Origin of the sequence: Eggerthia catenaformis OT 569 = DSM 20559 (assembly GCF_000340375.1) — a bacterium.
Taxonomy (GTDB): Bacteria; Bacillota_I; Bacilli_A; order Erysipelotrichales; family Coprobacillaceae; genus Eggerthia; species Eggerthia catenaformis.
Genome location: NZ_KB446649.1, coordinates 278,627 through 331,866, shown reverse-complemented (window position 1 = coordinate 331,866; position 53,240 = coordinate 278,627). Strand labels below are relative to the sequence as shown.

At 35.0% G+C, this 53,240-nt stretch carries 49 protein-coding genes, 1 tRNA gene and 3 rRNA genes; 41 read left to right on the top strand and 12 right to left on the bottom strand.

Annotated elements, in window-relative coordinates:
- The 8 genes from HMPREF9943_RS08800 to HMPREF9943_RS08765 form a co-directional block, all read left to right on the top strand.
- Window positions 1-1,467: ribosomal RNA gene (locus HMPREF9943_RS08800) — 16S ribosomal RNA — on the top strand; the annotation flags it as partial.
- A 276-nt stretch (window positions 1,468-1,743) separates the two neighbouring features.
- A 23S ribosomal RNA gene (locus HMPREF9943_RS08795) occupies window positions 1,744-4,646 on the top strand.
- A 56-nt stretch (window positions 4,647-4,702) separates the two neighbouring features.
- Window positions 4,703-4,812, top strand: a 5S ribosomal RNA gene (gene rrf / locus HMPREF9943_RS08790).
- Between the two features lie 87 nt (window positions 4,813-4,899).
- The gene (cdaA, locus tag HMPREF9943_RS08785) at window positions 4,900-5,712 is read left to right on the top strand and encodes a diadenylate cyclase CdaA (RefSeq protein WP_004804106.1); all 813 of its coding nucleotides are present in this window, start codon (window positions 4,900-4,902) and stop codon (window positions 5,710-5,712) included.
- Window positions 5,705-6,811 (top strand): CdaR family protein, encoded by a 1,107-nt coding sequence (locus tag HMPREF9943_RS08780; protein ID WP_004804104.1) that lies wholly within the window; start codon window positions 5,705-5,707, stop codon window positions 6,809-6,811. Before cdaA ends, HMPREF9943_RS08780 begins: the two co-directional genes overlap by 8 nt.
- A gap of 4 nt (window positions 6,812-6,815) precedes the next feature.
- The gene (glmM, locus tag HMPREF9943_RS08775; protein ID WP_004804102.1) at window positions 6,816-8,162 is read left to right on the top strand and encodes a phosphoglucosamine mutase; all 1,347 of its coding nucleotides are present in this window, start codon (window positions 6,816-6,818) and stop codon (window positions 8,160-8,162) included.
- A gap of 75 nt (window positions 8,163-8,237) precedes the next feature.
- A complete protein-coding gene (locus tag HMPREF9943_RS08770; protein ID WP_004804101.1) occupies window positions 8,238-8,894 on the top strand; it encodes a response regulator transcription factor in 657 nt (218 codons plus the stop codon).
- 1 nt (window position 8,895) lies between these two features.
- Window positions 8,896-10,224: a HAMP domain-containing sensor histidine kinase gene (locus tag HMPREF9943_RS08765; protein WP_004804099.1), complete on the top strand. Its 1,329-nt coding sequence runs from the start codon at window positions 8,896-8,898 to the stop codon at window positions 10,222-10,224.
- A 61-nt stretch (window positions 10,225-10,285) separates the two neighbouring features.
- On the opposite strand, the gene HMPREF9943_RS08760 is transcribed toward HMPREF9943_RS08765, so the two are convergent.
- The 4 genes from HMPREF9943_RS08760 to HMPREF9943_RS08745 form a co-directional block, all read right to left on the bottom strand.
- A complete protein-coding gene (locus HMPREF9943_RS08760) occupies window positions 10,286-11,128 on the bottom strand; it encodes a GyrI-like domain-containing protein (protein WP_040402821.1) in 843 nt (280 codons plus the stop codon).
- 128 nt (window positions 11,129-11,256) lie between these two features.
- Window positions 11,257-12,159: an SPFH domain-containing protein gene (locus tag HMPREF9943_RS08755; protein WP_004804095.1), complete on the bottom strand. Its 903-nt coding sequence runs from the start codon at window positions 12,157-12,159 to the stop codon at window positions 11,257-11,259.
- Window positions 12,160-12,170: 11 nt separating this feature from the next.
- Window positions 12,171-12,596 carry an NfeD family protein gene (locus HMPREF9943_RS08750; protein WP_004804093.1) on the bottom strand — a complete coding sequence of 142 codons (426 nt, stop codon included), beginning with the start codon at window positions 12,594-12,596 and terminating at the stop codon, window positions 12,171-12,173.
- Complete coding sequence (locus HMPREF9943_RS08745) at window positions 12,593-12,976, bottom strand: hypothetical protein (RefSeq protein WP_004804091.1); 384 nt, start codon at window positions 12,974-12,976, stop codon at window positions 12,593-12,595. The genes HMPREF9943_RS08750 and HMPREF9943_RS08745 overlap by 4 nt, the downstream gene beginning before the upstream one ends.
- 124 nt (window positions 12,977-13,100) lie before the next feature.
- On the opposite strand from HMPREF9943_RS08745, the gene HMPREF9943_RS08740 reads away from it, so the two are divergent.
- From HMPREF9943_RS08740 to HMPREF9943_RS08720, 5 genes are all read left to right on the top strand, one after another.
- Window positions 13,101-13,532: a hypothetical protein gene (locus HMPREF9943_RS08740; RefSeq protein ID WP_004804089.1), complete on the top strand. Its 432-nt coding sequence runs from the start codon at window positions 13,101-13,103 to the stop codon at window positions 13,530-13,532.
- 98 nt (window positions 13,533-13,630) lie between these two features.
- Window positions 13,631-14,335 carry a purine-nucleoside phosphorylase gene (gene deoD / locus HMPREF9943_RS08735; protein ID WP_004804087.1) on the top strand — a complete coding sequence of 235 codons (705 nt, stop codon included), beginning with the start codon at window positions 13,631-13,633 and terminating at the stop codon, window positions 14,333-14,335.
- Window positions 14,335-14,931, top strand: coding sequence for an HAD family hydrolase (locus HMPREF9943_RS08730; RefSeq protein ID WP_004804085.1), 597 nt, complete (start codon window positions 14,335-14,337; stop codon window positions 14,929-14,931). The genes deoD and HMPREF9943_RS08730 overlap by 1 nt, the downstream gene beginning before the upstream one ends.
- Window positions 14,932-14,978: 47 nt before the next feature.
- Complete coding sequence (alr, locus tag HMPREF9943_RS08725; protein ID WP_004804083.1) at window positions 14,979-16,055, top strand: alanine racemase; 1,077 nt, start codon at window positions 14,979-14,981, stop codon at window positions 16,053-16,055.
- A complete protein-coding gene (locus HMPREF9943_RS08720; protein ID WP_004804082.1) occupies window positions 16,045-16,353 on the top strand; it encodes a hypothetical protein in 309 nt (102 codons plus the stop codon). Before alr ends, HMPREF9943_RS08720 begins: the two co-directional genes overlap by 11 nt.
- Window positions 16,354-16,439: 86 nt before the next feature.
- On the opposite strand, the gene HMPREF9943_RS08715 is transcribed toward HMPREF9943_RS08720, so the two are convergent.
- A complete protein-coding gene (locus tag HMPREF9943_RS08715) occupies window positions 16,440-16,865 on the bottom strand; it encodes a hypothetical protein (protein WP_004804080.1) in 426 nt (141 codons plus the stop codon).
- Window positions 16,866-16,941: 76 nt separating this feature from the next.
- On the bottom strand, window positions 16,942-17,949 hold the full coding sequence (trpS, locus tag HMPREF9943_RS08710) for a tryptophan--tRNA ligase (RefSeq protein ID WP_004804078.1): 1,008 nt from the start codon (window positions 17,947-17,949) through the stop codon (window positions 16,942-16,944).
- Window positions 17,950-18,236: 287 nt separating this feature from the next.
- On the opposite strand from trpS, the gene spx reads away from it, so the two are divergent.
- Window positions 18,237-18,698 (top strand): transcriptional regulator Spx, encoded by a 462-nt coding sequence (gene spx / locus HMPREF9943_RS08705; protein ID WP_004804076.1) that lies wholly within the window; start codon window positions 18,237-18,239, stop codon window positions 18,696-18,698.
- On the opposite strand, the gene HMPREF9943_RS08700 is transcribed toward spx, so the two are convergent.
- Window positions 18,685-19,251: a CYTH domain-containing protein gene (locus HMPREF9943_RS08700; protein ID WP_004804073.1), complete on the bottom strand. Its 567-nt coding sequence runs from the start codon at window positions 19,249-19,251 to the stop codon at window positions 18,685-18,687. The two genes, spx and HMPREF9943_RS08700, sit on opposite strands and share 14 nt — an antisense overlap.
- A gap of 77 nt (window positions 19,252-19,328) precedes the next feature.
- Here HMPREF9943_RS08700 and HMPREF9943_RS08695 point away from each other — a divergent pair, with 77 nt between their 5' ends.
- Window positions 19,329-20,099 carry an NAD kinase gene (locus tag HMPREF9943_RS08695; RefSeq protein WP_004804070.1) on the top strand — a complete coding sequence of 257 codons (771 nt, stop codon included), beginning with the start codon at window positions 19,329-19,331 and terminating at the stop codon, window positions 20,097-20,099.
- Window positions 20,096-20,917, top strand: a complete 822-nt coding sequence (locus HMPREF9943_RS08690; protein WP_004804068.1) for an RluA family pseudouridine synthase — start codon at window positions 20,096-20,098, stop codon at window positions 20,915-20,917. The genes HMPREF9943_RS08695 and HMPREF9943_RS08690 overlap by 4 nt, the downstream gene beginning before the upstream one ends.
- 3 nt (window positions 20,918-20,920) lie before the next feature.
- Here HMPREF9943_RS08690 and HMPREF9943_RS08685 read toward each other — a convergent pair whose 3' ends face one another.
- Complete coding sequence (locus tag HMPREF9943_RS08685; RefSeq protein WP_004804066.1) at window positions 20,921-22,126, bottom strand: FtsW/RodA/SpoVE family cell cycle protein; 1,206 nt, start codon at window positions 22,124-22,126, stop codon at window positions 20,921-20,923.
- 89 nt (window positions 22,127-22,215) lie between these two features.
- Here HMPREF9943_RS08685 and HMPREF9943_RS08680 point away from each other — a divergent pair, with 89 nt between their 5' ends.
- From HMPREF9943_RS08680 to HMPREF9943_RS08665, 4 genes are all read left to right on the top strand, one after another.
- Entirely contained in the window at window positions 22,216-22,542 is a 327-nt protein-coding gene (locus HMPREF9943_RS08680) for a PTS sugar transporter subunit IIB (protein WP_004804063.1), read from the top strand.
- 151 nt (window positions 22,543-22,693) lie between these two features.
- Window positions 22,694-24,958, top strand: a complete 2,265-nt coding sequence (gene pflB / locus HMPREF9943_RS08675; RefSeq protein ID WP_004804061.1) for a formate C-acetyltransferase — start codon at window positions 22,694-22,696, stop codon at window positions 24,956-24,958.
- Between the two features lie 113 nt (window positions 24,959-25,071).
- The gene (gene pflA, locus HMPREF9943_RS08670; RefSeq protein WP_004804058.1) at window positions 25,072-25,821 is read left to right on the top strand and encodes a pyruvate formate-lyase-activating protein; all 750 of its coding nucleotides are present in this window, start codon (window positions 25,072-25,074) and stop codon (window positions 25,819-25,821) included.
- A gap of 67 nt (window positions 25,822-25,888) precedes the next feature.
- Window positions 25,889-26,764, top strand: a complete 876-nt coding sequence (locus HMPREF9943_RS08665) for an ROK family protein (protein ID WP_004804054.1) — start codon at window positions 25,889-25,891, stop codon at window positions 26,762-26,764.
- 22 nt (window positions 26,765-26,786) lie between these two features.
- On the opposite strand, the gene HMPREF9943_RS08660 is transcribed toward HMPREF9943_RS08665, so the two are convergent.
- The 3 genes from HMPREF9943_RS08660 to pepT are packed head-to-tail and all read right to left on the bottom strand — an operon-like array spanning window position 26,787 to window position 29,508.
- Window positions 26,787-27,389, bottom strand: a complete 603-nt coding sequence (locus HMPREF9943_RS08660; RefSeq protein ID WP_004804051.1) for a hypothetical protein — start codon at window positions 27,387-27,389, stop codon at window positions 26,787-26,789.
- A 1-nt stretch (window position 27,390) separates the two neighbouring features.
- On the bottom strand, window positions 27,391-28,287 hold the full coding sequence (locus HMPREF9943_RS08655; protein WP_004804048.1) for a diacylglycerol/lipid kinase family protein: 897 nt from the start codon (window positions 28,285-28,287) through the stop codon (window positions 27,391-27,393).
- Window positions 28,288-28,290: 3 nt separating this feature from the next.
- Window positions 28,291-29,508, bottom strand: a complete 1,218-nt coding sequence (pepT, locus tag HMPREF9943_RS08650; RefSeq protein ID WP_004804047.1) for a peptidase T — start codon at window positions 29,506-29,508, stop codon at window positions 28,291-28,293.
- Window positions 29,509-29,604: 96 nt separating this feature from the next.
- Here pepT and HMPREF9943_RS08645 point away from each other — a divergent pair, with 96 nt between their 5' ends.
- Both HMPREF9943_RS08645 and HMPREF9943_RS08640 read left to right on the top strand, forming a co-directional pair.
- Window positions 29,605-30,186 (top strand): ribonuclease H1 domain-containing protein, encoded by a 582-nt coding sequence (locus HMPREF9943_RS08645; RefSeq protein WP_004804044.1) that lies wholly within the window; start codon window positions 29,605-29,607, stop codon window positions 30,184-30,186.
- Window positions 30,186-31,079, top strand: a complete 894-nt coding sequence (locus HMPREF9943_RS08640) for an exonuclease domain-containing protein (protein ID WP_004804043.1) — start codon at window positions 30,186-30,188, stop codon at window positions 31,077-31,079. Before HMPREF9943_RS08645 ends, HMPREF9943_RS08640 begins: the two co-directional genes overlap by 1 nt.
- Here the strand turns inward: HMPREF9943_RS08640 and HMPREF9943_RS08635 are convergent, their stop codons facing one another.
- Entirely contained in the window at window positions 31,080-32,153 is a 1,074-nt protein-coding gene (locus tag HMPREF9943_RS08635) for a hypothetical protein (protein WP_004804041.1), read from the bottom strand.
- A gap of 146 nt (window positions 32,154-32,299) precedes the next feature.
- On the opposite strand from HMPREF9943_RS08635, the gene HMPREF9943_RS08630 reads away from it, so the two are divergent.
- From HMPREF9943_RS08630 to HMPREF9943_RS10395, 19 genes are all read left to right on the top strand, one after another.
- Complete coding sequence (locus HMPREF9943_RS08630) at window positions 32,300-33,307, top strand: glycosyltransferase family 2 protein (protein ID WP_004804039.1); 1,008 nt, start codon at window positions 32,300-32,302, stop codon at window positions 33,305-33,307.
- Window positions 33,308-33,420: 113 nt separating this feature from the next.
- Entirely contained in the window at window positions 33,421-34,485 is a 1,065-nt protein-coding gene (locus HMPREF9943_RS08625; RefSeq protein ID WP_004804037.1) for a PTS sugar transporter subunit IIC, read from the top strand.
- Window positions 34,486-34,501: 16 nt separating this feature from the next.
- On the top strand, window positions 34,502-35,428 hold the full coding sequence (locus HMPREF9943_RS08620) for a 2-dehydropantoate 2-reductase (protein WP_004804034.1): 927 nt from the start codon (window positions 34,502-34,504) through the stop codon (window positions 35,426-35,428).
- Between the two features lie 52 nt (window positions 35,429-35,480).
- Entirely contained in the window at window positions 35,481-36,140 is a 660-nt protein-coding gene (locus tag HMPREF9943_RS08615; protein WP_040402819.1) for a phosphatase PAP2 family protein, read from the top strand.
- Window positions 36,130-36,684, top strand: a complete 555-nt coding sequence (locus HMPREF9943_RS08610; RefSeq protein ID WP_004804030.1) for a hypothetical protein — start codon at window positions 36,130-36,132, stop codon at window positions 36,682-36,684. Before HMPREF9943_RS08615 ends, HMPREF9943_RS08610 begins: the two co-directional genes overlap by 11 nt.
- Before the next feature lie 5 nt (window positions 36,685-36,689).
- Window positions 36,690-36,766, top strand: a tRNA-Arg gene (locus tag HMPREF9943_RS08605).
- Window positions 36,767-37,106: 340 nt separating this feature from the next.
- Window positions 37,107-37,331, top strand: a complete 225-nt coding sequence (locus tag HMPREF9943_RS08600; protein WP_004804028.1) for a type II toxin-antitoxin system prevent-host-death family antitoxin — start codon at window positions 37,107-37,109, stop codon at window positions 37,329-37,331.
- 701 nt (window positions 37,332-38,032) lie between these two features.
- Complete coding sequence (locus HMPREF9943_RS08595; protein ID WP_004804026.1) at window positions 38,033-38,647, top strand: TetR/AcrR family transcriptional regulator; 615 nt, start codon at window positions 38,033-38,035, stop codon at window positions 38,645-38,647.
- A 59-nt stretch (window positions 38,648-38,706) separates the two neighbouring features.
- A complete protein-coding gene (locus tag HMPREF9943_RS08590; protein ID WP_004804023.1) occupies window positions 38,707-39,312 on the top strand; it encodes an MptD family putative ECF transporter S component in 606 nt (201 codons plus the stop codon).
- Window positions 39,309-40,016 carry an energy-coupling factor transporter transmembrane component T family protein gene (locus HMPREF9943_RS08585; protein WP_004804020.1) on the top strand — a complete coding sequence of 236 codons (708 nt, stop codon included), beginning with the start codon at window positions 39,309-39,311 and terminating at the stop codon, window positions 40,014-40,016. Before HMPREF9943_RS08590 ends, HMPREF9943_RS08585 begins: the two co-directional genes overlap by 4 nt.
- Complete coding sequence (locus tag HMPREF9943_RS08580; protein ID WP_004804018.1) at window positions 40,013-41,479, top strand: ABC transporter ATP-binding protein; 1,467 nt, start codon at window positions 40,013-40,015, stop codon at window positions 41,477-41,479. Before HMPREF9943_RS08585 ends, HMPREF9943_RS08580 begins: the two co-directional genes overlap by 4 nt.
- Window positions 41,472-43,217 carry an ABC transporter ATP-binding protein gene (locus tag HMPREF9943_RS08575; RefSeq protein WP_004804017.1) on the top strand — a complete coding sequence of 582 codons (1,746 nt, stop codon included), beginning with the start codon at window positions 41,472-41,474 and terminating at the stop codon, window positions 43,215-43,217. The genes HMPREF9943_RS08580 and HMPREF9943_RS08575 overlap by 8 nt, the downstream gene beginning before the upstream one ends.
- Window positions 43,214-44,962, top strand: a complete 1,749-nt coding sequence (locus HMPREF9943_RS08570; RefSeq protein ID WP_004804013.1) for an ABC transporter ATP-binding protein — start codon at window positions 43,214-43,216, stop codon at window positions 44,960-44,962. Before HMPREF9943_RS08575 ends, HMPREF9943_RS08570 begins: the two co-directional genes overlap by 4 nt.
- Before the next feature lie 2 nt (window positions 44,963-44,964).
- Window positions 44,965-45,573: an L-2-amino-thiazoline-4-carboxylic acid hydrolase gene (locus HMPREF9943_RS08565; protein WP_004804011.1), complete on the top strand. Its 609-nt coding sequence runs from the start codon at window positions 44,965-44,967 to the stop codon at window positions 45,571-45,573.
- Window positions 45,574-45,657: 84 nt separating this feature from the next.
- A complete protein-coding gene (locus tag HMPREF9943_RS08560; protein WP_004804009.1) occupies window positions 45,658-47,028 on the top strand; it encodes an MATE family efflux transporter in 1,371 nt (456 codons plus the stop codon).
- Window positions 47,029-47,383: 355 nt separating this feature from the next.
- On the top strand, window positions 47,384-48,010 hold the full coding sequence (locus tag HMPREF9943_RS08555) for a recombinase family protein (RefSeq protein ID WP_004804007.1): 627 nt from the start codon (window positions 47,384-47,386) through the stop codon (window positions 48,008-48,010).
- A gap of 114 nt (window positions 48,011-48,124) precedes the next feature.
- Window positions 48,125-48,931, top strand: a complete 807-nt coding sequence (locus HMPREF9943_RS08550) for a class I SAM-dependent methyltransferase (RefSeq protein ID WP_004804004.1) — start codon at window positions 48,125-48,127, stop codon at window positions 48,929-48,931.
- A 246-nt stretch (window positions 48,932-49,177) separates the two neighbouring features.
- Window positions 49,178-49,789, top strand: coding sequence for a hypothetical protein (locus tag HMPREF9943_RS08545; RefSeq protein WP_004804002.1), 612 nt, complete (start codon window positions 49,178-49,180; stop codon window positions 49,787-49,789).
- A 110-nt stretch (window positions 49,790-49,899) separates the two neighbouring features.
- Window positions 49,900-53,240 (top strand): Cna B-type domain-containing protein (locus tag HMPREF9943_RS10395; RefSeq protein WP_004804000.1); only part of this gene is annotated, 3,341 nt, incomplete at its 3' end.

Here is a 53,240-nt window from a genome sequence, read left to right as displayed (position 1 = left end):
GGCAGCCAGTGGCGAACGGGTGAGGAGCACATGGGGAACCTGCCCGTCAGAGGGGGACAACAGCTGGAAACGGCTGCTAAGACCGCATAGGCTCAAGGAGGGCATCCTCGTTGAGTTAAAGTGTCCTTTCGGGGACAGCTGACGGATGGACCTGTGGCGCATTAGCCAGTTGGCGGGGTAAAGGCCCACCAAGGCGACGATGCGTAGCCGGCCTGAGAGGGCGGACGGCCACACTGGGACTGAGACACGGCCCAGACTCCTGCGGGAGGCAGCAGTAGGGAATTTTCGGCAATGGGGGGAACCCTGACCGAGCAACGCCGCGTGAGTGAGGAAGGCCTTCGGGCTGTAAAGCTCTGTTGCAGAGGAAGAACGGGAGAGCGAGGAAATGCGCTTTTCGTGACGGTACTCTGCGAGAAAGCCACGGCTAACTACGTGCCAGCAGCCGCGGTAATACGTAGGTGGCAAGCGTTATCCGGAATCATTGGGCGTAAAGAGGGAGCAGGCGGACGCGAAGGTCCGTAGTAAAAGCCCGAAGCTAAACTTCGGGCGGCTATGGAAACCGCGCGCCTGGAGTGCGGAAGAGGATCGCGGAATTCCATGTGTAGCGGTGAAATGCGTAGATATATGGAGGAACACCGGTGGCGAAGGCGGCGGTCTGGTCCGGCACTGACGCTCATTCCCGAAAGCGTGGGGAGCAAATAGGATTAGATACCCTAGTAGTCCACGCTGTAAACGATCGATACCAGGTGTCGGGAGTCACATCCCGGTGCCGAAGCCAACGCATTAAGTATCGCGCCTGAGTAGTACGTCCGCAAGGATGAAACTCAAAGGAATTGACGGGGGCCCGCACAAGCGGTGGAGCATGTGGTTTAATTCGAAGCAACGCGAAGAACCTTACCAGGCCTTGACATCGATCCGATCGCGCGGAGACGCGCGAGACCTTGCCGAAAGGGAAGGAGGAGAAGACAGGTGGTGCATGGTTGTCGTCAGCTCGTGTCGTGAGATGTTGGGTTAAGTCCCGCAACGAGCGCAACCCCTGCCGCCAGTTGCCAGCATTCAGGATGGGGACTCTGGCGGGACTGCCCCTGTAAGGGGGAGGAAGGCGGGGATGACGTCAAATCATCATGCCCCTTATGGCCTGGGCTACACACGTGCTACAATGGACGGAGCAGAGGGAGGCGAAGCCGCGAGGCGGAGCGGAGCCCAGAAACCCGTTCACAGTTCGGACTGCAGCCTGCAACTCGGCTGCACGAAGCTGGAATCGCTAGTAATCGCAGATCAGCATGCTGCGGTGAATACGTTCCCGGGCCTTGTACACACCGCCCGTCACACCATGAGAGTCGGCAACGCCCGAAGCCGGCGGCCCAACCCCGCAAGGGGAGGGAGCTGTCGAAGGCGGGGCTGATGATTGGGGTGAAGTCGTAACAAGGTATCCCTACGGGAACGTGGGGATGGATCACCTCCTTTCTAGGGAGAAGAGAGCGTTTCTACTTGGTTATGAGTGTTCAGACACTCAAGGGAGGGTCCCTGAAAACCGGATAACATATTTCAAGCAAGAAGGAAGGCTGATCGGAAGATCAGACTTTCTGCGAAACACATAACAGAGAATTCAGAGAAGAGATCAGAGATGATAGAAGAGAGTCTGAAATCTGTTGTGGGCAAAAAGCTAAGAAACGAGAAAAGCAAGAGAAACAGCAAGAAAAAAAGCAGAGAACTCAAGCTCATAGAAGAAAGACAAGAGAAGGTCAGGAAAGAAAGGGCGTATGGCGGATGCCATAGGCGCGCGAAGGCGAAGAAGGACGCAGCAAGCGGCGAAATGCGCCGGGGAGCCGCAGGCAGGCAAAGATCCGGCGATATCCGAATGGGGGAACCCGCTCCTCTAAGAGGGGAGCACCGCGGGGCGAACGAAAGGGGCCCCGCAGGAGCGAGACGCAGGGAAGTGAAACATCTGAGTACCTGTAGGAAGAGAAATCAAAAGAGAATCCGTAAGTAGCGGCGAGCGAAAGCGGACGAGCCCAAACCGCAGAGATGCGGGGTAGAAGGAGCTGCGAAGAGCGGAATTGAAGGCGTCAGGGGAATGGGCAGGGAAGCCCATCCGGAGAGGGTGAGAGACCCGTACCCGAAGGCGCAAGCGAGGAAGCGAGCAGAGATCCTGAGTACGGCGGGACACGAGGAATCCTGCCGGAAGCATCGGGGACCATCCCGAAAGGCTAAACACTAGCGCGCGACCGATAGCGAACGAGTACCGTGAGGGAAAGGTGAAAAGAACCCCGGGAGGGGAGTGAAAGAGAACCTGAAACCATATGCCTGCAAGAAGTCAGAGCCCCGCAAGAGGGTGATGGCGTGCCTTTTGTAGAATGAGCCGGCGAGTTGCCGTGCGCGGCGAGGTTAAGCAGAAGATGCGGAGCCGGAGCGAAAGCGAGTCCGAAGAGGGCGGAAGTCGCGCGGGGCAGACCCGAAACCGGGTGAGCTAGCCATGGGCAGGTTGAAGTCGGGGTAAGACCCGATGGAGGACCGAACCGACCCCCGTTGAAACGTTGGCGGATGACCTGTGGCTAGGGGTGAAATTCCAAACGAACCCGGAGATAGCTGGTTCTCCCCGAAATAGCTTTAGGGCTAGCGTCGCGCGGTGGCTGGGGAAGGTAGAGCACTGAATATGCGATGGCCGCATCCCGCGGTACTGAGCATAATCAAACTCCGAATGTTCCCAGAGGAGAAGCGCGGCAGTCAGTCTGCGGGTGATAAGGTCCGTAGACGAGAGGGAAACAGCCCGGACCAGCAGCTAAGGTCCCAAAGTGCATGCTAAGTGGAAAAGGAAGTGGAGATGTGCAGACAGCTAGGAGGTTGGCTCAGAAGCAGCCATCCTTGAAAGAGTGCGTAACAGCTCACTAGTCGAATGACTCCGCGCCGATAATTTACCGGGGCTAAGCATGACACCGAAGCTCTGGGCAGGAGACTGCGGTAGGGGAGCGTTCCATGCAGCGGCGAAGGCAGACCGGAAGGGCGGCTGGAGCGCATGGAAGAGAGAATGCCGGCGTGAGTAGCGAAATGTGGGTAAGAATCCCACACACCGATTGCCCAAGGATTCCAGGGGAAGGTTCGTCCACCCTGGGAGAGTCGGGACCTAAGGTGAGGCCGAGAGGCGCAGCCGATGGAAGACGGGTGGAGATTCCCGTACCCGTATGGCGGTGAAGGAGTGACGGAGAAGCAAGGCGGTGCCGGCGGACGGAAGAGCCGGTGTAAGCGAGAGACCCGGAGACCAGGGAAAACCGGTTTCTGATAAGGGGAAGGCGTGACGCATACGGAAAGCTGAGGCAAGTACGGAAAGCCGAGGAGCATCTTCCAGGAAAAGCTTCTAGCAATAACGACATACGGCCCGTACCGAAAATGGACACACATGGGCAGGGAGAGAATCCCGAGGTGAGCGAGAGAACTGCAGCCAAGGAACTCTGCAAAATGACCCCGTAACTTAGGGAGAAGGGGTGCTCGCTGAGAGGCGAGCCGCAGAAAAATGGCCCAAGCGACTGTTTACCAAAAACACAGCTCTCTGCGAAGGCGCAAGCCGAAGTATAGGGGGTGACGCCTGCCCGGTGCTGGAAGGTTAAGGGGAGGAGTGAGCGAAAGCGAAGCTCCGAGCCGAAGCCCCAGTAAACGGCGGCCGTAACTATAACGGTCCTAAGGTAGCGAAATTCCTTGTCAGGTAAGTTCTGACCCGCACGAAAGGCGTAACGATTTGGGCGCTGTCTCGGCTGCAGACTCGGTGAAGTCTTAGTGCCTGTGAAGATGCAGGCTGCCCGCGACTAGACGGAAAGACCCCATGGAGCTTCACTGCAGGTTGGCATTGGACCTGGGTGCGTGATGTACAGGATAGGCGGGAGGCAGAGAACCCGGCGCGCAAGCGCAGGGGGAGCCGACGTTGGGATACCGCCCTTGGCGCATCTAGGCTCTAACCGGACGCCGGAGACGGGCGACGGGACAGTGCCAGCCGGGCAGTTTGACTGGGGCGGTCGCCTCCTAAAGAGTAACGGAGGCGCCCAAAGATACCCTCAGCATGGATGGAAACCATGCAGCGAGTGCAAAGGCATAAGGGTGTCTGACTGCGAGACAGACAGGTCGAGCAGGGACGAAAGTCGGGCTTAGTGATCCGGCGGTGCCGAATGGAAGGGCCGTCGCTCAACGGATAAAAGCTACCCTGGGGATAACAGGCTGATCTCCCCCAAGAGTTCACATCGACGGGGAGGTTTGGCACCTCGATGTCGGCTCATCGCATCCTGGAGCTGAAGTCGGTTCCAAGGGTTGGGCTGTTCGCCCATTAAAGCGGTACGCGAGCTGGGTTCAGAACGTCGTGAGACAGTTCGGTCCCTATCTGTCGTGGGCGCAGGAGGTCTGAGGAGAGCTGTCCCCAGTACGAGAGGACCGGGGCGGACGGACCGATGGTGGACCAGTTGTCGCGCCAGCGGCACAGCTGGGTAGCCAAGTCCGGAAGGGATAAGCGCTGAAGGCATCTAAGTGCGAAGCCCCCTCCGAGATGAGACCTCCCACCGAAAGGGTAAGGCCCCTTGAAGACGACGAGGTGGATAGACCGGGAGTGCAAGCACGGTGACGTGCTGAGCGGACCGGCACTAATAGGCCGAGGACCTGACCGGAGAGAGAGTCAGAGAGCGAGAAGTATGGAATCCGGTTTTGAGGGACCGTCGGGAGATCCGGTGGTGAAGGCGTGATGGACACACCCGTTGCCCATACCGAACACGGAAGTTAAGCATCACAGCGGCGAAGATAGTCCGAGAGGGCGAAAGGAGCACGCTGCCGGGCAGAGAGAGGGCATCCCCCTCTTTTTTTGTGCTGCTTATTTCTTTATAGTGATTAAAATGTTATAATAGGGCTAAGGAGACTGATTATATGTTATTATCATCTTTATTTTCATATGCTAATTTGCAGATGCTTCTTAAATTATTAAGAACCGGAGTTGATCTGCTTGCAGTATGGATTATCTTATATTATTTGATTATGACTTTTCGTACGAATATCAGAACCATGCAGTTGTTTAAGGGTGTTATATTAATTCTTATTATAAAAGGAATTACAACTATTTTTGGTTTGGCTACTCTTAATGCTTTAGTAGATATGGTTCTTACATGGGGGGTTTTAGCGGTTATTATTATTTTTCAGCCTGAAATTCGTCATATCTTAGAAAAAATGGGACAAACGAGAAATGATTTTACTCATGAATTATCTAGCACTGAAAAAGAAACTGTCATGAATGAATTGGTAAATGCGATTACTAGAATGAGTAAAGACCATACGGGAGCTTTGATTACTTTTGAAAGACAAGCTGATCTCTCAGATTTTATTCAAACCGGCATTCGAGTAACATCTGATATTAAATCTGAGTTATTGTTGACTATTTTTTATGAGGGAACACCGCTTCATGACGGTGCAACTATTATTAAGAATGATCAGATTGTTGCATCAGCTTGCTTTTATCCGCCTACTAATAAGGATGTTCCTGCAAACTATGGTGCACGCCATCGTGCGGCTATTGGAATTAGTGAAATTACAGATTCTCTAACAGTTGTAGTAAGTGAAGAAACCGGTAATATATCTTTTTGTATAGATGGTGAATTAAAGGTTATTAACCCTAATGAATTAAGATTACAATTGATTAAAGAACTTAATTGGTACGGTAATCAGGAGGATGATTATCATGAGTGAAAATAAAAAAAGAGGATCAACAACAGATTTCTTTTTAAAATATGTAAAGAAAGAAAAGAATCTTAAAGAATTAGATAATGAAAAAAAAGAAGAATTTGATATTAAAAAAACTAAAAGCATGGATTATATTGCAAAAATATATAATTCTGTTAATAAGATATTAGATAAAATGCTGAAGAGTAGGCAATCTGTATTACTTGTTTCTTTAGTGTTATCACTTATTTTATTCATTACATTAGCTGGCGGAGATGTTGTTTCAACGACAACATCAGGTAAGGTTATTAAGGAAGTGACTGTTAAAGTTGAAGGATTAAAAGATGGCTATGAAGTTTCCGGAATACCTACTAATGTGAATATAATGCTGGTAGGTCCAAGTATTGATATTTATACTGCCCAGTTAACTAAAAACTATGAAGTTTATGCTGATTTATCAGGATATAGTGAAGGAGTTCATACTATTTCCTTAAGAACAAGAAATTTTTCGAATGATTTAAAAGTTTCTGTAGTACCTGAAACATCATCGATTACAATTTCTAAGACAATCAGTAAGAATTTTAAGCTGGGTTACGAATTTATTAATCAGAATGAACTGAATGAAAAATATGCGGTTTCAATGAAAGAACTCTCTAAAGATACAGTTAAAGTAGAAGCATCAAAAGCAACACTATCAAAAATAGATCATGTCAATGCATTAATAAATGTATCCGATAAGATTAAAAGCTTTACGGATACATGTGAAATAAAAGCTTATGATGCTGCAAATAATGAAATAAAATGTAAAATAACACCAAATACTGTTAAAGCAACATGTAGAGTAGATAGCTATTCTAAAGATGTTGCGGTTAAACCTCATTTTATTGGAGAATTAAAGGAAGGCTATGAAATTAAAAGTTATAAGCTTTCACCTAGTACTATTACTATATATGGTAAGCGAAGTGATATTTCTGATATTAATTCAATTTCATGTGATGTTAATATTACTGATTTATCAGGATCAACAAAGCTTACTAGTTTAACTTTAGAAAATAATGATAAAATTTCTAAAAAATCAAAAGATACAATTGATATTAGTTTAACCATAGGAAAAAAAGGAGATTAATAAAATGGGGAAATATTTTGAAACTGATGGATTCAGAGGAGAAGCAAATGTTGATTTAACTGTGGAACATGCTTTTAAGGTAGGACGCTATTTAGGCTATTATTATGGAAGAAACCATAAAGCTAAGATTGTGATTGGAAAAGATACAAGGCGGTCAAGCTATATGTTTGAATATGCTTTAATTGCCGGTATTACTGCATCGGGAGCAGATGCTTATATGCTCCATGTTACTACAACACCTTCTGTATCTTATATTGTCAGAAGTGATGAATTTGATTGCGGGATCATGATTAGTGCATCACATAACCCATATTATGATAATGGAATTAAGATTATTAATGAAAAGGGACAAAAACTAGAAGCTGATATAGAAAATAAGATTGAAAAGTATATTGATGGCTTAACGGAAGAAATCCCTCTTGCGAAAAAGGATGATATTGGACGTACAATAGATTATTCAATGGGACGTAATCGTTATATTGGTTATTTAATGAGTATTCCTATACGTGCTTTTAAAGATATTAAAGTAGGTCTTGACTGTGCCAATGGCTCTGCATCAAATATTGCTAAGGCGGTATTCGATGCCCTTGGGGCAAAGACTTATGTTATTAATAACCAGCCTGATGGTGTAAATATTAATAGGAATGCCGGTTCTACACATATAGAGAGATTACAGGAGTTTGTTGTCAGTAATGCATTAGATGTAGGATTTGCTTATGATGGAGATGCGGATCGCTGTATTGCGGTTGATGAATTTGGTCGTGAAGTAAATGGGGATCTTATTCTTTATGTATGCGGAAAAGAGATGAAAGCTAAAGGTGAACTTAATAATAATAAAATTGTAACTACAATCATGAGTAATTTAGGTTTATATAAAGCTTTAGATAAATTAGGTATTGAATATGAGAAAACAGCGGTAGGTGATAAATATGTCTATGAGAATATGATTACTTATGGTAATGTGATTGGTGGAGAACAGAGCGGTCATATTATTTTCTCAAAACATGCAACGACTGGAGACGGTATTTTAACATCATTGAAAGTTATGGAAACAATGATTGAAAATAAGCAGACTTTAGCTCAGCTAACAGAAGGTGTCAAAATTTATCCGCAACTTTTAATTAATGTAAGAGTAAAAGATAAGAATGTTGTATTGGAAGACAATGATGTTAAGCAAGCTGTTTTAGATGTAGAAACAGCTTTACAAGGTGATGGACGTGCTCTTGTCAGACCGTCAGGTACAGAACCTGTTATTCGTGTAATGGTTGAAGCAGCAACTGAAGAATTATGTCATGAATATGTTTTAAAAGTAGTTAATGTAATTAAAGACAAAGGATATACAAAAGATTAAATCACATAATATTACATACTGTTAACATTTTTTAAAAGGATCAGTCAGATAATATATAATTGTGAGGTAGTATATATGGAATATCGTATTAATATAATAGATGATGAAAAAAACCTAAATGATTTAGTACGCATGTATTTAGAAAAGGAAGGATATATTATCCATTCTTTTTATACATATGATGAAGCGATGCTTCATATCAATGACGATGTTCATTTATGGATTGTTGATATTATGCTTGATAAATCCAGCGGCTTTGATCTGTTAAATGAAATTAAGAATATAAGGCCGGATATGCCTGTTGTTTTTATGAGTGCAAGAGATCAGGAGTTTGATCGGATCATAGGATTAGAAAAGGGAAGTGATGAATATATTACTAAACCTTTTAATATGAAAGAATTTGTTTTAAGAATATATAATATTCTTAAACGTGTTTATAAAGATAATCTTAATCTGATAGAAATTGATGGCTATGCAGTAGATAATTTAAAACGCAAGGTTTTCTTAAATGATCAGGATATAGAATTAACTACAAAAGAATATGATTTGCTCCTCTATTTTATTAAAAATAAAGGACTTGCGATATCACGGGAACAGGTTCTTAATAAAGTATGGGATGAAAATTATTTTGGCAGTGACCGTGTTGTTGATGATACATTAAGAAGATTAAGAAAGAAGATGCCTAAAATCAATATTAAGACTATTTATGGATTTGGCTATCGGCTAGATTAATATGTTAAGAAGAATATCTCTATTAAAACAGCTGATCGTAGTATTTATCATATTAGCAATTATTGATATTGCAGTATTAATGCCTTTAATTGATTATAATCTTCATAATATCATAGATAGTCAGATGTTTGATAGATTAGAAAGTGCACAGCTTTCTTATCCGTCTAATGATAATGAAGTTTCTTATATCGAAAATAAGCCTAAAATTGGACGTGTTTTTACTTTTGAATATAATTCTAAGACCAATAAGACAATAATCACTCACTTGTTTGGAGATTCCTATACTGATATATTCAACTATCTTCTAGCAAGAGATATTGCTGATATAGTTGCTGATAAATCACATCGGACCATTGAATCCAAAGCTGATATTCTAGGAAAAACCTATTATTATCGTATTTTATATAAAGGAAAGAATAACTATTATATTTCTTTTATGAGCAGTGATTATTCAGAATCACTGCTTGCAAAGATGAGAAATAGAATTATTTATATTGTGTATGGTTTTATGGCATTAACAGCTTTAGTTATGATTATATGGGTTATAACTTTAATTAATCCATTACGAAAAATAAGAATATATATTGATCATGTTAAAGACAGACAAAAAGCGGTATTATCAATAAATCGTGATGATGAGATAGGATTAGTTGCGAAGGCACTTACTGATATGAAAGAAAATATTGATAAGCAGGAAAAAGCAAAAGAGGAAATGATTCATAACATTTCTCATGATTTAAAAACACCTATTGCTTTGATTAAATCTTATAGTCAGTCGGTAAAAGATGATATATATCCATATGGAGATAAAAATTCATCAATGGATGTAATCTTAGAAAACGCTGATAGATTAGAACATAAAGTCAAAACATTACTCTATTTAAATAGATTAGATTATATTGGCTCCGAAGAGCTGCAACTTAAATCTTTTCATATGAAAGATTTAATAGAACATATCGTTACTCAAATGAATAATCTTAATAGTTTGAACATTCAAACAGCTTTAGAAGATGCTTTATTTGTAGGTGATCAGGAGCATTGGCGTATTGCGATTGAGAATATTATTGATAATGCTTCAAGATATGCTAAAAAGTATATCAGAATCACATTAAAGAATAATGAATTAATTATTTATAATGATGGTGAACCTATTGAAGAAGACAAGATAGAAGATCTCTTTAAGCCTTATGTGAAAGGTATTAAAGGACAGTTTGGACTGGGATTATCTATTGCAGCTAAAACAGCAGATATGTATGGCTATACTATTAAAGCTAAAAATGAAAAAACAGGTGTTTCATTTATTTTTAAAAAATATAACCATCAGAAATGATATTAAAAACATCTCTTTAATAGAAGAGATGTTTTTAATAGATTATTTTTATGATTAGAAATTATGCTTTAGCTATTGGAATCCATAATTCCATCTTATAATCTTTACTGTGCATATCTCCTTCATAATAATATTCAAAGTCAGGACTTCCGGAGTGAATATATCCGTGTTCCGGAAAGAATACTTCCATTATATATTTCCAGCCATTATGAATACATTCAGGTATGCTTCCGGTTAATTCAACAACCGCATATTCAGCTTCCTTAACTTCTAAAAGATCAAGTCCCATTTCCTTAGCTTTATTGATATCAGTAACAATATAAGCCGCCATATAATTGATAGTATCCGGATTTTTTACATCATGGCAAATACCAATACTTTGTCCTTCGCCAAGCTTTGATAGTTCATCAGAGCTATACTTTGAATAGAGTTTATCCCATACTTCCGGGCATAGAGCTGAATTAATACCCTGTCGATTAATACCGGCTGCTGTAAAAGCAGCTTTCTTTTGAATAGTGATGTTCATGCTTCTTCCTCCTTTTATACTCAGTGCTAATTGAACTCGTGAAAATAGTTTGAATGGTTTTCCATTCCTTACACCTGAAGGGGCTGCTCCATGAAAATTTTTAAAAGCCGTTCCAAATGAATCAGATGATTCATAACCAAACATTATAGCTATATCAATGATTTTCTTATCAGTATCTCTTAATAAAACAGCTGCTTCAGTCAATCTTCTGCTTCTTATGTATTCTGATAGGGTAGTCTCAGTTAATATAGAAAATAATCGACTAAACATCGGATAAGAGTATCCTGATAAATAGGCTATTTTCTTTTCATCTATCTCATCATCTAAAACTGTTTCAATATAATCTATTGTATTGTTGAACGACTTAATAATATTCATCATATCTTTCTCCCTTCATTTTCCAGTATAAACTTTATAAAAACTTTATACCCTATAATATATGTACGGATTTTAACGGTATTTTTCTCATATATTAATTATAACTAAAAATAGAACTCTTAGGAGTTCTATTTTTGATCTTTAAGAATTTCAGCAGCAGCTGTCAGTGTACCGGCAATGCTTTGCAGATTACTTGGAACAATAATCTTTGTAGATTGTCCATTTGCAAGATCCTTTAATGCCTTTAATCCTTCCAGCTGAATATAGGCATCTCCGGGATGAGCCTGATTGATATAATCAACAGCTTTAGCTTGTGCTTCATAAACTAAGCGCAGTGCTTCAGCCTGACCTTCAGCACGGGCAATAGCAGCTTCTTTTTCAGCAGTAGCACGTAAAACCATAGACTCTTTATCTCCTTCAGCAGTTAAGATAGCTGATTGTTTTTTACCTTCAGCAACAAGAATAGACTCACGTCTTTCACGTTCTGCACGCATCTGCTTTTCCATAGCTTCCTGAATATCCCTAGGTGGAATAATGTTTTTAACTTCTACACGTGTTACCTTTACTCCCCATGGATCAGTCGCTTCATCTAAGATAGCTCTCATTTCAGAGTTAATAGTATCTCTAGATGTGAGAGTTTCATCTAATTCCAAATCACCAATAATATTACGTAAAGTTGTTGCGGTTAAAGTTTCAATTGCATTGATTGGACGAACAACACCATAGGTGAATAATTTAGGATCAGTGATAGAAAAATAAACTACAGTATCTATTTGCATAGTAACATTATCTTTAGTAATAACAGGCTGAGGAGGGAAGTCCATAACCTGTTCTTTTAAAGAAACACGATTGCTGACACGATCAAGAAATGGAACCAGAATATGCAAACCTACATTACATGTACGATTGTAAGCACCAATTCTTTCAACTACATAAGCATAAGATTGTGGAACAATCTTAATTGTGCTGGTAATGATAATAATTGCTAAAACAACAACAATTGTTATAAAAATAATAAACCCATAATTCATAATTTTTCCTCCTATACTTTCCTTACAATAATATGAGCACCTTCAATAGCTAATATTTCCACTTTTTCATTTACATCAATAAACTCATCATTTAAAGACTGAGCACGCCAGTAAGTATCTCTGATTTTTACTTCGCCTTTTTGATTATCATGAATTTTCTTGCTGACAATCCCAATCTGACCAATAATAGAATCGGTATTGGTTTTTGTGATATTTCCATGTAGCATCTTTCTGGCAAGAGGTCTGGAAACAATCACACAAATTGCACTGACAATCATAAATATACTGATCTGAACTTGTATACTTGCTCCTAAAAGTTGACAGAGCAGTGCACAGGCAGCGCCAATGGTAAACCAGATACTGACCAAAGTTACTGTAGCAACTTCTATTATAGCACTAATAATCACAATGAGTGACCAAAATATACTCATGTTCATACAACCACTCCTTTACTGTAATTACCTTTTAAAATACGATGAGCTTTGTCATAAGTAGCATCAAGCTTTAAGCAGTGATTATCAGTAATAGATTGATTAGTAACATTATTAAGTGTATTAATGAAGCTTTTACTTGTAATACGTCCGTAACTCTTGCCTAAAGAAATCTTATGTAAAGAATCCTCAGGATAAAGATTCATATCAATTTCATTTTTACTTAAAGGTTTAATGCCAATTTCATGATTATCTTCATCAATACCAAGTAGAACATAATTTACTTCTTCAAAAAACTGACAGGCTGCTTTGTTTAAGGTGACATTTGTTGGATAAATCGTAATTATAAGTTTAGAATATTCATTTGTTGTCCAGACAAAAGCCATATCATCATCTCCTTTGATTACATTATATTATTAAAATTATTATTACGCAAGATAAATTATGATTAATATATAAATATATTTTGAAAGTTATCAAAGAGTCTATATAATAGAAACAGGTGATATTATGAAAAGATTATATTTATTATTGATTATATGTTTGCTATGTGGCTGTGGGACAGAAAAAATAAAGCTTAAAGAATCAGTAATTATTGAGTTTTATTCAATAACATCATGTGGTGAATGCAAAGCGTTTAAGAAAAATGCGATTCCATATATTAAGAAAAAATTAGAAAATCAAGTTACTATTAGAATGAAAGATCTTGATAATCAAAAGGATTTAAAAGATTATGAACAGATTATTAAAAAACTTAGAAACTTTGATCAGGAATACTATGGAATGGGACCTTTTATTAATGTAAAAGGAAAAATGGCTTATTTAGGATATGAAGCAGATGATGAAAAAGATATTATTAATGATATTATTGCCTTAGATCAGGGAAACACACTTTCTTCAAAAGGCAAAGGACATCGTTATATGTATCAAAAGAAGAGTTAAAAGCTCTTTTTTGTTTACATATCATTATGAAATAAAATATGTTATAATGAGAAAGGTGCTTTTATACATAATAAATAATAAGAGAAAGGAATGATAATATGGGAACAGCACACAATAATGCAAATAAAGGAGATTTTGCAAAAACAGTTCTAATGCCCGGGGATCCATTACGAGCAAAGTATTTGGCGGAACATTATTTAGAAAACGTCAGAGAAGTCAATAATGTCAGAGGTATGCTAGGCTATACAGGAACATATAAAGGAAAAGAAGTTTCTATTATGGGAAGCGGTATGGGAATGCCTTCTATAGGTATTTATAGTTATGAATTGTTTACACAGTATGATGTAGAGAATATTATTCGTATTGGGTCAGCAGGCTCAATTAACAAGGATGTGCATATTCGAGAGGTAGTTATTGCTCAAGGGGCATGTACAGATTCCGCATGGGCTCATCAGTACGAGCTTCCGGGAGTATATTCAGCTATATCTTCATTTGATTTGTTAGAAAAAACTGTACATCAGGCAAAAGAAAAAAATATTCACTATCATGTAGGTAATATTCTATCCTCAGATATTTTTTATCATGCTGATAGTACATCAACAGCTGCCTGGAGCAAGATGGGTGTTTTAGCTGTAGAAATGGAAACCTATGCATTATTTTCAACTGCTGCTTATTTAGGAAAGAAAGCATTAACGCTACTTACTATTTCTGATTCATTAGTCAATGATGAACCGGAAACAACCGCAAGTGAAAGGGAAAAGACTTTTACTGATATGATGGAAATTGCTTTGGAGATTGCTTAATGGTCAAATGTGCATTCTTTGATTTTGATAATACAATTGTTCATGGAGATAGTATAGTTAAGCTTCTGAAATATGCATTAAAGAAGCATCCATTATCTGTTTTTAGATTTTTAAAGACGCTTTTATATGCTTTATTATATGTTTTACACTTGGTAACTCATGAACAATTAAAGGAAACGATTCTTTTTCCTCTCCGTTTATTGAATGATAAGGAATTAGAAGTATTTTATCAGACTAGTGTAATGCCTGATTATTATCCTCATATGGCAGAGGAAATGCAAAAAAGGAAAGAAGAAGGATGTATCATTTTTCTTGTTACTGCAAGCAGTGAGGCTTATATGAAATATACGGATTTACCGGTGGATGTATTAATAGGAACAAAGACTGAAAATGGTCATATTATCGGTAGGAATTGTAAAGGAGCTTCTAAAGTAGAACGAATAGAAGCTTATTTAAAAGATCATCAAATGATTATAGACTATGAGCATTCTTATGGATATTCAGATTCCAGACATGATATACCAATGTTAAATCTAGTTAAAAACAGATTTAAAGTAGATAAGAAAGATGGACATTTATCACCATTTATTTATTGAAAACAAGAAATAATCAGACTATAATGATGCCCATAAGGAGACTAATAATGACACGATATCGTGATACCTATGCAAAAATTAATTTAAATGATATCTGTTATAATGCGGATGTTATTTATCAGAAAACTAAAAAACCGATGGCAGCAATTATTAAGGCCAATGCTTATGGACATGGTTATCAGGAAGTCGCAAATGCTTTAAAAAACCATCCTCATATTGCATTATTTGCGGTTGCTACATTAAAGGAAGCTATTGATATTAGAGAACTCGGCATTAAACAGGAAATTCTTGTTTTAGGACCTGTTCCATTAGCTGATTTATCTATTGCGATTAAGAAGAATATCTCACTTACATTATTAAGCTTTGATTATCTTAATGAGATTGTTAGACATCATCAGGGAAATATTCCTGTTAAGGTACATATTGCGATAGATACAGGGATGAATAGGATAGGGTTTAAGACAAGGGAAGAACTTGAAAAGATACTAAGAACTATTGATCCTAAGGTAATTGATGTAGAAGGTATATTTACTCATTTTGCAACAGCTGATGAACCATCAATGAAAAATGAATATAAAAAACAGCTATCCAGATTTAAAGAGATTATAGGAAATCTAAAATTTCGTTATATTCATTGTGATAATACAGCAGCAATGATGTTTCATGATTCTAATTTTGGGAATCTGGTGAGGCTTGGTATCGGTCTTTATGGAATAGATCCTCGTGGTGTAGAAAATAAAGAATTGAGACAGGCGATGAGTCTTTATACAAAAGTGGCTATGGTGAAGACTATTCATAAAGGCGAAAAAGTTGGCTATGGTATGACTTATGAAGCGACAGATGATGAATTAATAGGAACTTTACCAATTGGATATGCTGATGGATTTTTAAGAGGTAATCAGAATAGACATGTCTATATTAATGGTAAAGAATATCCTGTGGTAGGAAGAGTCTGTATGGATCAATGCATGGTTAAAGTAGATGAAACAGTTCATACCGGTGATGATGTGGAAATCTTTGGACAACATATTTCATTAGCCAGAATGGCTAATGAATTAGGTACTATACCTTATGAGATTACTTGTATTATATCCCCAAGAGTGGAGAGAGAATATGAAGACTAGACAGGAATATGCGAAACTTATCAGAAAATTAGAAATTTTATCAACAATTTTCATGACTGCCGGTTTCTTGCTTTCCCTAATAATGAACTGGGGTATTTATGGCATTATTTTTGTGGTTCTTATATTTTTGATATTTAACATATTTTCATATCGTTTTATGAAAATATGCAGATGTGAATACTGTAACAGTATTGATATATTCACAAAAAAATTTGGCTTTACAAATGGAATTAAATCTCATTGTCCGGCTTGCCATAAGAAAATAAAGAATACGATTAAATATATTGAGAAGAAATAATTCTTCTCTTTTTTATATTTGCATGATAGTAGGAGATAAAATAAAAAAACACCAAAAAACTAATCAATCAAAAAAAGACTGAATAATCAGTCTTTGTCATTTTCCTTAATAAAGTCTGTGAGATAATAATATTGCATAGCACCGGATTTATTAGCAGTAACTTTACCTTTTTTAATAATCATTGTACATGGTGTTGTAGCGTCAATTTTTAAGGTTTTTGATAAATAATCTGCTTTAACTTTACTTAAGTCTAAGAAATAAATAGTCTTGTTTCTGTTTTTTGTACAGTAGTCTGTTAAGACTCCTTGATAACTGACAACAGAGTTGTCATTAGAATTACCGGCTACTAATATAAAACTGCTTTTATCTTTTAATTTAGATTCCAATTGTGAAGCTGTGATTGTTTTATAAGTTGCATAGGTTGCCTGACGATAAATGAACAGTCCTGCAAAGATGACCAAAACTAAGCCAAAGACACTGATTTCTTTTGATATTTTTTTAAAAAACTGCATTATTTCTGCCTCCAATACTTTTTCATTTTAACAAATTTTTTCTTATAAAACAATAAGAAACATACAATGTTCCTTATCAGTGTTTCTTATTGATAGTAATACCTATTTTTCTTTCTACTTTAGCAAGCTTTTTACGTGCTATGCTTCGAGCGTGCTCTGCACCCTGATTAAGAATATTTTCAATATAATCACCTTGAATGATTTCATTATACTTATCTTGTATCTTCTGTAATTCAAGACCGGTTATTTCAGCAAGATCCTTTTTAAATTCACCATATCCTTTATCTTTATAGCTTTCTTCCAAATCAGAAATGGAACGATTAGATAAAATAGAATAAATTTCTAATAAATTAGAAATACCCGGTTTATTTATCTTATCATAATAAATATGAGAGTCGCTATCAGTAACAGCTGACATGATTTTCTTTTTAGAAATATTAATCGGATCCAATATATAGATACATCCTTTACCGGTAGGATCTGATTTACTCATTTTACTTAAAGGATCCTGAAGACTCATGATTCGTCCTCCAACCTTAGGTGTTAAAGGCTCAGGAAGTTTGAAAGTATCACTGTAACGGCTATTAAAACGTTCAGCAATATTTCTGGCTAATTCTACGTGCTGTTTTTGGTCATCACCTACAGGCACATAATCCGGATCATACATAAGAATATCAGCATTCATTAATGAAGGATAATTAAATATACCTGCACCGATGCTTGCATCTTTCTTATCTTTTGATTTTTCAATTTGAAGTTTATATTGAGTCATACGAGAAAGTTCTCCCATATTGACCATACAGCCGAGATACCATCCTAACTGAGCATGTTCTAGGATATCACTTTGTAGAAATAAAGTTACTTTCTCCGGATCAAGTCCTGCTGCCAGATATAAGGCAATCAAATCTTTTGTATTTTGTCTAAGTATTTTCGGTTCCTGATAAATAGTCATAGAATGCAGATTCGCAATAAAAATAATCATTTCATATTCATTCTGATAATTCACAAAAGGCTTGATAGCACCAATATAGTTTCCTAAAGTTACTCTTCCTGTCGGCTTAATGCCGCTTAACATACGTTTCATCAAAATCCTCCTAATAAAAAAGCCTATCCCTAAAGGATAGATACCACCTTTAAAATCACTATCATTAACGCAGATTCACGTTAAAGGATTTCCCCTCTACCCTCACAGGTCCATTTATCTATGCGTCACCATCAGGCTTCCACCTTCCCTGACTCTCTTAAGATGCGTTTATAGGTTTTATTTCCTGTTCAACAGTTTATTTAACCTTAGCACAGGCAATTTTCGTTGTCAATTATTTCTATACATTTAGGCTATTTAGTGTATAATATTTTTAAGAGGTGAAGCCTATGATAAGAATATATACAGCACCAAGCTGTGCTTCATGCAGAAAAGTGAAAGCCTGGATGAAAGAACATCATATTGCTTATGTTGAAAAAAATATATTTTCTGTTTTATTAAGAGAGGAAGAGCTCAAAGAGCTTTTAGAAAGAAGTGAAAATGGAACAGATGACATTATTTCTAAACGTTCTAAAATCATTAAAGAGGGCGGTATTGATATAGATGATATGAGTATTAATGAACTTATTCATTTTATTCAAAAGAATCCTTCTATTTTAAAAAGACCTATTATTATTGATGAACGTCGTTTTCAGGTAGGTTATAATGCGGAGGAAATTAGAGTTTTTATTCCCCGTGAATTAAGACAGCTGACTTATTGTGAAAACGCTGACTATTGTCCACAGTTTAAAGATATAGATATCAAATCTGCATATGACAGAGATCATAAAAAAGTTCTTACTTCTCAGTAAGAACTTTTGCATTTATAATTCTTTTTAATTTACTTGGACAATTATGATTATATTGTAAATGATGTTTTTTAAGCAGTTCTTCAAACTGCTTTTTTCCTTTCTCGATATCATTAATTTCAAATTCTAATTCATAATCAATCTTATTTTCATAATAGTTTTTATCTAAAGACAAGATTCCATAAGTCATTAAATAATCATGTCTGGTTGTTTTTAAAGAACTGAACAGATGTATCTCTTTTAATGAAAATCCTTCTCTTATTAGTCTTTGAGTAATAGGATTTTCTTTCCAAATACCTTTTAAATAATCAGCAGCTTCTTCTTGAGTTAAAGAAATATTATACTCATGTCGTCCGATAGAAGCGGGAGTCTTTAAAGTCATTTCATAAGTCTTTTCTTTTTTTCTTATTCTTAAAGCATATTTTTTAGAAGAAAGTTCTTTGCTTGTAAAATAATAGTTAATTTGAGTATAAATATGCATGGGATACTGATTGATTATATCTTTGAATTTTTCTTCCGTTAATAAGATCTTATATTCTATTTCTAAGTTTTCCATTTTTATCACCTTTTTTATTATAACTTAACTCATTGCACTATTCATCTGTTTTTTATATAATTAGTAAGGGTGATAGTGTGAAAAAATATGCAATTGTATCACGTGGTGATAAAGCATCAAGTGATTTAGTTAAAGAATTAAGAAATGGGTTAGATGGGAGCTTAAAATATGATGAAAAATCCCCGGACCTTGTGATTTCAGTAGGTGGAGATGGAACTATGCTCTATAGTGTACATGCTTATCAGCATCTTTTAGAGAAAACAGCTTTTGTCGGTATTCATACAGGAACATTAGGATTCTATACTGATTATCAGAAGGATGAGGCTCATTTACTGATATATGATATTAAACATTCGAGCATGGAAACGGAAGCTCGTTCATTAATAGAAATAGATTATCAGGATAGAACATATTTTGCCTTAAATGAAATGAGACTAGAAAATAATCGTCATTCTCAGGTTATAGATATTCATATTAATAATGAATATTTAGAAACATTTAGAGGTAATGGTATTTGTATTTCTACGCCATCCGGATCTACTGCTTATAATAAAGCTGTTCAGGGAGCTGTTGTCAGTCAGGGAATTAGAGTGATGCAGATCAGTGAAATAGCCGGTATTAATCATAATGCCTATCGTTCTTTAGGCTCATCTTTAATTCTAACTGATCAGCAGGAAGTAACATTGCATACGATTAATTATGAACATACAGTTTTATGTATTGATATAGACTGTATTGAACTGGCTCAAAATGAAACTATTAAAGTACGTGTTTCACAAAAAGAAGCTCATTTTGCTTCTTTTAGACAAGTTTCTTTTGTAGAAAGATTAAAGAAGGCCTTTTTATGAGAATGGATTTTACTGCTGATCAGAGTGATGCAGGGAAACGATTAGATCTCTTTTTTTATAAAAGAAGAGTATCAAAGAAACTATTAAAGGATTCTAAGTATTATGGATTACTGCTTGTGAATGGTGAGAGAAAGACAGTACGTTATATTGTAGAGGAGAATGATCAGATCAGTATTATCTTTCCTAAGGAAGAAAGTCAGGTTATTCCAATTAAAATGGATTTAAGAATTATTTATGAAGATGATTATCTGATGATTATAGATAAACCTGCACATTTGGCAGTAATACCAAATAAAAGATATTATAATAATAGTCTGGCAAATGGCATTATGTATTATTTTAATAGGCATCATATTGAATCAAGTATTCATATTGTGAATAGACTGGATAAAGAAACAAGAGGATATCTTTTAGCAGCTAAAAGCAGATTTATTCATGACTGTTTCTCTTCACAAATTAAGTCTATTAAAAGAGTTTATCATTGCATAGTGGAAGGTCATCCCGGGACAGGAATTATTAATAAGTCTATCGGTCATGCTCATGATCATGGGACTAAAAGATGTATTGATGAAAATGGTCTTCATGCAGTGACTCATTATAAGACTTTAAAAGAATATCAGAATTCTTCACTTGTTGAGTGTATTTTAGAAACCGGAAGAACACATCAAATTAGAGTACATATGGCTTCTATTGGACATCCAATTATTGGTGATGAACTTTATAGTCATACATTAGGAGATTTTTATTTGGAGAGTGTAGAAATATCTTTTGTTCATCCTATTACAGAACAACAAATGGCATTTAAAAAGCAGCATTAGCTGCTAGTAGTTCTTATGACTGGTATCAGTAATTTTATTCTGGTAATCCATGTCTAAGAAGAATCCCATTGCAATCATATATGACAATAAAGAAGATCCGCCATAGGATAAGAATGGAAGAGTAATACCGGTAATAGGCAATAAACCTAAAATCATACCAATGTTCCATACCTGTTGGAAAATAAGACATCCGATAATTCCCATTGTAAAATGCTTATCTTTTAGATTCTCTGATTTTAAGCCGATTCTTAGGAGAGTTACATCTAAAGCAATAATACTTGCGAGAGTGATAAACCCAGCAATATAGCCATAGTTGGTAGTAATAACCGCAAAGATAAAGTCTGTCTGAGCTTCCGGAAATTTCTTAACAATAGCCTGAAAGCCATGACCAAACCAGCTTCCTGTTCCATAAGATAAATATGAGAACCAAAGCTGCATTCCCTGATTTCCGGTAGTTCCTTCAGGATCCAACCAGCCATAAACCCTGTTTAAAGTATGTCCTTTAATAATTGATGTAAAGATACCATTATAATAAACAAATAAATAAGCCATTACAGCAATCACAACACCAATTAATGTAAATACAAAAATAAACCATTTTCTATTTAAACCGCTGGATAAAAGAATAAAGAATACAGCACTCGCAAAAATAAGCATAACTCCCGAATCATTCTGTAATAGAATCAGAAATGCAGGGGGAAAAGCAATTTTAAATACTTCCCAGATATACTTGATTTCACTTTCTGTTGTACGAATAAGATTATTTGACCAGTATTCAGCAGTCATTTTTGCTAGATAGACGACCATAAAAATCTTCATGAATTCAGAAGGCTGAAAAGAGAAACCGGGAATAGTATACCATGATGTTGCACCATTAATATGAGGAATCAGTTGAGTAGGAACAATACTGATACCCAATCTTGAATAAATCTGATGATCTACTCCTAAAATAATCAATAAGATCATAAATGTCCAGTATAATACTTTTATATTATTGTAGAATGTATCCTTGCCGGCTTTATAAACGCCAAAGCATATGCCTGCTCCAATGATATAGTATAAGAGTTGCTTAATCCATAAAGTATAAGGTGATGCTATGTTATACATAATAGGAGCTGCATTAAGAATCGCAAAACAGCTAATAAAGCAAAGAACAAGCAGAATATCCAGCAAAGGATATTTTTTTAGAAAGTCTTCGATGATTTTCACAAGGCACCTCCTGACTTTTTTATTTTCATTTGAATTCGTCTATAGTATACTATAAATTGAAAATACTTCAATAAAAAGGAGGAATCATCATGAATGATTATATTTTATATATTATTATTGCGGTTATACTATTAGTTGTATGTCTCTATTTTCTTCTTATACCTAGAAATAAAGAGAAAGAATCACCGATTGATATTCAAGGCTTTATAGAAGCTTTAGGAGGAGCAGACAATATTAAAAGTGTTCGTCCTGATAAGAGTAGAGTGAAAGTTACTTTATTTGATGTTAGCAGAGTAAATGAAGCAAAGCTTAAATCACTTGGAGCAACAGGTGTTGTTATGGCTAATGATAAGGTGACTCTTATCTTTGGAAAAGCTTCTGAAGATATTGCTGAATATACTAAAAAAGAATTATAGTAATTGTTAGACTGTATATTTATTTACAGTCTTTTTAATGCATAACCGTTTACAATTTCATTTGAAAATGTTAATATTACCGTGTTCTAAAGCTGATAATGGTTTTTATCCATTGTGTAAGGGCTTTACTAAATGATAGGAGGATATTTCAATGAACAAAACAGAACGTTTTGCAGAAGAATGGGCTGGATTCTATGGCAGTGCGTGGAAAGATGAAGTAAATACACGTGATTTTATTCAGAATAACTATACTGAATATACAGGTGATGAAGAATTCTTAGCAGGTCCTACTGATGCTACAAACAAATTATGGAGTAAGTTACAGCAGCTTCAGAAAGAAGAACGTGCTAAGGGCGGCGTTCTTGATATGGAAACGGAAGTTGTTTCTGGCTTAACTGCTTATGGTCCGGGATATATTGATGAAGAACTGAAAGATTTAGAAAAAGTTGTTGGATTGCAGACTGATAAGCCATTAAAAAGAGCATTTATGCCTTATGGTGGGATTCGTATGGCAGAACAGGCCTGTACAACTTATGGCTATACACCAAGTGAAAAGCTACATGAGATCTTCACTCAGTATCATAAGACTCATAACCAGGCAGTTTTTGATGTTTATACACCGGAAATGAAGAAAGCAAGACATTCACATGTAATTACAGGATTACCTGATACTTATGGACGTGGACGTATTGTTGGTGACTACCGCAGAGTAGCATTATATGGTATTGACTTTTTAGTAGAAGAAAAAGTTAAAGACTATAATAACTGCGGCGATGGTGAAATGAGAGATGATGTCATCAGATTAAGAGAAGAAATTGCTGAACAGGTAAGAGCATTAAAAGGTATGAAGGAAATGGCTGCTATTTACGGCTATGATATTTCTAAACCGGCTAAAAATGCAAGAGAAGCAGTACAGTGGTTATATTTTGGCTATTTAGCTGCTATTAAGACTCAAAATGGTGCAGCCATGTCAGTAGGAAGAGTTTCTACTTTCTTAGATATTTATATTGAAAGAGATTTAATAAATGGAAGTCTTACTGAAGCACAGGCACAGGAATTAATTGATCACTTTGTTATGAAGTGCAGAATGGTTAAGTTTGCTCGTATTCCATCATATAATGAATTATTCTCCGGTGATCCGGTATGGGCTACATTAGAAGTAGCCGGTATGGGTATGGATGGACGTTCCTTAGTCACTAAGAGTGATTTCCGTTTCTTACATACATTAGAAAATATGGGTCCTTCACCTGAACCAAACTTAACAGTATTATATACTGTAGCTTTACCTACAAACTTTAGAAAATATGCTTCTAAGATTTCTATTAATACATCATCAATCCAGTATGAAAATGATGAAGTTATGAGACCTGTATGGGGTGATGATTATTCAATTTGCTGCTGTGTTTCAGCAACTCAAACCGGTAAAGAAATGCAGTTCTTTGGTGCTAGAGCTAATCTTGCAAAAGCACTAACATATGCTATTAATGGCGGTGTTGATGAAATGAATAAGGAGCAGATTGCGCCTAAGTATCGTCCAATTACTTCTGAATATTTAGATTATGATGAAGTTATGGAAAAATATGATCAGATGCTTGAATGGTTAAGCGGATTATATGTAAATACATTAAATGCTATTCAGTATATGCATGATAAATATTATTATGAAGCAGCTGAAATGGCTTTAATTGATACTAATGTAAGACGTACATTCGCAACCGGTATTGCCGGATTCTCTCATGTTGTTGATTCACTTTCAGCTATTAAATATGCAAAAGTAAAGACAGTAAGAGATGAAACAGGCTTAGTTGTTGATTATATTACTGAAGGGGATTTCCCAAGATATGGTAATGATGATGATAGAGCGGATGACATTGCTATATGGCTCTTAAAGACTTTCTTAACTAAAATCAAGAAACATCATACATATAGAGATTCCGAACCTACAACATCTATACTTACAATTACTTCAAATGTTGTTTATGGTAAATATACAGGTGCTCTTCCTGATGGAAGAGAAGCAGGAAAGCCTTTATCACCGGGGGCTAATCCGGCTTATGGAGCAGAAAAGAATGGTTTATTAGCTTCATTGAACTCTGTAGCTAAATTGCCTTATGAATATGCATTAGATGGTATTTCTAATACTCAGACAATCAATCCTGATGCATTAGGGCATGATTTTGAAGAAAGAAACTATAAATTGGTTTCTGTATTGGATGGTTATTTCAAACAGGGTGCTCATCACTTAAATGTGAATGTCTTTGGTACAGAAAAACTTATTGATGCCATGGAACATCCGGAAAAAGAAGAATATGCTAACTTTACAATTCGTGTATCTGGCTATGCTGTTAAGTTTATCGATTTAACAAGAGAACAGCAATTAGATGTTATTGCCAGAACTTGTCACGATCATATGTAATCTTAAAACCCGGAATATATTCCGGGTTTCAGGCTGTTTATCAGCCTTTTTTAGTATGTAAAATACTTTTATTTTTGGTATATATTTAGTATAATTGCCAAGAGGTGAAAGAGATGATCGGACGTGTGCATTCAATAGAAACATTTGGATTGGTAGATGGCCCCGGTATCAGATTTGTATTATTTTTACATGGCTGTCCTTTAAGATGCCAGTTTTGTCATAATCCTGATACTTGGGGGTCTTCCAGGTATGAGGAAAGAACAGCAGAAGATGTTTATCATCAAGCAATGAGGTATCATACTTACTGGGGAAGTGATGGCGGTGTCACGGTATCTGGCGGTGAGCCTTTATTACAGATGGATTTCTTAATTGAATTGTTTAAGAAGCTCAAATTAAAGAATGTACATACTTGTATTGATACTAGCGGAGGATGCTTTACCAGAACCGGTGAATGGTTTAAGAAGTTTGAAGAATTAATGAAATATACTGATTTATTATTAGTAGATATCAAAGAAATTAATGATGATAGACATATAACTTTAACGACTCAATCCAATAAAAATATATTGGATATGTGTCAGTATCTATCTTCTATTCATAAACCTATATGGATAAGACATGTTCTGGTTCCACAAAGAACTGATTATGATGAAGATTTAGATAGTCTTTATATATTTATGCAAACGCTTACTAACATTCAAAGAGTAGAAGTTCTTCCTTATCATACATTAGGTATTTATAAATGGAAGGAATTAGGCTTAGATTATCCTTTAGAAGGTATTGATCCTCCTACTAAAGAACGTGTAGAGAATGCTAAAAAAAGGCTGCATTGTGATGAATATAACGAATATAAGAGAACTTAGGTTCTCTTTTATATCTTTACAAAAAATTCAAAGCTGATTAAAATAAGTATAGATGGAGGTAACAGTAATGAGATTAGGAGCAATTGAAGGTGGTGGAACAAAATTTATAGCAGGTATTGGGGATGAGAATGGGACTATTATAGAAAGAGTATCTTTTCCAACTACGACACCAAAGGAAACAATGCAGAAATGTGTAGATTATTTTAAGGATAAGAATATAGAAGCAATCGGATTTGGCTGTTTTGGTCCAATTGATCCGGATAAAAGCAGTCAAACTTATGGCTATGTAACTACAACACCAAAACCGGGATGGGCCAATTATAATGTAATTGGAGATTTAAAAAAAGCTTTCCCTCAAATACCTATTGGTTTTGATACAGATGTCAATGGGGCATGTCTAGGAGAAGTTTATTTTGGCAGTGCCAAGGGATTGGATAGTGCTGTGTACTTTACTATTGGAACTGGTATTGGCGGAGGTGCTTATGTTGAAGGACAACTTCTTCATGGACTGCTTCATCCGGAAATGGGTCATATGAAACTGATTGTTAGAAAAGATGATCATTATAAGGGAAAATGTCCATATCATGCTACATGCTTTGAAGGGCTGGCAGCCGGACCGGCTATTGAAGAGAGATGGGGAATATCAGCTAAAGAACTCGATATAAATCATCCGGCATGGGATTTAGAAGCTTATTATATTGGACAGGCACTTGCTAATGTGGTATTGATACTTTCTCCTAAAAAGATTATTTTAGGTGGCGGCGTTATGCATCAGAGTCATTTGTTTCCGATGATTCAAAAATATATGAATCAGTTTCTTGAAGGTTATATTCAAAAGAAAGAACTGACTGATTCTGACTATATTGTATGGCCGAAGCTGGGAGATAATGCCGGTCTATGCGGCTCATTAGCTCTTGCTAAACAGGCATTGGAGGATAAATAAAAAAACTTCATATGAAGTTTTTTTATTTAATAATTTCTTTTTTAAAATCAAATTGCTTATGATAAACAATCTCATATTTTTTATGACTGAGTCTACATTTATTAACTTTAAGATTATCTTTATGTTCTAAAATATAATTTAACAGCTTTTGGACTCTTTCTTCTTTAAAGTTTGTATTGAGTCCAAAAGTAATCTCAAAAGGTCTTGCTTTAAAATAATAATTCTCTTCATTATTGAACCAGAGAGAAGGATCATACTGAGAAGTATGACAGATGATACGATATTCATTTTCGTGATTCCACTCTTTAGCTTTGCAATAAAGATTCTCAATGAGTTCTTCATTTGTCATATCAATATGATCATAATAATCAGAAGTATATATAACTTTTCTGACATGCTCATCAGCAATATGATAGCCAATACAGCATTCTCTATGATAGCCATAATAAGCCCACATTAGCATAGCTTTAGATGAAGAAGTAAGAGAACAGATACGATAGCTTTCAGGATATAATATACCTTCACCTTCATAAGGATCATTAAGCTGATTGAGTCTGCCGGCATAAATACCATATTCTAAAGCTTTTATTGCATAATCGATATTTGTATATTTATAGAGTTTCATATTAATCTCCCGGTATGATTAATTGGATTGCATGAGGAAGGCATTTAACGTCTATAGGAAAGCCTTTTCCCTGTTCTCCATCAATATCATAAATAATATCCTGATCGCATTCTATATGAATAGTATGTGCCTGAATATAATGAATCATAGGATTCTTGGTATGAACATTCAGTTTATAATCTTTTAATAAATTTAATAGTTCAGCAACATTACATTTCTTAATAATAAATAGATCAAGTAAGCCATCTTCAACACTGGCCTGTGGTGTAATATCTTTAAATCCACCTACATTAGAAGAGTTCGTAATAAGAAATAAAGAAGCATCTTCCTCAAAATAATAATTATCAGCAGTAATCTTTAAGCCAAGAGAAATAGAAAGCTGAGTAGGCAACTTAGAGATAGCTGCTGAATAGTAAGCTAAAGGTCCAAAAGTATTCTTTTCTTCCTTGGTAACCTGAAAACCGATATCACTAAACATTCCTCCGGCAACAACATTTGCAAAACAATCATTAGAAATCTGTCCTACATCAATCTCTTTAATAGTAAATTTATTAATCATTGATGCAAAAGCATCAGGGGTATTAGGAAGCTTAAGATATGTCGCAAAATCATTGACTGTACCGGCTGCTAAAAGAGCTAAAGGAATATGAGAGTTGCTTTTAATAAGACCGCTCATAACTTCATTGACAGTTCCATCTCCACCCACTGAAACAATAAAGTCATATTCATTTTCTTTTAAAGAAGCACATTTATGATAAGCATCATTCTTCTTGTGAGTAAAGAAAGTATCAATTGTATGTACAGATGTTTTTAATATCAGCTGACCTATGAATTTATCTAGTTTTCTCTGGAATGCTTTTGTTCCGGAAATAGGATTAATCACAAATAGACATTTCATTGTTTAACCTCTCACATTATTTTTAATTATAGTTAATAAAAGCTCAACGCCTTTTTTCATAGAGGTGATAGAAACAAATTCATAAGGTCCATGGTAATTATATCCTCCGGTTCCCAGGTTAGGACAAGGAAGTCCTTTAAATGACAGCATAGCTCCATCAGTACCTCCTCTTGTCGGATTAATATGAGGAGTCATATTATTATCAAGCATAGCTATTTCTACTTGTTTCGTAATATGAGGATAGGATTCTATGATTTCTCTCATGTTCTCATATTGTTTAGTATAATGTATAGAGATTCTTTCTCCATAAATATCATTGAGATATTCTTTGGCTTTATCCATATTAGCAATCAACTGATAGAGTTTTTCTTTATTGTGTTCCCTTAAGATATAATGCATAGAGACATGTGATACATCACCGGACATATTTATAAGATGATAAAAGCCATCATAATTATCAGTGTGTTCAGGACGATGAATATCACCTAATAGAACATCAAAATCTCTAGCTAGTGTTAAAGCATTAATCATCTTATTTTTAGCAGCTCCCGGATGAACATTCTTACCAGTAATAATGATATCTGCTTTATAGGCATTAAAATTTTCATAACTGAATTCTTCTATATCACCGCCATCTACTGTATAAGCATAATCAGCATGAAATCTTTCAATATTAAAATGATCACTGCCTCTGCCAATTTCTTCATCACAGGTAAAGGCAACTCTAATATCATTATGCTTAAATTCAGGATGGCGATATAAATATTCTGCCATACTCATAATAATAGCAATGCCCGCTTTATCATCTGCGCCTAATAAGGTTGTTCCATCTGTTGTAATCAGATCATGATGAAGTAAATGATTGAGTTCAGGATTCTCTAAGGGATCTAAATACATATTAAGTTCTTCATTAATAGTAATAACTGAACCATCATAATTTCTAATAACCTGAGGATTAACATTTAAACCGGATGTCTCAGGAGATGTATCCATATGAGCAATAAACCCAATAACATCACCTTTATCAGTATTACCCGGAATAGTTCCATAAACAATTCCATATTCATCCATAACAACATTCTCAAATTTTAGTATACGCATCTCTTCAGCTAAAAAATCCCCTAATACTTTCTGCTTTGCGGTAGAAGGATTAGATGAAGATGATTCATCAGATTGTGTATCAAAACTAATGTATTTTAAAAATCTATTTTCTATTTTCATAACTATACCTCACTATTTATATTATACAAACTTAAAATTAATTATACTAGACAAAGAAGGAAAATCTTTTTATTATGTCTATTGGAGAGTGATTATGTGAAATACTATGCTGTAAAAAAAGGAAGAGTTCCGGGAATATATATATCATGGGATGAAACAAAGAAACAGATTAACGGATTTTCAGGAGCTGTTTATAAATCATTTGCTTCAAAAAGAGAAGCTGAAAACTTTCTTAATGATTATCAGAAAACAAATGTAATTGATGGTATTATTGCTTATGTAGATGGCAGTTTTCATCCTAAAAAGCATCTCTATGGTTATGGAGCGGTTTTGATAGAAGGACAGAAAGTTATTAAGCAGTTTATGGGCAAAGGGGATCATCCTGATTATGTTTCTATGAGAAATGTTGCCGGTGAGATAGCAGGATCACAATGTGCAGTCAGCTGGGCTATCAGTCATGGATATGAGATGATTGTGATATATTATGATTATATGGGTATTGAAAAATGGGCAACAGGAGAATGGCAGGCTTATAAGACAGGAACAAAATCTTATGCATTATTTATGCAGGAAGCTCAAAAGAAGATTCGTATTGAATTTGTAAAAGTCTTAGCTCATAGCGGGGATACCTATAACGAATTGGCTGATCAGCTTGCTAAGAAAGCTGTAGGACTCTAATGGAACAGCTCACATTTTTTGATATTGAGATTTTAAATAATGACCCGGCAAGTATCTGTTCAATTGGTATTATTGTTTTAAAAGATCAGCAAATTATTAAACAGTATTATTCACTTATTAAACCTCAGAATATGTCTTTTGATTATTTTCGTTATGAAATTCATCATATTAGACCAAGAGACTTAAAAAAAGCAAAAAGCTTTAAAGAAGTATGGAAAGAGATATCTATTTATTTTGAAGGACAGATTGTTTTATCACATGATGTCCAGTCAGATATGTCTCATTTAAGAGCAGTATTAAGAAGAGAACATATTTCTTATCCTCATCTTTATATGTCATGTACAAATGTGATTGCTCATATTCTTGAACCTGAATTATCAAAATACAATATTACAGAACTTTGTCAGTATTTTCATATTCCTATTGTTCATGCACATAATGCCTTAGATGATGCATTGGCATGTACACAAATCTATCTTGCAATGATGAATAAGTATGGTTATAAGAGTCTTACTGATTTTCATCAGAAGAATTATTTGGCTTTAGGAGAAATGAAAACTAACTATTATCGTAATATCATTTCTCCGGATCTTGCTGATGTTTCAAATCATCTGTATTCACATCCTTTATCATTAAGCTGTGTTACTTTTGCGGGTGAATTAGCAAGTGATAAAGACATTATAGATGATTATATTAAAGAAGCACATTTATTTGTTTCGAGAGATGTGAATACACATACTGATTATCTGGTGATAGGGGATATTGATTTTAAGAAAATCAGATATAGTCAGCATAACCGTAAAGTAAAAAAAGCCCTTCATCTTATTAATGAAGGACAGGATTTACATATTATTAAAGAACATGATTTCTTGAATCTCTTAAAAAGTGAGTAATCACTTTTTTTCTTTAACTTCAAGACTTTCCATACCAAATACTCCTGTAGTAGTAGTTACCGAAATCGTATCTTTATTCTTATAAGAATCATATACTTTTTTTGAAACATTAATTACCTTTTTTTTATTATTCATTTTTACAGTAAACTGATAAGTATTGCCAAAGCGTGAACTCATTCCGGATTTAAAAACAAGCGTATAATCCTGTGATTGTCTTTTTACAGCAGGCAAGGTATCATTAGCCCAGATAAATGATAAAGGCAGGAAAGCAACAATAAAGCAAATAATCAGCATATCTTTAGTAGTAGAAAGAAGTCTATTTATCATATAATAAATGAGATAAGAAACGATAATAATAGCGGCACTTAGATACAGGATCGGCTTGATTTGATCTAATGAATAGTTTTTGTAAATGGCGATCCATCCTGCGATAACAGGAAGAAATAAAGTCATAAAAATATTGGTACGCTGTTTGATAAGAGTATCAAAATGACCTTTTAGTAAACATCTAAAGTAGTAATATAAAACAAATAAGACAGGAATAAAAGTAAGAATACCGCATACAATAAGATATTTATATAACATTGTATAAACAGTTAAAATATAGAACCAGTCAATAATCGCAAAGCTAACCAGTATACCTGTCATAACTTTATTATCAGCCATAAATGAATGATCTTCTCTGATATGAATATCTATCCCATGTTCTTCTAGGATATGAACTAAGGTATTCAGATCATTCATTTCATAAAGCATGATTGGAAGTCTTTTCTTATTGATAATAAAGAAAGCATCTGTTTGAGTAAAAGAGATATTTTTTAATAAGATTTCCTGATTATTAAAAAACAGACTCTTTTGATCAATAGATATTTTTAGAAAAGAATAATAATAAATAAAATAAAGTATGCAGACAATCACTATTATGCCAAGAATACCTGTTATTTTGTATCCTGTTGGAATCGCTAAAAATAGACTAATAAGAATAGAAAGAAGGCTGATAGATAATACTCCTATTAACAGTTTAGAAAAGACTGTATAGAATTTTTTCTGACGTATGATAATTTTATTTTCCATAGTGGGTCTCCTTAAAATATACTTATTTATTATAACGCAAATATTTTAAAAGAGAAAGTGATGTATTCAAAGAAATAAACCAATCTACTTGAAGTATCTTATCATTATGTGGTATTGTTTCATAAGTAGTAGATTGGAGGATAAATATGAAATTATTAACAGTTGCGATTCCTTGTTATAATAGTCAAGAATATATGAATCATGCGATTGATCATCTCTTGTGTGTAAAAGATGATATTGAGATTCTAATTATTGATGATGGTTCTAAAGATAATACAGCTCAAATAGGTGATGAATATGAAGAAAAATATCCCGGAATTATCCGCTGTATTCATCAGGAGAATGGCGGTCATGGAGAAGCAGTTAATACCGGTATGAAATATGCATCCGGTGAATATTTTAAGGTTTTAGATAGTGATGACTGGTTTGATGAGGATTCTCTGATAAAGGTAATAGAAACTTTAAAGTCATTTAAAGAACCTATCGATATGATGATTGTTAATTATATTTATGATAAGCCAAGCAAGAATAGTCAGAAAGTGATTAAGTATAAGAATTGTATGCCTGTAGGAAGAGTATTTAGATGGTATGACATGAAGCATTTTCTTCCTTCACAGAATATTCTTATGCATTCAGTTATTTATCGTACATCTATGCTTAGAAATAGCGGATTAAATTTGCCAAAGCATACTTTCTATGTAGATAATTTATTTGTTTATGAACCATTGCCTTTTGTTAAGACGATGTATTATTTGGATGTTGACTTATATCATTATTATATTGGCAGAGAAGATCAGTCTGTTAATGAAAAGGTAATGATTGGACGCATTGATCAGCAGATTAAAGTGAATAAGAGAATGATTGATTCTGTTGATGTTTCTAAGCTTAAATCAAGAAAGATGAGAAATTATATGATTCATTATCTGACAATGATTTCTACTGTTACAACAGTCCTATTAGTAAAGAGCGGAACAGAAGAGAATCTGGCTAAAAGAGATGAATTCTGGGATTATATGAAAACTCAGAATCCTGCTGTTTATAAAGCAGTCAGAAGAACTATTTTAGGTCATGCAATGAGATTAAAAGGAAGTATAGGCAATAAGATACTTTCTTATGGATATAGTATGGCTCAGAAAATATTTGGTTTTAATTAGACAATCTGATGATGATTGTCTTTTTTACTAAAAATTATCATTTTATTTTAGTTTCTATAAAAGTAAGAGTATACTAATTCTGGTAGTGTATTGACTATCAAGGGAGGTTTTTTATGTCAGAAACGAAAAAAGGAGGTTCCATAGGATCATTTATTTTAAAAATTCTTAATGGAACAACTATTGCGATAGTGGTCGCATTAATTCCAAATGCGATACTGGCAACATTCTTAAAGCCATTTGCTTCACAGACATTGTTTGCATCATGGCTTCATATTGTACAGGTCTTTCAGTTCTTCACGCCAATTATGGCCGGCTATCTGATTGCGATGCAGTTTAATCTTAATCCGATTCAGGCATCATGTATTGGCGGTGCTGCTTATATTGGCTCAGGAGCATGGAAGTATGTAGAAGTATTAATGTCCGGCAAACAGACTTATTTATTTCAGCTGGCCGGTATTGGTGATGTAATCAATACCATGCTGACAGCTGCTCTTGCGGTTCTTGTGGTTAAGGCAATAGGAAAAAAATTAGGATCACTGAATCTTGTTTTATTGCCTATTATTGTAGGATTTGGAGTAGGTTATATAGGAACATTGACATTACCTTATGTATCTATGATTACTTCATTTATTGGGCAGGGTATTAATTCATTTACTAAATTACAGCCTATCTTAATGAGTATTTTGATTTCTATGTCATTCTCAATTATTATTATTTCTCCAATTTCCACTGTCGCAATTGGACTTGCAATCGGATTAACAGGTACATCCTCAGCGGCTGCCGGAATGGGTGTTGCTTCAGCAGCTGCATTACTTGTATGGGCTAGTGCCAGGGTTAATAAGCCGGGTGTCCCACTTGCAATCGGTTTGGGCGGTATGAAGATGATGATGCCTAATTTCCTAACTAATCCGGTAATGGGAATTCCGGTAGCATTAACAGCGGCGATCAGCTCATTGACTGTTCCGCTTTTAAATATGATGGGGACACCTGCTTCAGCGGGATTCGGATTTGTTGGGTTAGTATCCCCGTTAGCAGCCTTAAATGCAGGTAATATTAATGTGATTATGATGATTGTGGCATGGCTGGTCATTCCATTTGCAGTCGGATATGCTGTTAATAAAGTATTATGTGATGTATTACATCTTTATAAAAAAGAAATTTTTACATTCAATGGTTAGGAAAAGAGGTTAAATTATGTTTACTTATATTGCAGGAAGCGGAGCTATGGGCTGTCGTTTTGGTTACCAGTTATACAAAGCCGATCAGGAAGTTGTCCTATTAGATATGTGGGAAGATCATATCAAAGCTATTCAGGAAAATGGTTTGAAGATTATTGGAGATCAGGAAGACTGTGTTCATATTCCCATTATGAGACCGGAAGAAGCATCGAGAAAAGCGGATCTTGTTATTTTGTTTACTAAAGCTATGCAGCTCCCTGATATGCTTGAAAAAATCAGACAGGTGATTGATCAGGATACTAAAGTATTGTGTCTGCTTAACGGATTAGGTCATGAAGATGTTATTAAGAAATATATTCCGGAACATAATATCTTAATGGGTGTTACAGTTTGGACAGCAGGGTTAAAGACTCCGGGTACTGTTTTACTGACAAGTACAGGAGCTGTTAATCTGCAATCTATTGATCCTAAGGGAGAAAGTGAAGCATTAAAGATTGTAGAAGTATTAAATAAAGCCCATCTTAATGTTACTTATGATGCTGATGTGCTTCCATCAATTTGGAGAAAAGCATGTGTCAATGGAACAATGAATTCTACTTGTGCATTAGAAGACTGTACAATTGGAGAATTCTTTGCGAGTGAAGCGGGATTACGTATAGTTCATTCTATTATTCATGAATTTGTCATGGTCGGTGAAGCAACAGGCGTAAAGCTTGATGAACAGGCTATTACTGATTATGTTATGCATACTTCAGTTGTTGCCGGCAGTCATTATCCATCAATGCATCAGGATCTTATTCAAAATCATCGTTTAACTGAAATAGATTATATTAATGGTGCAGTAGCTAAAAAAGGAGATCTATTGAATATACCGACACCTTATTGTCATATGATTACTGATCTGATCCATGCTAAAGAAGATATTTTAAAAATAAGGAAATAAAGATGCTTGATAAGAGCATCTTTTTTTGTTAGTATGGGCAAAAGGTGATTATATGAATAAATTAAAAGAACTTATAAATAAATATAAACATGTATGGATAGTTGTTGTCTATTTTATTTTTTATTTGCCATGGTATTTTGGTATTCAGCAAAGGGATCCATCACGATTCTTTGATATGCATGTTACATTAGACAGTATGATTTCATTTAAACCGATTTTTATCTTTGCTTATATGTATTGGTTCATATTTGTGGCGGCAACTTTTCTCTTTGTATTCTTTTATGATAAAGATGAATTTTATAAATGCTGTGCCTTTATGTTTGGCGGTATGACAATCTGTCTTATTATATTTACATTCTTCCCGACGACATTTGATTATCGCCCTGCTGTTATATCAGGGAACTATTTGGAAAGATTTTTTCTTAATATTGTTTATACGGCTGATAAGCCTACAAATGTTTTTCCAAGTATCCATGTTTTAAATTCTATTGGCTGTGCTATAGTTTTAATTAAATCAAAATATTTTAAGAACAATTACCTTATGTATACTTTTGCAATCATGAGTGCGGTTATTATTACTCTCTCAACAATGTTTGTAAAACAGCACTCTATTATGGATGCATTAGCTGCCGGTATTATATCTGTTATATTATACTATTTGGTTTATGTGGTTTTTGACGGATATTTAAAGAGGGAGCATCATGAAAGCTAAAACTATCTGTCTATTAATATTTATAGCCGGTATATTACTATATTTTATAAGAGTTATAGATCATTTTATATATTATTTATTAAGAGGTTCGTTTATTAATAGCGGTCAGGCTTTAGATTACTTTATTATCTCCGGACCTGTTTGTTTGATCTGTTTTATTATATATATATTTTTTTCTCATAAGAAAGTAAGACTTTTGTTTTTTATCAATACATTCATGATGGTCGTTATATCTATGGTACTTATGTATTTATTAAAAGTGCCATATCCTTCTCATGCATATATTATTAATCCTTTAGGATATGGACTTCCTAATATCTTATTAGTATTCTCTGCTTCTGTTTATGGCTTTATTTTTCTTTATACGCAAGTAGGATTATTAAAAATAATCATGATATTATGCCTTATTTTATCAGCAATAGGACATATTTATCTTTCTCTGGCAGCTTTTTCTACTGTTCTTATCTCAATAGGTTTTGCACTAACAGAAGTTTCTTTTCTTATTTCCTATATGCATACAAATAAAAAGGTGTATAATAGTTAAGAGATGTCCTCGTAGCATAGCCGGATAATGCAATCGCCTCCTAAGCGATAGATCGGGTGTTCGAATCACCTCGAGGACGCCAGATAACCAAAAAGCAGTATAACTGCTTTTTTATTATGAATAAATTATCTATGAAACGAAAAGGAAATGAATAATAAAAAAGAAATGTGCAGATTAAATTTCGTGTGGCGAAAGAAGAACGTAGTTTTTATAGAAGAAAGGGCAGTCTGATTACAAAATTAGAAACTTCTAAATAAGAACAGCAGACGAAACTTGAAAGAGAAAAACCGAAATAAAATGTAAGAATAGTGAAGAAGTTTTATAGAAATCCAAGCCGGAGGGTGCATAACAGTGCTTCATGCGTAGCTATAGATATGTTTTGTACTTTATACATAAATGTATAAAGAAAGGAGGTAGATATTATGCCACAAATCAGCCCGATTACGGATTTAAGAAACATTACTGAAATTTTAAAGCTTTGTCATGCAAAGAATAAACCTCTATTTATCACAAAAAACGGCTATGGAGATCTAGTGGTTATGAGCATTGAGGCATATGAGAAAATGTTTGAGATGGCACAGATAGATGCTGCGATAAACAAAGCTGAAAAGGAATTTGCCACAACTGGTGAATTGCCGGATGCATGAGATGCCCTTTCTTCTTTAAGGAGAAAGCATTTTAGATAAATATATTGTCAAGCTCTATTCCCGTGCCTACATGGATTTAGACGAAATCTATGCCTATATTGCCGATAATTTGTTAGAATCTGCCACCGCTTCTCATATAATTTTCAGCTTGGGAATTTTTCCGGAGCGTGGAGCAATTCGGCATGTAGGCGCATATCATCACGGTGAGATATACACCGAGTAATTTCTAACAATTTAATTTCAAAGCAAAAAAGATTGATAATGAAACATTCCTTCATTTTTTTGTTAAGCAGTTAAAGGATGATTTTGAGGGAAAAGATATATTCCTTTTATTTTCCTAAAGCCGTCCTCTGAAAGCCTTGTATTTCAAGCTTGTATTTGTCCCTATTTTGTAACATGGGCATGAAAAAAAGCGGTGTTCCTATACTTCCTGTTAAGAAATGAAAGATCACCGCTTTTATGATTTCCTATTTAATTTTGAACCCTGCAACTCAAGGCTTTTTCTCTAAAAGTAGTTAATTCAATTTGCACTCTTACAAATATTCTTATATTTCAACAGGTTTGAGGTTTAATTATTAAAGTTTTAAATAAAATACATCTATATAAACTGTTTTATTTGCTCCAAATATGTTGAATAAAAATAAAGTTTATGATATTATACCAGTGGTATATACCACTGGTATATAAGTAGGGAGATAATCATGAGAATATCAGAAACACAGCAGAAAATATTGGAGGCCGGCAAGCGAGAGTTTTTGAAAAAAGGTTTTAAGGATGCATCGCTCAGAAAAATTGTAACGGATGCAGGCTTTACTAAGGGTGCATTTTATGGCTATTATCCGGATAAAGCAGCTTTGTTTGAAGCGCTTGTTTCGGATGTGGCAGATAATCTAATAGAACAATTCAAAGCTGCACAGGATGCACATTTTGATTTAATTCCTGAAGGTAAGACTAATGAAAGCCGAGAATTATCTACAAAATATCTTTTGCATTTTGTGAATTATATTTATGATCATTTTGAAGAATTCAAACTTGTCATTTGTTGTTCTGAAGGTACGAAATATGCAAATTATATTCATGAACTTGTAGAATTGGACGTATCTCGTACGGAGAGATACTATGTTCTTCTCAAAGAAAAAGGGAAAATGACAGGTAATGTCAGCCATGAACTTCATCACATGATTACCAGTGCATATTTTACGGCTGCATTCGAAACGGTTGTTCATGATATGTCAAGAGAGCAGGCGATTGAATATGTTAATGAGCTTGCTATTTTCTTTAATTCCGGATGGACTGGACTTTTAAGGCTTATATAGGCCTTAAAAATTTTATATTTAAGTTAGTTTAAACTAATAAATTTATTGGAAGGATATAAATGATTATGAAGAAAAATGAAAATATATTACAAACAAGAGATTATATTTCCATAGGTGTTTTTTCACTTATTTATTTTATTGTTGCCTTTGTAATAGGCGGTATTTCACAGATGACACCTGTTACTTTTCCATTTATGCCAATGATCGTTGCTTTATTTGCCGGCAGTATCTTTATGCTGTATATTGCTAAGATACCAAAACAAGGTTCACTTTCGATACTTGGTATACTTGCCGGAATCTTATTGTTTATTACAGGTATGTTTTGGATGATGTCTGTATTTTTCATCATCTTTGGATTTATTGCAGATTTTATTTGTTCGACAGGAAAATTCAGATCATTCAAGAGAAATTTATTTGCTTATTGTATCTTTGCTCTATCGCCAATGGGTGCCTATATTCCTATGGTTATAATGCCTGCACAGTTTGATGAGTTTATGCATAGGAAAGGAGATGTCTCTTCTTTTTCAGGAATCATCAATACTATCAGGGATAATTGGTGGATTATTCCTTTGCTGATTTTGGGAACAATTATTTGTGCTATGATTGGAGGCTTTATTGGTAAAAAACTGTTGAAAAAGCATTTTAAAAAAGCGGGGATTATATGATGAGTTTGGATCCCAGAACAAAACTGCTGATTTTATCAATAACAAGTGTTTTCGTTTTTTTGAATGAAAGTATAGTCATAGAATGTCTTTTTACAGTAATCTCTATATTGCTTCTTTTACAGGCAAAAGAGTTTCTAACTGTTTCAAAGTATGGAATACTTTTTATCATATTATTGATGACACAGCTATTTCTAATATTAAAGCTGCCTATTACTGTAGGAGCAATTATATATATGTTTGATATCTATATTAGAAAACTGATTCCATGTTTTATGCTTGGGACATTTTTAATACATACAACAAAGGTAAGTACTTTTCTTGCCGCTCTTAGCCGATTGCATTTATCTAAGGGCTTTACAATTGCACTTTCCGTTACTTTGCGCTACTTCCCGACAATGGCTGAGGAATGGAACTGTATTAAAGATGCTATGGTACTTCGTGGAATAACTGTTTCTTTTACAGGGGTTCTACGTCATCCTGTCAAAATAATGGAATATGTGTATGTACCAATGCTGGTGTCTGCATCCAAAATTTCTGACGAAATTACACAGGCTGCTATTACAAGGGGAATTGATCATATTGGAAGACGAAGTTGTTTGGAGAAGGTATGTTTTTCGGTTTGGGATGCTTTAATTATAAGTATATATATGGGAATTATTTGTATGATAGTTTTAAATTTAGTATGGGGAGGTATATTTCCTTGATTGAATTTACAAAACTCTCTTTTTCTTACAAAGGTATAGAAAAAAGTGCTTTACGGGAAATAAATTTAAAGATTCCAAAAGGGCAATGTGTTCTTTTATGTGGTCCATCCGGGTGTGGTAAAACAACTCTTGCAAGATTAGTGAATGGATTAATTCCTCATTTTTTTGAGGGAAAGCTTTCAGGTAAGGTAACTGTAAATGGAATGAATACTGTTGAAATTGAAATTTCAGATCTTTCTGATAGTGTAGGTACAGTTTTTCAAAATCCGCGAACACAATTTTTTAATACAGATACAGACAGTGAAATTGTGTTTGGACTGGAAAATAGAGCTCTTGATCCTAAAGAATTAAAACAGCAGCTTGAAAAAACTATTAAAGATTTACATATAGAAAAATTAAGAGAATGCAGTATTTTTAAGCTTTCCGGCGGAGAAAAACAAAAAATTGCATTTGCATCTGTATATGTCACAAATCCCGATATTTTTGTGTTAGATGAGCCATCTTCAAATTTAGACTTTCATTCTGTACTTGAATTGAAAAAACTGATAAAAAGAATAAAACAGCAAGGAAAAACAATTATTATTGCTGAACATCGTTTATGGTACTTAATAGATATTGCAGATAGAGTTATTTTAATGAAGGATGGTCAAATCTTTAAAGATATGAGGATGCAGGATTTTTGTATACTACCAACAAAACAGATACAAAATATGGAACTTCGATGCCGATATTTTTCTGAAATCAAAACAAATATGAATATCAAAAAAATATCCGGGCACATCTTAGAATTGAAAGATATTAGGATTAAATATGGTGATCATACAATCCTAAAAGATGTTTCTTTTGTTGCAAATGGTGGAGAAATCATTGCAGTTACGGGTGCAAACGGAGCAGGAAAAACAACGCTGGCACGCACTATATGTGGATTAATAAAACAAAAATCAGGCGAGATACTTATAAATGGAAAGAATTTCCCTGCAAAAGCACGTATCAAAAAATCTTATATGGTTATGCAGGATGTTGGACATCAGCTTTTTACAGATAGCGTAGAGACCGAATGCACACTTGGAACTAAAGCAGTAAATGATACCGATATTGATGAAACCTTATCGATGTTATCTCTTTCTGAATTGAAAGACAGACATCCCCTGTCACTCTCAGGAGGTCAAAAGCAGCGTCTTGCAGTAGCTATCAGTTTGCTTTGTGATAAAGAAATTCTTATTTTTGATGAACCAACCAGTGGTCTTGATTTAAAAAGTATGCAGGAAGTGGGAACTATGATAGAGTATCTTTCCAAACAAGGAAAAATCTTACTTATTATTACACATGATATTGAATTTATAAAAACAATATGTTCCAGAGTTTTGGTTTTATCAGGAGGTAAAATTATTGCTGATTTGAAAGGTAAAGAAAAAGAGAATATAGACGATTATCTCTTAGCAGGAGGGTATCATAATGAATAATAAAAACACATTGCATCGCTTATTTGAGTTTGCTAAGCCTTGTAAAGGATTGCTTGTCAGTTCAATTATTTTTGCTGTTCTGGGTGCAGGATTTGGAATAATTCCATATATTACAGTTTCACGTATTATTATTCAAATATGCTCCGGTGATTATAACTTAAAATCAATTATCCTAATGGCGATTATTGCTCTTTTGAGTTATCTTTTGCAGCTTTGTCTGGCGACCGTATCTACTGTACGATCTCATAGGGCTGCTTTTACTGTACTGAAAAATATTCGTATTGCACTTACAAAGAAACTATCACGAGTACCTATGGGATTCGTTTTAGATACACCTTCAGGAAAATTTAAAACCATGATAGTTGATACTGTTGAAAAATTAGAGTTACCTCTTGCTCATATGATACCGGAATTGATAGCTAATATTGTGATTCCTATCTTAATGATAATTTATTTCATGGTTCTTGATTGGCGACTTGCACTCATTTCTCTTACAACCTTTCCTGTCGGAATGCTTTGCTATATAGGTATGATGAAAGATTATGAGAAGCACTATACCAGAGTTATGGCGGCTGCTAAATTTATGGATGCCGCAACTGTTGAATATATAGGGGGAATAGAAGTAGTTAAAGCATTTAATCAAAGTAGTACTTCTTACCGCAAATATGCAGAAGCTGTGAAAGAAAATGAAAATGCTAAATCAGAATGGTTTAAAAGAACCAATCCCTACTATGTAGCAGGTATTGCAATAGCACCTTCAAGTTTACTGGGAGTTCTTCCTATCGGAAGCTTATTCTACATAAATGGAAATATAAGTGCAGGTAATTTTATATCCTGTATTATTTTATCCATGGGTCTTATTGCTCCTCTTATTCAGGCATTACGGTATACAGACAGTCTTGCTATGGTAGATGCTACTGTTAAAGAAATTGGAAGTCTTTTAGATACAGAAGAGATGAAACGTCCCGAAGAGTACGTGAAACTTGATGGCGGGAATATAGAGTTTTCAAATGTTTCCTTTTTTTATGATAATACAGAGGTTCTGCATAATATTTCATTTATAGCTAATGCAAATGAAATGACGGCTTTTGTAGGACCATCAGGATCAGGAAAAACGACTGTTGCACGATTAATCGCATCTTTCTGGAATGTAGGAAGTGGAGTTGTGAAAATAGGCGGTATGAATGTACTGGATATACCCCTTTCTCAGGTCATGGAGCATATTGCATATGTTTCGCAGGATAATTATCTTTTTCATCTTTCAATTCGAGAAAATATAAAAATTGGAAAGCCTGATGCTACAGATAAGGACATAGAAAATGCGGCGAAAGAAGCAGCATGTCATAATTTTATTACTTCACTTCCAAATGGATATGATACTGTTGTAGGAGATAGTGGAAGTAATCTTTCGGGCGGAGAAAAGCAGCGTATTGCTATTGCTAGAGCCATATTAAAGAATAGCCCTATTGTTATTTTAGACGAAGCTACGGCATTTACTGATCCTGAAAATGAATTAGCTATTCAGCATTCTATAAACAGACTTGTAGCGGGGAAAACACTGATTATAATTGCACACCGCCTCTCTACTATTACATCAGCAGATAAGATTATTGTCATGAATGAAGGAAATATAGAGGCAGAAGGAACACATACGAAACTTATTGGAAACTGTGTTCTTTACAGAGAACTTTGGGATGCACACATCAGTGCACTTGATACTAAGGAGGTGGTAGCATGATTCAGATGTTTAGACGACTTTTAGATTTTTCCGGAACAGAAAGAAATAACTTGATTTTATCGTTTATCTTTCATATGTGTAATTCTGTATTTGAGATGCTTCCTATTATGGCTGTACTTACGGTTCTGAATGGAATATTATTATCACTTTCAAAGGGCATCATGCCAATTGAAACTATCGGTATCTCATTTGGAATTATGTTTTTAAGTGTTTTTGGACGTATTCTTTTTACGAATCTTTCTTCTGTAAAAAGAACTCTCGGAAGTTTTTCTATGTGTTCAAAATGGCGTATGGAGCTTGGAGAAAAATTAAAACGTGTACCTATGGGATATTTTAATGAGCATCGGCTTGGCGATATCACAGCGGCAGTTACTACTACTCTTGGAGATCTTGAAAGCAGTGCAGTTACTGTTATGGAAGCGGTATTTGGAGGGTTTATTCATGCTGTAGTGATAGGAATATGGCTTTTGTTTTATGAATGGAGAATAGGTGTTTTAATGTTTATCGGACTTATTTTGTCGCTCTTAATATATGGAAAAACACAAAAAGCCGGCGTGAAGTATTCTCCACGTAGGCAGGCTGCACAGGTCGATCTTGTGACAAGTGTTTTGGAATATATACAGGGTATAACCGTAATTAAAGCGTTTGGGCTTGCTAATCGCTCGAATAAATCTGTGGATAATGCAATCAATGAAAGTGCGGAGGCAAACATTGTATTAGAAAAAGTTTTTTCCAGCTTAGCTGCTGTGTTTCAAATGGTGTTCAAGTTATCAAGATTTGTTATTCTGATTACTGCCCCATATTTGCTTATGAAAGGAGAAACTACACCTGAAAAGTGTCTGCTTCTTATTGTTGCAAGCTTTATGATTTATACAACAGTAGAGCTGGCAGGAAGTACGGCTGCCGTTGCAAGAGTTATAGATACTTCTTTAGACAAATTGGAAGTTGTATCAAAAATGCCGCTTTTGGATGAACATGGAATAGATCTTACTCCGAAAGCTTATGATATTACTGTTTCAGATATTTCTTTCGCATACGATGAAAAGAAAGTTATAAGCAATGTAAGCTTTTCTGTTCCTCAGGGAACAAGCTGTGCGATTGTAGGACCTTCAGGTTCAGGAAAAACAACTCTTTGCAGTTTAATTGCAAGGTTTTGGGATGTACAGAATGGTGAAATTCTTTTAGGTGGTAATAATGTAAAAGACTATACCTGTGACAGTCTCCTTAAGAATTTTTCTATTGTATTTCAAAAGGTATATCTTTTTGAAGATACTATTGAAAATAATATTCTTTTTGGAAAACCGCAGGCAACAAGAGAAGAAATGATTTTAGCAGCAAAAAAAGCATGCTGCCATGATTTTATATCTGCACTTCCTGACGGATATCAGACAAAGATTGGAGAGGGAGGTGCAACTCTTTCAGGTGGAGAGAAGCAGCGAATATCTATTGCACGAGCTATTTTAAAGGATGCACCTATTATCATTTTGGATGAGGCTACGGCGAGTGTAGATCCTGAAAATGAACGAGAATTACAAAGGGCTATTTCGGAATTAACAAAAAATAAAACACTTCTTATGATTGCTCATCGACTGAATACAGTGCGAAGAGCAGATCAGATTCTTGTACTTGATAATGGACGAATTGTTCAAAAAGGAAACCATCAGCAGCTTATGCATCAGGAAGGTCTTTATCGGCGATTTGTGGAAATTCGAGAAAATGCAATAGGATGGAAATTAGGAGAATGATTATGACATATAGAAAATTTTACTCCGGAAGATTAGCTGAACATATATTAGAGGATATAGATGCAGAGTATAAAAGGAAAATAAATATTCTTATTGAAGAAATTAATCGAGAGTCATGGACAGAAAAACAAAAAAAGATACAGAAAAGCAGAATAATTTCTAACATAGCCCTATATAAATGTTTTATGGATAAAGGTTTTTCAAAAAGTGAGGCAAAAGAATTGGTAAAAGAGCATTCATTTCATATTGCAGATAAGCGACATAAGCTTTTAAAAACATTTTTCTATATTCCCTGTTTTTTCAGAGTATTTCGATTTTTTATGAAAAAAGGAATGTTGGGTGATGAAATATGGAAAAGCAGAGTTCTATTAGATGATGACAGATATTACTGTGTGGATGTTCTTAAATGCCTTTGGGTGGAAACTTGTGAGTTTTTTGAATGCCCGGATCTTTGTGAGGTATTCTGTCTTTGTGATCATATTGTATTTGGTGGTATAAAAGGATTTGTATTTAAGCGAAGTCAGACATTGGGAATGAATGGTGAAAAATGTGACTTTTGTTTTATAAACGAGAAAGGCAAAAATCAAAAGAATGAGTCTGAAAAAATATAATCTTAGGATAAAGATAGTATTTTTTTGAATGTTTGAATATGGGAGTATTAAAAGTACAATAAAAAAATTAAGGAGGGTTTTATAATGGATATTCGTAATAAATTACTTACGGGAAATCCTTGGAAGCTGATGATTAGTCTTAGTTTACCCGCAATTTTAGGTCAGCTGATAGTAGGCTTATATGCCTTTGTTGATTCAATCTACGTTGGACAAATGGTAGGAACTAATGCTATGAGTGCGATTTCAGCAGCATCACCATTTGTACTGATAAATAATGCAATTGCAGTACTGCTGGGAATAGGATCGGGTTCTGTACTTTCTCGAGCAATTGGGAAAAAAGATCAAAAAACCGTTGATAAGATCATGGGAAATCTTACTTTTTTAGTTCTTATACTGTCATCAGCTGTTATGATTATCGGAATTGTATTTGCCTCTGAATTCTTACGTTTATCCGGTGCCGGCGGAGATGTACTGAAAATGGGTATTTCTTATTTGAGGACAGTTTATCTTGGTTCCATATTGGTAAATTTCATGCAAGCTGCAAATATGGTGATTCGAGCGGAAGGTCGTATGGGAATAGCAATGGGAATCATGGCAACCGGTGCTATTCTCAATATCATATTGGATCCAATCTTTATCTTGCTTATGCCGTCTCGAGGTCCGCAAGCTGTTGCAATTGCAACTGTATTTTCTCAATTCATTCAAGCTCTGGTAACTTTTATATACTTCTTGAAAAAGAGCCCGGTAGTTCGTTTTCATGAAATAAAGCCTGCAAAAGATTTATTACCTGAAATCTTTTCTGTAGGAATGAGTGCTATGCTTATGCAAATTATGATGCTGGTACAAATGACGGTTGTATATAATACGGCAGTGCATTTTGGCGGAGCAAAGCAAATAGCTCTCATGGGAGCCGCTCAAAGAGTCCTGCAGCTTGTTTTTGTTCCGATATGGGGTATGAGTCAGGGAATGCAGCCTGCTGTTGGAACAAATTTTGGAGCAAAAGAATATCTGCGAGTTAAAAAGCTTACAAATGTATTTATTGCAGGTTCTACTTGTCTTGCCGGCTTTTTCTTTGTAGTAATTGAAATTTTTGCAGTGCAAATTTTATCTGCATTTATTACTGATTCAGCTATTGTAAATTCAGGTTTATTAAATTTTCGTCTGATGTATTGTATCTTTCCTGCTTATGGATTACTTATCATGATAGTTACCTATTTTCAGGCTATTGGAAAGGCAAAGCAAGCAGGAATAGTGGTTATCTTAAGGCAATTTGCTCTGATAGTTCCTTTGGTGCTTATATTGCCTCGTGTACTCAATGGAAATGTTCTTGGAGTGTGGCTGGCATTACCTTTGAGCGATGTTATTGTTGTTTTGATTGCAATTATTTTGCTAATTGGGGAGTATAAGCATCTTATTGAACTTACACAAAGGATAAAACAAGATAGAGAACAATGAAATATTAGAAGAAATTTTTTATTTTTTGTTATTCTTATCATGCTGCGATTAAGCATATAAGAGATTTTAATTAATGTAAAAAAATTAATATACGATTATTAAAAAAGCACAGGGTCGGTGTTTACAGTTTATAAAATTGTAATACCGGCTCATTTTATGGATGAGAAAAGTACATCATGAACTATGAAGTACTTATAACTCACAGTATTTTGTGGAGTATGCTAACTATTACACCTATACTGCTTTTGATGGCATACAGATAAATATTTTTTCAGACTGATAATAGAAGAAAAATTGAAAATATCTAATTCATTAAGATAACTAAGGTATATATAGATATATAGGAGGTAATCTAATGAAATATGGATATATACGAGTTTCAACAAAAGAACAGAACATTGACAGACAATTAACAGCTATTTTAAAAGAAGGGATTGAAGGTAATAAAATTTATGTTGATAAAGCAAGCGGAAAGAACTTCAATCGCAGAAAATATAAGAAGCTGATTAAAAAATTAAAGGAGGGAGATGAAATATATATTAAGTCTATTGACAGACTGGGCAGAAATTATGATGAAATTATTAATGAATGGAATCTGATCACAAAAATAAAGAATGCAGAAATCATTGTACTGGACTTTCCGCTTCTTGATACAAGAGCAAAAGTAAATGATTTAACCGGCAAATTTATAGCAGATATTGTCTTACAGATCCTTTCTTATGTGGCACAGGTTGAGAGGGAGAATACTCATCAGAGACAGATGGAAGGAATAGAGGAGGCAAGAAAAAGAGGAGTCAGATTTGGTAGAACCAGAAAAGCAATTCCAAAGGAATTTTATGATATGGCTGGAAAATGGAGCAGGAATGAGATAAGTCTTAGAGAAGCTGCCAGACATCTCGATATTAGTCATACAACTTTTGCTAAATGGCTAAAAGACAACAATTACACTAAAACAAACAAAAAATGTATAAGGATGACTTAACATTCTGTTACAAGAAAGAAGAAATAAAGACAGCTTGTATTTCTATTATCTGCAATGCTGTAAAGACTTATAAAAAGTGATAAAATATAAATAGATTAGAGGGAGGAAGATAGTATGAATAAAGAAAATTTACTTCATGGAGTAGAAGATACTTTATATATCCCGCTTGTAGCAAGAATATATGTATCTGAGAAGTTTCCAAAATTCTTTTATGATCGGAAGGCGTTATCATTAAGACAATATATCCCCACAGATAGTATAAGGAATAATACTACTGAATATTTTTATATGGCGAGTGTCTGCCGCCAGCAGACGATAGATCAAAAGATAATAAAGTTTCTTAAAGAAAATAGTCAAAGCAATGTAGTATTCTTAGGAGCCGGACTGGAAACAGCCTATAATCGTATTAAAAATACTAAAGCTTATTTTTATCAGGTAGATTTATCTGATGTTATAGCTATTAGAAAAAAAGTGTTAGGAAATGGGGATAATGAAAAGCTGATATTAGGAGATATGTTTAATTGTGAATGGATTAAAGAAATAGATGTTACCCTGCCAACAATGATTGTTGTTTCAGGAGTATACCAGTATTTTGATAAAGACAGGATTATAGAGATGATTAAAACTATGAAACTGTTAATCCCTAAGGGAGAATTAGTATTTGATGCAACTAATTCTAAAGGTTTAAAGCTTGCTAATAAATATGTGAAGAAAACCGGAAATATAGATGCACAAATGTATTTTAGTGTTGATGATCCGAAAGAATTTGCACAACTAACAAATACAAAACTAATAGAAGTTAATGGCTTTTATCAGGATGCTTTGAAGTATTGTGAGGGACTAAAGCTAATAACAAGAATATATATGTATTTTGCAGATAAATTAAAGAGAACTTTGGTTATTCATTTAAAATTTAATTAGCTATTAATATTTTATAAAACAGTAAATCATAAAAGATTTACTGTTTTTTTAGTAAGAAAATGAATAAATTGTAAATAAATGTAGACTTTTATTTACAGACAAAAATCTGCAAAACAAGAGCTATTACCTATTCAGTGAAATCTTTTGATTTCGTAGCAAATTATTAATAATACTCTTATTTAAATCATAATATCATAAAGTGTTATTTAAAGTCTGCGTTTATTTACAGGTAAAAGGGGAGGAGAGATGAGTAGGGTAATAAATAATACATCGGGAGCTCTTTTCAAGAGAATGCTTGGCAAAAATTATATTGAAAAAGTGGAACTAACTAAAGACGGGTTTACTGCCTTTATGACAGATGGAGAAAAGATCCCATTATATTTTAAGGATATTAGAGGAGTAAGAACAGGCTTCTATTTTGATGAGAATATGCCGTGTCGTATCGTAACGATATTGATGAACAGCAATAAGAAGTATGGCATGGGTGTCTCTTCCGGGAGAGAGGAAGTGGATTTACTGCTTAGACATTATGCAAGATACCAACTAGAAGGAGATATCCCGGAGGATATAGATGATATTCATGTCGTCTTGCAGTATGGACTGAACGGTTACAGCATTCAATTAGAGAATGGGACTTTGATTGAAACGGAAAACGGTCATGCAACTTTATATCTGCTGAATGCAATAGACTATTATGAGATAGATAAGATATCGGATGCAATAGATATTAAGTTCAGGGATAAGGAAAAGACAGTCACATTAAGTATGTCAAGGGTGACGAATATTTGGTTGGTGCTTCAAATTTTAGAAAGACTTGCCAAGGATGGAGAGATAAGATTTCATTGTTGTTCGAGATAATAAAATTAGTTGTATTAAGTTTATAAGAACGATAAGATGTATCACGTGAAGTATACTTTATATAACCGCTTACATTTTGAATTAAATAACTATGGAGGAAATAAAAGAAAATGAAAAAAAGATGGTTTAGGATGCTGCTTGCGGCAATATTTGTTTTTAGTGCTTTATTCCAAAGCTTTAGCATGCTAGTGAATGCTCAGGGACTAGATGATGAAGTTTGTGGAAAAATTACAGAGAACAATACATATGAGAAAACAAAGTACTATAAAAAGAATCCATTAGGAATTATAGGAGGTTTTCATTTAGTAGGGTTTAACAGTGTAGAAACTAAAGTACATACTAATGGTAATATATTAACTGATACTCTGAAATATAGAAGTAATTTTGGAACAAATGGATTAGATGAAGTAAGTTATATAAGAAAGTTAGACAATTCATCTGATGGTTTTAAATCTACTAGTAAAAATGAATCTACTTTAGTGGTGGGTACTGAAATAAATGTTGGGACTACTGATCATGGAAATGCGTGGACACTCAATGGTCGTAAGGTAGATTTTCCAAATAGAGCAAATAATCCTAAAGGAATATTGCAAGATGGAACTAAGAAATTTATAGATATTGAAAAAGAAAGACAAAAAGCAATATCAATAAACAAGAAATTAAGTAAATATGAGAATATGAATACGACTGGACATTTTAATGATATTAATCAACAGCATATTTCAATTTTAGAGCCGGATGGAATAAATGTATATCATTTGGATCCGAATAAAAATTATGACGGATATGACGTTGATGCAACAAATTTTGTGAAGGGGAAAAACGGTTCACTTATTATTAATGTGGATTTAAAGGGAAAATCTTCATTTACAATGCCCGGTTCTAGAATTAAATATACTAATGGAGATGTTGCACCTATTGCAGAAGTTACAGAATGGCAAGATGGAAATGTTATTTGGAATTTCTACGACTCATCTAAAAGTGATGGGCTATACACCGGAGAAATAAAGAATACAAGAGCGGTAACAGGCATTATTTTAGCTCCTGCTGCAAAAGTTGATTTAAAAGCGAATTTTAATGGAACAGTAATTGCAAAAGATATTATTGTAAGTGCAGAATCACATAGGACAGATTTTACAGGAAAAACTTTGGAACCAAATAAAATTTCAATAAAAATCAATAAAAGATGGGTTGGACAAGAAAAAGAATATGTAATTGTTAAGCTGCTTGCGGATGGTAAAGATACTAAAAAAACAGCAAGATTAGATAAAGCATCACAATGGAAAGCTGAATTTAAAGATCTTCCTAGACGTGATAAAAATGATGGACATGAAATTGTATACTCTATAGAAGAAGTAAAAATAGATGGATATGAGTCTAAAATAACAGGAACTGTGGAAATCGGATTTACAATCACGAATACTGAAAAGAAAGAAAAAACATCTGTTTCAGGAAAGAAAATCTGGAAAGATGAAAATAATCAGGACGGTATCAGACCAAAGGAGATAGAAGTAGTGCTCTATGCCAACGGTCATGCTATACAGAATCAGACAGTGGAGCCTGATAATGAAGGAAACTGGAATTATAAGTTTGATGACTTAGATAAGTATGACAGTGCCGGGAACCTGATTCATTACACGGTTGAAGAGAATCCTGTTACAGGATATAAGGCAATATATGATGGCTTTAATATAACGAATGAACACAAGCCTGAGACAATCAATATCAGCGGAAGTAAGAAATGGATAGATGATAATGACAAAGAGAAGAAAAGACCTGATGAAATTAAGATAGGTCTTTACAAGGGAAATAAGAAAATCCGTGAAACAAAGGCAACAAAGACCAATAACTGGGAATTCAAATTTGAGAACCTTCCTAAGAAAGAAAAAGGAAAGGAGATTGAATATACAATAAAAGAGGAACCGGTAGCAGGATATGCATCTTCTATACAGAAAGTTTCAAAGAATGTTTATGAGATAGTAAATACTATTACAGGAAAAGTATCAATACCGGTTACAAAGACATGGATAGGACCAAAAGGAACTAAAGCAGTAGTAAAGCTGTTTGCGAATGGAGTAGAAAAACAAAAGGTTGAACTAAATAAAGGAAATAACTGGTCTTATATATTTGAAAATCTCGATAGACATGATAGTGATGGAAAGCAAATAGTATATACGCTAAAAGAAGATCCTATTCAAAATTATGATAGTAATATTAGCGGAGATGCGGAAAGCGGCTTTAAAGTAAAGAATACGAATATAGAGAAAATATCTATACCGGTTACTAAGACATGGATAGGACCAAAAGGAACTTCTGCAACTGTTAAGCTGCTGGCAGATGGTAAAGAGAAAGACAAAGCTGTACTTACCCAGGCTGATGGTTGGAAACATACATTCTCTAATCTTCCAAAATATGATGACAAAGATGGTCATGAAATTGTCTATACTATTTCAGAAGTGAAAGTAGACGGTTATAGTACAGGTATTGCTGGTACAGCTAAGGATGGATTTACGATTACTAATACTATTACAGGAAAAGTATCAATACCGGTTACTAAGACATGGATAGGACCAAAAGGAACTTCTGCAACTGTTCGTCTTTATGCAGATGACAAGGAAGTTGAATCTGTTGTTCTGAATAAAGATAATGGCTGGAAACATACATTTATGAATCTTGAGAAGTATAAGAATGGTCAAGAGATTAAGTACACAATCAAGGAAGATCCTATTGAAAACTATAAGAGTGAGATAAGCGGAGATGCAACAAAAGGATTCATAGTAAAGAACACCAATACAGAAAAGGTATCTGTTAAAGGAACAAAGACATGGGATGATGCCAATAATCAGGACGGAAAGAGACCGACTCAGATCACAGTCAACCTGCTTAAGAACGGAACAAAGTTCAAGAGCGTTACGGTAAAGGCAGATCCGACAGGAAACTGGAAGTATGAGTTTACAAATCTTGACAAGTACGAGAACGGACAGGAGATTAAGTATACTGTTGAAGAAGAAAAGGTAGAAGGCTACGAAACAAAAGTAGAAGGCTACAACATCAAGAACAGCTACACTCCTGAAAAGACATCGATCTCTGTCACAAAGACATGGGATGATGCCAACGACCAGGATGGCAAGAGACCGACAACAATCAAGGTGCAGCTTTATGCCGACGGCGTAAAGAGCGGACCTGAGGTCGAGCTGAGCAAGGACAACGGCTGGACATACACATGGAACGGTCTTGACAAGAACAAGGACGGAAAGCCAATCAAGTATACGGTTGATGAGGTATCTGCACTGCCGTCAGGATACATCAAGGCAGTTGATGACAGTGATCCTAATAAGGTCGTCATCACAAACAGCCGACAGGTGGAGAAAATCAATATCTGCGGTAAGAAGACATGGGATGATAATAATAATCAGGACGGAAAGAGACCGACTCAGATCACAGTCAACCT

Excerpts from the sequence above, each read along its gene's own strand:
- cdaA (WP_004804106.1), top strand. The coding sequence starts at position 4,900 with ATGTTATTATCATCTTTATTTTCATATGCTAATTTGCAGATGCTTCTT.
- HMPREF9943_RS08780 (WP_004804104.1), top strand. The coding sequence starts at position 5,705 with ATGAGTGAAAATAAAAAAAGAGGATCAACAACAGATTTCTTTTTAAAA.
- glmM (WP_004804102.1), top strand. The coding sequence starts at position 6,816 with ATGGGGAAATATTTTGAAACTGATGGATTCAGAGGAGAAGCAAATGTT.
- HMPREF9943_RS08770 (WP_004804101.1), top strand. The coding sequence starts at position 8,238 with ATGGAATATCGTATTAATATAATAGATGATGAAAAAAACCTAAATGAT.
- HMPREF9943_RS08765 (WP_004804099.1), top strand. The coding sequence starts at position 8,896 with ATGTTAAGAAGAATATCTCTATTAAAACAGCTGATCGTAGTATTTATC.
- HMPREF9943_RS08760 (WP_040402821.1), bottom strand. The coding sequence starts at position 11,128 with ATGAATATTATTAAGTCGTTCAACAATACAATAGATTATATTGAAACA.
- HMPREF9943_RS08755 (WP_004804095.1), bottom strand. The coding sequence starts at position 12,159 with ATGAATTATGGGTTTATTATTTTTATAACAATTGTTGTTGTTTTAGCA.
- HMPREF9943_RS08750 (WP_004804093.1), bottom strand. The coding sequence starts at position 12,596 with ATGAACATGAGTATATTTTGGTCACTCATTGTGATTATTAGTGCTATA.
- HMPREF9943_RS08745 (WP_004804091.1), bottom strand. The coding sequence starts at position 12,976 with ATGGCTTTTGTCTGGACAACAAATGAATATTCTAAACTTATAATTACG.
- HMPREF9943_RS08740 (WP_004804089.1), top strand. The coding sequence starts at position 13,101 with ATGAAAAGATTATATTTATTATTGATTATATGTTTGCTATGTGGCTGT.
- deoD (WP_004804087.1), top strand. The coding sequence starts at position 13,631 with ATGGGAACAGCACACAATAATGCAAATAAAGGAGATTTTGCAAAAACA.
- HMPREF9943_RS08730 (WP_004804085.1), top strand. The coding sequence starts at position 14,335 with ATGGTCAAATGTGCATTCTTTGATTTTGATAATACAATTGTTCATGGA.
- alr (WP_004804083.1), top strand. The coding sequence starts at position 14,979 with ATGACACGATATCGTGATACCTATGCAAAAATTAATTTAAATGATATC.
- HMPREF9943_RS08720 (WP_004804082.1), top strand. The coding sequence starts at position 16,045 with ATGAAGACTAGACAGGAATATGCGAAACTTATCAGAAAATTAGAAATT.
- HMPREF9943_RS08715 (WP_004804080.1), bottom strand. The coding sequence starts at position 16,865 with ATGCAGTTTTTTAAAAAAATATCAAAAGAAATCAGTGTCTTTGGCTTA.
- trpS (WP_004804078.1), bottom strand. The coding sequence starts at position 17,949 with ATGAAACGTATGTTAAGCGGCATTAAGCCGACAGGAAGAGTAACTTTA.
- spx (WP_004804076.1), top strand. The coding sequence starts at position 18,237 with ATGATAAGAATATATACAGCACCAAGCTGTGCTTCATGCAGAAAAGTG.
- HMPREF9943_RS08700 (WP_004804073.1), bottom strand. The coding sequence starts at position 19,251 with ATGGAAAACTTAGAAATAGAATATAAGATCTTATTAACGGAAGAAAAA.
- HMPREF9943_RS08690 (WP_004804068.1), top strand. The coding sequence starts at position 20,096 with ATGAGAATGGATTTTACTGCTGATCAGAGTGATGCAGGGAAACGATTA.
- HMPREF9943_RS08680 (WP_004804063.1), top strand. The coding sequence starts at position 22,216 with ATGAATGATTATATTTTATATATTATTATTGCGGTTATACTATTAGTT.
- pflB (WP_004804061.1), top strand. The coding sequence starts at position 22,694 with ATGAACAAAACAGAACGTTTTGCAGAAGAATGGGCTGGATTCTATGGC.
- pflA (WP_004804058.1), top strand. The coding sequence starts at position 25,072 with ATGATCGGACGTGTGCATTCAATAGAAACATTTGGATTGGTAGATGGC.
- HMPREF9943_RS08665 (WP_004804054.1), top strand. The coding sequence starts at position 25,889 with ATGAGATTAGGAGCAATTGAAGGTGGTGGAACAAAATTTATAGCAGGT.
- HMPREF9943_RS08660 (WP_004804051.1), bottom strand. The coding sequence starts at position 27,389 with ATGAAACTCTATAAATATACAAATATCGATTATGCAATAAAAGCTTTA.
- HMPREF9943_RS08655 (WP_004804048.1), bottom strand. The coding sequence starts at position 28,287 with ATGAAATGTCTATTTGTGATTAATCCTATTTCCGGAACAAAAGCATTC.
- pepT (WP_004804047.1), bottom strand. The coding sequence starts at position 29,508 with ATGAAAATAGAAAATAGATTTTTAAAATACATTAGTTTTGATACACAA.
- HMPREF9943_RS08640 (WP_004804043.1), top strand. The coding sequence starts at position 30,186 with ATGGAACAGCTCACATTTTTTGATATTGAGATTTTAAATAATGACCCG.
- HMPREF9943_RS08635 (WP_004804041.1), bottom strand. The coding sequence starts at position 32,153 with ATGGAAAATAAAATTATCATACGTCAGAAAAAATTCTATACAGTCTTT.
- HMPREF9943_RS08630 (WP_004804039.1), top strand. The coding sequence starts at position 32,300 with ATGAAATTATTAACAGTTGCGATTCCTTGTTATAATAGTCAAGAATAT.
- HMPREF9943_RS08625 (WP_004804037.1), top strand. The coding sequence starts at position 33,421 with ATGTCAGAAACGAAAAAAGGAGGTTCCATAGGATCATTTATTTTAAAA.
- HMPREF9943_RS08620 (WP_004804034.1), top strand. The coding sequence starts at position 34,502 with ATGTTTACTTATATTGCAGGAAGCGGAGCTATGGGCTGTCGTTTTGGT.
- HMPREF9943_RS08615 (WP_040402819.1), top strand. The coding sequence starts at position 35,481 with ATGAATAAATTAAAAGAACTTATAAATAAATATAAACATGTATGGATA.
- HMPREF9943_RS08610 (WP_004804030.1), top strand. The coding sequence starts at position 36,130 with ATGAAAGCTAAAACTATCTGTCTATTAATATTTATAGCCGGTATATTA.
- HMPREF9943_RS08600 (WP_004804028.1), top strand. The coding sequence starts at position 37,107 with ATGCCACAAATCAGCCCGATTACGGATTTAAGAAACATTACTGAAATT.
- HMPREF9943_RS08595 (WP_004804026.1), top strand. The coding sequence starts at position 38,033 with ATGAGAATATCAGAAACACAGCAGAAAATATTGGAGGCCGGCAAGCGA.
- HMPREF9943_RS08590 (WP_004804023.1), top strand. The coding sequence starts at position 38,707 with ATGATTATGAAGAAAAATGAAAATATATTACAAACAAGAGATTATATT.
- HMPREF9943_RS08585 (WP_004804020.1), top strand. The coding sequence starts at position 39,309 with ATGATGAGTTTGGATCCCAGAACAAAACTGCTGATTTTATCAATAACA.
- HMPREF9943_RS08575 (WP_004804017.1), top strand. The coding sequence starts at position 41,472 with ATGAATAATAAAAACACATTGCATCGCTTATTTGAGTTTGCTAAGCCT.
- HMPREF9943_RS08570 (WP_004804013.1), top strand. The coding sequence starts at position 43,214 with ATGATTCAGATGTTTAGACGACTTTTAGATTTTTCCGGAACAGAAAGA.
- HMPREF9943_RS08565 (WP_004804011.1), top strand. The coding sequence starts at position 44,965 with ATGACATATAGAAAATTTTACTCCGGAAGATTAGCTGAACATATATTA.
- HMPREF9943_RS08560 (WP_004804009.1), top strand. The coding sequence starts at position 45,658 with ATGGATATTCGTAATAAATTACTTACGGGAAATCCTTGGAAGCTGATG.
- HMPREF9943_RS08555 (WP_004804007.1), top strand. The coding sequence starts at position 47,384 with ATGAAATATGGATATATACGAGTTTCAACAAAAGAACAGAACATTGAC.
- HMPREF9943_RS08550 (WP_004804004.1), top strand. The coding sequence starts at position 48,125 with ATGAATAAAGAAAATTTACTTCATGGAGTAGAAGATACTTTATATATC.
- HMPREF9943_RS08545 (WP_004804002.1), top strand. The coding sequence starts at position 49,178 with ATGAGTAGGGTAATAAATAATACATCGGGAGCTCTTTTCAAGAGAATG.